The organism is Lactobacillus psittaci DSM 15354 (assembly GCF_000425905.1).
GTDB lineage: Bacteria > Bacillota > Bacilli > Lactobacillales > Lactobacillaceae > Lactobacillus > Lactobacillus psittaci.
In genome coordinates this window covers 45,209-102,879 of sequence record NZ_KE384473.1, presented here as the reverse complement: position 1 = coordinate 102,879, position 57,671 = coordinate 45,209, and the positions used below count along the sequence as shown (strand labels likewise).

Genomic DNA, 57,671 nt, shown 5'->3' with positions numbered 1-57,671 from the left:
GTGGAATTTCATTGAAAAAATCAATCCAATACCAATCATATTCCCAACTAAAGCACTACCACCTTGAGAGACAAATGGTAAAGGAATACCAGTTAATGGTAATAAATCGATACTCATACCAATATTTTCAAATACATGGAATAAAATCATCATAATAATTCCAGTTGAAATATATGTACAAAAAGCGTTTCTAGTGTCAAAACTAATTTTACACATTTGGATAATGAGATAGAGATAAATCATGATTAAGACTACTCCACCAACAAAACCAAAACTTTCGCCAATTACTGAAAAGACCATATCCGAACTTCTAACTGGAACATAAACACTAGACTTTCCAAAGCCAATTCCTAATATTTGACCTGACCCAATTGCCTTCATACTTTGCCATAGCTGGTATGCACCTGAAGAAGTATCACCTGAAGGATCAAGCCATGAATTAATTCGCTCGAACTGATAAGCTTTGAAGAAGTGACTTAATAACTTCATGCCCCAATCTGTTGTAACTAGAAGAATCGTAGTTGTCGCAACTATTGCGACGAAAATAAACATTGGCAAAATTATCTTCCAGCTAATACCTGATACTAAGATTACTCCACCAACAATGGCAAAGAATACCAACATCGTACCAAAGTCATTTTGCAGCTTTAATAAAACTGCAATTGGTGCTAACCAAGCAAAGATTTTACCTAATAAGAGCCAATCATTCTTAATAGTATGAACAAAATATTTATTGTGGTCTTCTACTACCCTTGCAATCATTAAAATAAATGCTGGCTTCATCACTTCTGATGGCTGAAAAGTTAAACTACCTAATTTAAACCAACTCTTGGCACCATTATTAGCAAAACTAGTTCGGTCATAAAAAATTAAAACTAGAATCAATAAGATAATTCCTAAAGCGTATGCATATGGAGCAATTTTAAAGAGCTGCTCAGCATCAAATTGAATAATTAAAATAACTAATCCAACTGATAAAAGATACCATACTCCTTGACCTAATACTGCCTTAAGTGGTGAACCTAGCGTAGAATCATGTGATGCTGCAATCCAAATACCATAGAAACTAATAATTGCTAGCAAGCCAATTGCACCGATAATTCCCCAGGCAATACGATCATATATATCTCGATTATTTTGTATTTGTGCCATTAATTAATCACGTTCCAAAATTTATTTTTCATGTAATGCAAAGTAAGAAAGCAAATCATTGATACTACTTTCTAAAGTCTTTGAAAATAAGACATTATTTGTCTTCGTTGTAGTAGCGCGGTAGCGCCCATCAATCTTTTCAATTAAACCGATTGATTTTTTGTTAGGTATAATGATTTCCCAACTAGGATTAGCTTGACCCTTTAATTCATTTACTTCAATAGCAATATTTTCTAGTTTTTTAGACATAAATAACTCCTACTTAGAATGGAATTTCTTGACGATTATTTCATCCATATAACGTTCAGGATGAGGGTTGCGCTTAACAGTAAATTTATCTGGAACTGGATCAACACCGCCATGTACAAAAGGATTACAGCGTAAAATCCTCGCAATCCCCATAATTCCTCCTTTAATCAAGCCATGTTTTTGTAAACTAGTAATCATATAACTTGAACAAGTTGGATAATAGCGACAAGTCGGTGGGAACAAGGGCGAAATAAACTTTTGATACCCTTTAACCAAATAAATTATAATCTGTTTCAATTTTGCTCCTTAATGTCCTTGGTGCTTTTCAATATTTTTAAGTAAGGCACCTGTTCCAAGAGCTACAGCTTCAAGTGGAGAATCTGCAGTTAGAACTGGAACTTGTAAGTAATATGAAATCAACTTATCAAGTCCTTGCAATAATGCACCACCACCAGTTAACATAATGCCACGATCAATGATATCAGCAGATAATTCAGGTGGAGTTTGTTCCAACACTTGCTTAGTTGCAGCAACAATTTGCATTAACCCATCATGCAAAGCTTCTTGAATTTCAGGTGCTGTTACAGTAGTTTGCTTAGGTAAGCCATCTACCATATCACGACCACGAACAGTAATTGTTTTTTCTGGATCTGGTTCAAAAGCAGATCCAATTTCAATCTTAATTTGTTCAGCTGTCCTTGCACCAATCAATAGATTGCGATTATTCTTGATATAAGCAACAATCGCTTGGTTCATCTTATCGCCAGCCCAACGAAGTGAACGTGCAGTTACAATTTCACCCATTGATAAAACAGCAATATCAGTAGTACCACCACCGATATCAATAACCATATTACCCTGAGGTTTGAAAATATCTAACCCAGCACCTACAGCCGCTACCTTAGGTTCAAAGTCAAGATATACTTTGCCACCACCAGATTTTTCAGCAGCTTGAATAATGGCCTTTTGCTCAATTGAAGTAACTCCAGTTGGAGCACAAATTAAAATGTTAGGTTTAGCCATGAAACCTTTAACATTTAATTTTTCAATGAAATAGCTCAACATTGCTTCGGTAATATCAAAGTCCGCAATTACACCATTTTTTAAGGGGCGAATAACTCGAATGTTGCCTGGAGTTCTACCAACCATTTCATAAGCTTCAGTTCCGACAGCTACGACTTGATTATCTTTAGTATTAACTGCAACCACTGAAGGTTCATTTAAGACGATTCCTTTGCCAGAAACATTAATTAAAACATTTGCAGTTCCTAAATCGATTCCGATATCTTTTGCCAATAGTATTTCCTCCAAATTAATATCAGAAAAATTATACCATATTTAGCAAGCTCTTGCTTTACCAACCCTCTTAGCTTTAAGTAAATATTAAAAGAGATTGGTTAAGGTTGTAGAATAATCCATAAAAGAAATAATAAATTGTGCAACCAGATATCCTAAAGCAATTGAAATGAAATTATATAAAATTTGCGCTTCAAAGATTCCCTTTATTTTTAGGAATTTACTTATATCAAGTGCTCTAACAGCTCTAAATGCAAGAGCTATCATTAAAAAATAAATAACTAGTGCTAACAAAGCATGTACTCCAACTTGTTGCATTTTATTTCTCCTTATCAAAAAAGCAAACGCCGAAGCGTTTGCTTAATTTATTTTTCTGCATCTCGATGAACGTTAATTCTATTAACGGCTCTTCTGAGTGCAACAGAAGCTCTTTCATATGAGCTCTGATTGTGACTTGCTTTTGCCTCTTCGAGGTGCTTTTCAGCACGCTCTTTAGCAGCCTCAGCTCTAGAAAGGTCAATATTTCTAGCTCTTTCAGCGCTATCAGCAATAATTGTTGCCACATTATTAGCAAAGTCGATATAACCACCGTTTACCGCAATGTGATCAACATGTTGATTATTTTCTTTACTTCTCTTAACTCTAACATCACCTATGGCAAGCGGTGTTAAGAAAGGCGTGTGATTATACATAACAGCTCTTTCCCCATCTACCGCGCGCATAACGACGATACTAGATTTATGAGAATAAATTAACCCATCAGGAGTAACAATATTTACAGTCATAAGTTTTTCAGATTCTGCCATTAGACATCACCCTACTTTTCTGCTAATAAGGCTTTAGCTTCTGGATCAGATGGTGTAACACCTAATTTTTCAGCCTTCTTAAGAACATCTTCAATTGGTCCAACACCTCTAAAGGCATCTTCAGGTAAATCATCTAAATGTCCTTCAAGAATCATCTTAAAGCCTTTAATTGTTTCCTTAACTGGTACATATGAACCTGGAACACCAGTAAACGTTTCAGCAACGAAGAAGTTTTGTGACAAGAAGAATTGAATCTTACGAGCTCTGGCCACAATTAATTTTTCTTCATCTGATAATTCATCCATCCCCAAGACAGAAATAATATCTTGCAATTCATGGTAACGTTGTAAAACATGTTGTACTTGAGTTGCAACTTGGTAGTGTTCTTCACCAACAACTTCTGGGTCTAACGCACTTGAAGTTGATTCAAGTGGGTCAACCGCTGGATAAATACCTTGTTCTACCAAACTACGTTCAAGGTTAGTAGTAGCATCAAGGTGGGCAAAAGTAGTTGCTGGAGCTGGGTCAGTATAGTCATCGGCAGGAACATATACCGCTTGAATAGAAGTTACAGAGCCCTTCTTAGTAGAAGTAATTCTTTCTTGTAACTGCCCCATTTCTGTTGCCAAAGTTGGTTGATAACCAACAGCACTTGGCATACGACCAAGTAAGGCAGAAACTTCTGAACCAGCTTGAGTGAACCGGAAAATGTTATCGATGAATAAAAGCACATCTTGGCCTTCAACATCTCTAAAGTATTCAGCAATTGTTAATCCGGTTAAAGCAACTCTCATTCTGGCACCAGGTGGCTCATTCATTTGACCGAAGACCATGGCAGTTTTGTCTAAAACGCCGGATGCCTTCATTTCAAAGTAAAGGTCATTACCTTCACGCGTTCTTTCACCAACACCAGTGAAAACAGAAATACCACCGTGTTCTTGGGCAATATTGTGAATTAATTCTTGGATAATAGTTGTTTTACCAACACCGGCACCACCAAATAGACCAACCTTACCACCACGAACATAAGGTTCAAGGAGGTCAATAACTTTAATACCAGTTTCCAAAATTTCACGACTAGTTGTTAAGTCTGAATATTTTGGTGCTTCCTTGTGAATGCTATCGCGACGATGATCTGCTGGGAACTTTGGACCATTATCAATTGGTTCACCAAGAACATTGAACACACGTCCTAATGTATCTTCACCAACAGGGACTGAGATTGGTGCACCAGTGTCAACAACCTTCATCCCTCTTCTTAAACCGTCGGTAGATTCCATTGAGATAGTTCTTAAGACACCATCACCAAGTTCAAGTGTAACTTCAAGGGTAATAGTTTCATCATCAGATTTGATAACGTTCAAAGCGTTGTTAATATCAGGTAAGTTCTTATCGATTGGGAATTGAACATCAACAACCGGTCCAACGACTTGGACGATTTCACCTTCACTCACAATATCTACCTCCTTTACATTTAATCTAGAGCATTTGCACCACCGATAATTTCATTCAATTCAGTGGTAATTTGTGCTTGTCTTGCACGGTTCATTTGAGTGGTTAAAGTAGAAACTAAATCGTTTGCATTATCAGAAGCAGCTTGCATTGCAGTCATTGAACTTGCATGTTCTGCTGTTTTGGCATCCAAAATAGCTCCATAAATAGTTGAACGAGCAAATTGTGGTAATAATGATTTTAATGCGGTATCAATATCTGGATCGATATCGTATTCTATTTCATTTTGCTTTTCCGCTTCCTGACTATCAATATCTAAATCAGAAATTGGTAGCATTTTTTCAACTCGAAAAGCTGAAGATAACGAATTTACGTGGTGCGTATAGCAAACGTATAATTCATCATAAACACCATTAAGATACATCTTAATAGCAGTTGATACCACAGGTAAAACTTCATTAAAAGAAGGTACGTCAGAAATGCCACTATTTTCATAAACAACATTAAGATTATTCTTTTTGAAGAATCTAGCTCCAACGCTACCGATTGACAGAACTTTTACTTGCTTGTTTTCAGCTTCAGAATCCTTAAATAATTCCATCATATTTTTGATGACAGAAGAATTATAAGAACCAACCAATCCACGGTCACCAGTGATAACTAAATAACCAGTGGTTTTAATCTCTTTTCGAGGTTGAATTAAATCAGAAACAATTCCCAAACCAAAAACATTACTATAATCTAACTTAGCAACATTCTTGGAATTAACTGGGACATTTTCGCTCTTTAAGTGTTCAACGATTTGTGCACTCATCAAACGTGAGACGGTCTTTTTCAGACTATCGTTATATAACGTATAGCCTTTATCTTTTCTTTCAGTTTGATTCAATTTAGCAGCTGATACCATTCTCATAGCTTGAGTAATCTTACCAGTTTGCTTAACTGAAGCAATTTTTTTCTTTAATTCAAGTAAAGAAGCAGGCATAAATTACCTCCTAGTTCTTACTTGTTGGTGTAAAGCCTTCGTTAAAGTCTTTGATAGCTTTATTCATTTGATCTTCATCAGGCAATTCACCAGTTTCACGAATCGTCTTTAGTAAGTCTGCATGACTTGATTCAAAGTTTTCATCAAGTTCATGTTCATATCTTGATACATCTTCCACTGGAATTGAATCAAGAAAGCCGTGAGTTAAAGCATAAAGAATCAGAACTTGCTTTTCAACAGGAAGTGGTTCATGAAGTGGTTGCTTCAAAACTTCAACAATGCGGCGACCACGGTTAAGCTTAGCTTGAGTAGCTTGATCAAGATCACTACCAAATTGAGCAAAACTTTCAAGTTCTCTAAATGATGCTAAGTCAACACGTAAAGTACCAGCAACCTTCTTCATAGCCTTAATCTGGGCGCTACCACCAACACGAGAAACAGAAGCACCGGCATCAATCGCTGGACGTGTACCAGCAAAGAATAAATCACTTTGCAAGAAAATCTGTCCGTCAGTAATTGATATTACGTTAGTTGGAATATATGCAGAAATATCTCCAGCTTGAGTTTGGATAAATGGTAACGCAGTTAATGAACCGCCACCAAGTTTATCACTTAACTTAGCACTTCTTTCAAGTAAACGTGAGTGTAAGTAGAAGACGTCACCAGGATATGCTTCACGACCAGGCGGACGACGGAGAAGTAAGGAAAGTTCACGATAAGCTACCGCTTGCTTGGATAGATCGTCAAAGACAATCAAAACATCCTTACCATTGTACATAAATTCTTCACCCATAGCGGTACCAGCATATGGTGCTATATAAAGCAATGGTGCTGGAGCACTTGGGCCGGCTTCAACGACGATAGTATAATCCATCGCGCCAAAACGCTTCAAAGTTTCAACTTGACTTCTAATAGTTGATTCTTTTTGACCAATCGCAACATAAATACAGATAACGTCTTGACCCTTTTGGTTCAAAATGGTGTCAATCGCTAAACTAGTCTTACCAGTCTTACGGTCACCAATGATCAGCTCACGCTGACCTCTACCAATTGGAACCAAGGCGTCAATGGCTTTAATACCGGTTTGAAGTGGTTGACTAACAGATTGACGATCCATAACGCCAGGAGCTTTAGATTCAATTGGACGAGTTTTATCAGTCTTAATTTCTCCTAAGCCATCAACTGGTTGCCCCAATGGGTTAACAACACGGCCGATTAAAGCATCCCCAACTGGAACTTCCATAATTCGACCAGTTCTCTTTACTCGGTCACCTTCTCTAATGTTGTCAAATCTTCCCAAAATGATGATACCAACATCATTAGTTTCAAGGTTTTGAGCAATACCATAAGAACCATTATCGAATTCCAATAACTCATTAGCTAAAACGTTGTTTAAGCCGTGAGCACGGGCGATACCGTCACCGACATAGGTAATAACACCAACTTCGTCGATATTGAGCTTGTCATCGAAGTGTTCAAGTTGTTGCTTGATCAATGAGCTAATTTCTTCCGCTTTGATGCTCAATGGTTTCACCTCTTTTAAATATTATCAATTAATTGTGCACGAATTTTTTTCAACTTAGTCTTTACACTGCCATCAATAACATAATCTTCAACTTGTAAAATTACGCCACCAATTAAACTTGAATCAACTTCATTAGTTAAATAAAGTTTTTTCAAGCCATGTTTTGAAGCATAAGCTTCACTAAGTCTATTTAGTTGTTCGTCATCAAGTGCAACAGCACTTGTGGCAATTCCGTAGGCAATATTTTTTGAACGATTATAATAAACGTTAAATTGCTCTACAATTTCAGGTAGCACATTAAAACGGTTATATTCGAGCAATAATTTTAAAAATTCTTGTACTTGTGCACAAAAATCTGCACTAATCTTAGCTAATAACTCACTCTTCTCAGTTGCAGAATATACAGGATCTGTAAATACGTCGACTAAACGTGGATTATCAGCTAAGGCAGTCTTTAAAACATCCATTTCATCATGGATTTGCTCTAAAGTATTGGTGTCTTGCCCGAAGCCATATAACGCTGCTCCATAGCGTGCACCAATTTCTTCTCTACTTAATGCCATTATTTATCCAACCCCTTAATAAATTGGTCGACTAAATCTTTTTGATCTGCAGCATTCAAGTTCTTAGCAATTACTTTTTCAGCAATTAACACTGACAAGTCTGCTACTTGAGCTTGAGCTTCATTTAAAGCATCAGTTTTTGCTTGTGCAGCATCTTCTTTTGCTTTCTGACGAATACCTTGAGCATCAAGATTTGCTTGATTCAAAATATCCTTGCCTGCAGCTTCGGCATTTGTTTTTGCAGTAGAGAGAATCTTTGTTGCTTCTTGCCGTGAGCTCTTTAATTGGGCTTCACGCTCATTTGCAAGTACTTCTGCTTTTTTACGATCATCAGCAGCTTTATCAATATCTTCGATAACTTGTTGACGACGTTTTTCCATCATGTCTGTGACTGGGCCCCAGGCATAATGCTTTACTAATAAAAGTAAAATTGCAAACAATACAAGGTAATAGAGCGTATCGCCTAAATAAAGGCTTGATTCGGCAGCCATAAATAATGTCATATACTGCCCTTCTCTCTATTTAAACTACTAATCTTCAAAAGTTGCCTATTTACCCATAAAGAAGATCAAGAAGGCAATAACAATCGCCAAAATAGGAACGGCTTCGATCAAACCAACACCAATAAACATAGTTGAACGTAATTCGCCTGCGCTTTCAGGTTGGCGAGCCATACTCTTAATGGTAGTACTAATAACTTTACCGTTACCGTAAGATGCAGCCAAAGCTGCTAAACCTGCGGCGATAGCAACAGCTAAAAACTTCATAAAATAACCTCCGAAAATTATTCCTGTGTAACCTTCTTACCAATGTAAACCATTGAAAGGGTTACGAATACATATGCTTGGATAGAGCCAATGAAGACTGAGAAACCTTGCCAGATAAGGGTCAAAGGTGCTGATAAGATAATAGTTGGAATACCAAAACTATGGGCAAACTTATCACCAATTAAAGTTAACAAAACTTCACCAGCATAGATATTACCGTACAAACGAAGTGACAATGTTAAGAAATTAGTGAACTCTTCCAAAATATTAATTGGAATGAATAATAACATTGGTCGGCCATAGTTCTTAAAGTAACCCAAACTTCCAAACTTCTGAACCCCAAAATTATATGAAAGTAGCAATGTCATCATTGCCATTGTCATCGTAATTGCAGGATCAGCAGTTGGTGACTTTAATAGCATTAACCCATTGAAATCCTTAACCTCAAGGAACAAACCTAATTGGTTTAACCACCAAATGAACAAGAAAAGAACAAATGCATATAGAGATAAATGCTTTTGAGCAGCTTCATCTTCAACATTACTCTTAACAATATCATTGGTAAAATCAATCATGTATTCTAATACATTTTGTTTCTTATTAGGTCGCAATTCAACTTTGCGAGCTAACCAGATACACATTAATAATACGATGACTGCAACTAAGGTCCCACCAAGAATATTACTGGTGTTAAATCTTAGACCTAAGAATTCGAAGACTTCGGGTTTCTCCATTACTTCGTGACCTCCTTTCCTGTGCTGAATACCTCAAACACGCTTTTCATGATACCACCAATTTTAGGTTTTTGTAAAAAATGAAAGCGGATTTACTTAAAACTTTTTTATATTATAACTACAAAAGTGCCTTATTTGGTACCAAAAAGTCGGTCACCGGCATCCCCTAATCCAGGGAAGATGTAGCCATTATCCATAAGTTTTTCATCTTCAGCTGCAGCATAGATATCTACATCCGGATTTGCTTCTTGAACTGCCTTAACACCTTCTGGAGCAGCAACCAAAACAGCTAAGCGAATGTTTTTAGCGCCACGCTTTTTCAATGCTTCAATTGCCATGTTTGAACTACCACCTGTAGCAAGCATTGGATCTACAATAATTACGTCACGTTCTTCAATATCAGGTGGCATCTTGAAGAAGTATTCATGAGGCTTTAAAGTCTCTTCATCACGATACATTCCAATATGGCCAACTTTAGCAGATGGAATCATTTGTAAAACGCCATCAACCATTCCTAGTCCGGCTCTTAAAATTGGAACAATGACTAATTTCTTACCAGCTAATTCTTTTTGAGTAGTTTTGCCGATAGGAGTCTCAATTTCCACATTTTTTAGTGGCAAATCGCGAGTCATTTCATAAACCATCAAACCACCAATTTCACCAACGATTTGTCTAAATTCGTTGGTACCAGTAGTCTTTTTTCGAATGATTGTCAACTTGTGCTGAATCAATGGGTGATTCAATACAGTAAATTTTCCCATATTAGCCTCCTTAAAAATACCAATATCATACTTATTTTAGTAAAAAAAGCGAAAGGTTTAAACCTTTCGCTTAAATTTATTTTTTAAAATGGTGACCTGCTGCAGCCTTGTTTAATCGGTTCATGTATGCCAAACTCTTTTCGCCCTCATCGAAGCCTTGGACGTAAATAGTCTTAATCTCATCTTCATCGTCAAAGAATCTAAGAGCGCTAAATAAGTTGTGATCAGCATCTTTTAAGTCTTTGCCTAAGCTAAATTTATTCTCTACAGGTAAATTTAGCTTAGCTAAAACACTATCAAGAGCAGCAACAGCAGTATCTGACTTAAAGTCAATTTTTTCAAAATCATTTACATCATCTACCACCCAAACTGGAGCACTAGGTGCATAATGACGATACTTCATTCCTGGAGCCTTAGGAATGGCCTTATCAGAAACTTTTCCAGTATTAATTAATACTTTTTCTCCTAAAACTTCACTTAACTCTTCAGGTGTAATTTGACCAGGACGCAAAACAATTGGAGTTTCAACTGATAAATCAATAATTGTTGATTCAAGACCCACTTCAGTAGCGCCACCATCAATAATTGCACTAATTTTGCCTTTTAAGTCATGGTAAACATGCTCTGCAGTTGTTGGAGATGGTTTAGTCGAAGTGTTAGCTGAAGGGCCGACAATTGGATAACCAAGTTTTGAAATTAATTCATGAGTTAATTCATCATTTGGGCATCTAAATGCAGCAGTCTTTAACCCACCAGTAACAGCATCTGGTAAGCTACCTTCTTTAACTAATAAAAGAAGTGTTAAAGGACCTGGCCAAAAGTGTTTAATTAACTTTTCAGCACGTTCTGGGACAAATTTAGCATAGCGTTTCATCATGTTTTCATCACTAACAGTAACGATTAAAGGATTATCGCTAGGACGGCCTTTAGCCTTATAAACATTTTTAACACTTTCTTCTTTAGTTGCAATTGCACCAAGGCCATAAACAGTTTCAGTTGGAAATGCAACTAAATCACCATTTCTTAGAAATTCAACCGCTTGATTAATTTGATCCTTCTTCAAAATTTGTGTTTCCATTATTTTTGCCACTTTCCATATACCATTCTCGGCTTACCGGCTAAATCATCTTTAAATTCGATATCAAAGTCCGGTAATTCTGTTGCAAACAGCTTAGCTAATTCAGCTTTTTCACTAAAGCCAAATTCTAAGAAAAACTCGCCCCGACTAGTTAAATGCTTACGAATTTGCTTAGCGAATCTGCGATAAAACTCTAGGCCATCTTCTCCACCAAAAAGCGCTTCTTCTGGTTCATTTTGTAAAACATTACTATCCATTAGATTCTTTTCTTCAGGCTTAATGTATGGCGGATTTGAAATGATTAAATCGAATTCTTCTAAACCAATTAAAACATTCGCCTTACGAACAGTTATATCAAGGTCAAATTTCAAGAAATTTTCTTCACAGATTCTTAAAGCAGAATCAGAAATATCACTAGCATATAAAGTTAAATCTTTGATACCTTTTTTGGCAGCTTCTTTAGCTAATGCAACTATAATTGCCCCTGAGCCAGTGCCAAGATCTAAGATCTTCATCCCATCATGCAAATGCTCCAAGGCCCATTCAACTAGCTCTTCAGTTTCAAAACGTGGAATAAGCACTCCTCTTTGCACCATAAGCTTATAGCCTAAAAACCAGGCATAGCCGAGAATATATTGGGGTGAAACATTTCTAGCTAATTTTTTAAAGTCTTTTTGAAGTTGCTTTTCTAATTCATTACTTACTTCTGAATCTTGCTTTAATTTAAATTCACTTGGAGTTAAATTAGCTCTTTCGCTGACAAGATAAGTAATATCATCAATACTTGCCTCAGGGGCCTTTTCTTGTCCGAGTTGAACTAATTGTTTTAATGTTTTAGGCATTATCTTCTGCCAACTCCTCTAATTGCTTAGTTTGGTAGTGAACAATTAATGCTGAAATAATTTCATCAAGTTCACCATTCATAATTCGGTCTAACTTGTTTAAGGTCAAACCAATTCTGTGATCAGTTACCCGGTTTTGAGGATAGTTGTAGGTTCTAATTCTTTCTGAACGATCCCCAGTACCAACAGCATTTTTACGCTTTTCGTCGTAACTTGCTTGGTTTTGACTTTCATAGTAGTCATAGACACGAGACTTCAAAATTTCCATGGCCTTAGCACGGTTTTGTTGCTGACTTCTTTGGTCTTGCATCGCAACCACGATACCTGTTGGAAGGTGGGTCATACGAACGGCACTAGAAGTTTTGTTAATGTGCTGACCACCGGCACCACTTGAACGGTAAACATCAACTCTGATATCTTTTGGATCTAAGTCAATATCTACTTGTTCATATTCAGGCATAACGGCAACTGTAGCGGTTGAAGTATGAACACGGCCTTGAGATTCAGTTACTGGGATTCTTTGAACACGGTGAGCTCCGTTTTCATATTTTAATTTTGAGTAAACCTTGTCCCCAGTAATCATGATAGCAACGTGCTTATAGCCACCAACTTCTGTGGTTTCTTCATCAATAACAGAAATCTTCCAGCCTTGAGTTTCAGCGTATTTTTCATACATTCTAAGTAAGTCGCCAGCAAATAAAGAAGCTTCATCCCCACCAGCAGCTCCACGGATTTCCATAATGATATCTTTATCATCATTAGGGTCTTTTGGAAGCATTAAAATCTTGATTTCTTCTTCAAGGTCAACAACTTCTTTTTCTAAGTCGCTATTTTCTTCCTTAGCCATTTCAACTAAATCTGCATCAGATTCACTTTCAATAATCTCCTTATTATCAGAAATAGTCTTTTGGTCTTCTTGATACTTACGATACTTTTGGACAACTTCACGCATATCCGCTTCTTCTTTTGAAATTTCCATATAACGCTTAGTATCGTTAATAACTTCAGGGTCAGCCATTAATTCTTGAATTTCTTCATAACGAGCTACTAACCCTTCAAGTTGGGCCATTACTTTATCCATTTAATCGTTCCTTTCTTAATCTTGGCGTTTTTGTCCTGGATGATTGTAGTGAAAACGACAAACTGGGTAGTAAGATTCATCGCCACCAATTTGAAGTTGCGCTCCTTCATAAACTGGCTTTCCATCTTGAACCCGAATAACCATTGTTGCTTTACGTCCACAATAATGACAAATTGTTTTCATCTCTTCTATTTTATCAGCATAAAGCAATAAATACTTGCTTCCTTCAAATAAATTATTTTGGAAATCATTCTTTAATCCAAAAGTCATCACAGGTATATGTAAATCATCCACAATTTTCGCACATTCTATCACATGATGCTTATTTAAAAATTGCGCTTCATCAATTAATACACAGGCAATCTTCCCATCACCATTAGCAATATCTTGATCATTATGTTCTTTAACATAATCAAAAACATTCATATCATCATCAATTGGTGTCGCCTTACTATTTAACCCAATTCTTGACGCAATTACTCCTCGACCACTACGATCATCTTTTCCACTTGTCATCAATGCAATCTTGCGGCCTTGCATTTGGTAATTATGTGCAACTTTTAAAATTTCAATTGTTTTTCCACTACTCATTGTGCCATAACAAAAAAATAATTGTGCCATCTTTTATACCCCTTTGTAAAACTTCCTTTAACAGTATAGATGAAATTTTAAATTTGTGCAGTCAAAGCTTTAAAATATCGTTTTCTACTTTATCATATGATATAGTAAAAATTAGTTCTGAATTGAAAAAGGGGTTACAAAATGAACTTTAAATCTGCTTTTGCAAGTTTAGTGGGAAAATCATCATATTGGATATTACACAACATTTTTAAGGGTGGTACTAGCTTCCCAGGTAAAATCGCCATGAAACTGGATCCTGATATTTTATCACATTTGGCTAATGACTATGAAACCATCGTTGTTACAGGTACAAATGGTAAAACCATGACCACAGCTTTAATTGTTAATGCCTTAAAAGAAAAATATGGTGATATTTTAACTAATCCTTCAGGCTCAAACATGCAACAAGGAATTGTCACAGCATTTTTATGCCACCACAAAAAACATGCTGGCCGTAAAATCGCCGTTCTTGAAGTAGATGAAGCTAACGTTAAGGCTGTCACCCAGTTATTGCATCCTAAGGCTTATGTTTTAACCAATATTTTCCGTGATCAAATGGATCGTTATGGTGAAATTTACACAACTTACGAAAAGATTGTTGACGGCATTAAGTTAGAACCCAATGCCAAGATTATTGCTAATGGGGACGCAAGTATCTTTTCATCTGTCGATTTACCTAATCCTAAGGTTTTCTTCGGTTTTGAAACTAAAGATGAAAATCAGGCTAAAGACACAAAAGCTAGCGTCAATACTGATGGCGTTTTATGTCCTAAATGCAACCATGTCATCCACTACCACCAAATCTCTTATGCTAACTTAGGTGATTTTTTCTGTCCAAATTGTGGCTATAAGCGACCAGAATTAACATACAAGTTAAAAGAAATTATTAGCCAATCACCAAGTAAAATCGCCTTTAAGATTGAAAATTCTAACTTTGAAATTAATATTGGTGGGACTTACAATATCTACAATGCTTTAGCAGCCTTTAGCGTTGCTAGAGAATTTGGCGTTAGTGAAGCTGAAATTGCTGCCTCATTTGCTAAAAATAAACGTATTTTTGGTCGTCAAGAATTAATTAACTATCAAGGTAAAGAAATCAACTTAATCTTAGTTAAAAACCCAGTTGGTTTAAACGAAGTTTTGAATTTATTGAATACTGAAAAAGATGCTTATACTTTAGCTGCTTTACTTAATGCTCATCACGCCGATGGCATTGATACCAGCTGGATTTGGGATGCTGATTTTGAAGGCTTAGATAAAAACAAAATCAAGCAAGTATTAGTTGGTGGTGAACGTCACCATGATATGGGCTTTCGTTTAGAAGTTGCTGGTTTTAATCCTGGTACGATGGAAACAACTCCTGACGACAATACTTTACTAACTCGCATTAAGACCGCACCTACTAAAAAGGTTTATATTTTGGCAACTTATACTGCAATGTTAGCCTTAAGAAAAACCCTATATGATGAAAAGGTTATCAGCAATAAGATTAACTAAAATCAAGCCATCAAAAATAACGCTAGTTTGAAACTAGCGTTATTTATTTTCTGCTAAAAAGCTATCGACTATTCTTTGCCTCATCGTCAAAAAGATTTGATTATGTCCAGTTGGGTGAATTCGATTAGTTAAAACAATCATGGCACTCTGTCTAAAACGATCAATGACGATAAAAGTTCCAGTAAAACCAGTATGATACAAAACAGCTTGTTTTAAATCGCCAAAAACTAAATCCCAACCCCAAGATCTGGCATGAACATTGCGATTAGTTTTAATAGCAAATAAATCAGCTGTCAAATCCTGACTAAATGGTAAGCAATCATTTTGACCTAAATAGCCTTGAACTAAATTGATCAAATCATCTAAATTTGAAAATAAACCGGCTGATCCACATCTTGCACCTAAAACTCTAGCTTTGGGATCATGAACAATCCCTTGCAGCAGTTGTCCATTAACTACTGCTGTTGGAACACAATCAGCTACTTGCGGGGCAAAGGTCGTATTTTTTAAACCAGCTGGCTTAACTACTTCATTCATAATTACATCTTGAACAGGTTGGCCATAGATCTTTTCAATGACAAGTCCTAATAAAATAAAATTGGTATCAGCATAACGCATCTTAGTTTCAAATTCATCTGTAACTGGCAGGTGAAGAATTGCATCAAGTAGCTCTTCTGGCCCTAGCTGGTCCCGATTCTCAATCCAGCCTCTGATTCCACTAGTGTGTGTCAATAAATGAAATAAGCGTACCCGTTCGTCTTTAAATTCTGGTAAAAAGTCATGCAAGGGTTCACTAAAATTAAGTTCTCCCTTTTGATACAGCTTTAACAGTACATTTGTTGTACCAATAACCTTAGTTAAACTAGCTAAATCATAAAGGGCACTTGGGCTTAATTGCTGAGTTTCAGGATATATTTCACTAAAACCAATTGTCGAACGAAAAACTTGCCCATTTTTTAAAAAAGCATAGTTTACTCCCGGAACAATCCTTTCAGTTACCATATTTTCAATTAGATGCTGAGTTTTAAAAAAATCTATCATTGACCTCACCTAACAAATTCAATCTCTTTTTAAGTATAAAACATCTTGACAGCCTTGCAAATTATGAGGATAATAAACCTGTACTTTGCCCGTTGGTCAAATGGTTAAGACGTCGCCCTCTCAAGGCGGAGTTGCGAGTTCGATTCTCGTACGGGCGATTAACTGGGATATAGCCAAATTGGTAAGGCAGTGGATTCTGGTTCCATAATGTTTCGGTTCGAGCCCGAATATCCCAATCACTAGTGCTGTTGTGTCAGTCTTGTGAGAAGCTGACATGAGATAAGGGCAGCACTTTGTGCAACAAATGCGCAACAAAGACAGAAGCTTTTAGCTTCTGTCTTTTGTTTTTATATTAATTTCCCAGTCATCACAAAAGGGTAACCCAGATTCTAGGGTTACCCTTTTAAATTATCTCTTTATTTTTAATGACAATTATTACTGTCTTTCCCGCAGCAATGATATACCAGACCCACAACTGCTTCAGCAAACATTCCGCCTGCCATCCAGGCCATAGCGTACATCATCCACTTCATCATATGAGCCATATCAGTAAATGAAAGATAAGTATAAAAAAGTGTTATGCCATAAACTATTACCCAAACAAGTTTCCATAATAGTCTAGTATTAATAATGCTTACGCTGTGAGTCATTTTATTTTCCATGAGTAATACTTCCTCTCTTGAACTCTTTAAGTAAATTATATCTTTAAGTTTTCAATAAAGAAAGCGATTTCATGTTTTTTAATTATTAGTTTTTATCCAGTTTGGCAAATAATTTCCAATAACAAATCATCACAGCAACTGCTACCAAAATCACAAAGATAAAGGCAGCTTCACATCCCTGTGCCATTAGGGCTGCTTTACTTCCGTGACCCATACTTTGTGAAGCAGAAATAATTAAAGCTAAGACGCTAGTTCCAATTGATCCAGCAAATTGTTGTCCAGTTTGCATGATTGCAGTAGCATCTGCATGTAGGTTTTTGGGGCTAGATTCAATTCCAACTGTCAAAGTGTTATTAAATGCCATTCTCATTCCACAAGCCATTATGCCGTAAATTAAGCAAATTATCCATGGATTCAGCACCATTCCAAATATTGCAAGTAAAACAACTGCCATAAGCAGTAAACTTCCACCTAAATAAAGTGGCAATTTTGCACCCTTTTCATCGTATAAATGGCCAAAATAAGGCGTCATTAAGGAAAAAATCACGCTACCAGGTAATAACATTAATCCCCCAGCTAAAGTTGAAGCTCCATTTACAATTTGAACATAATTAGGCAAGACAAAGCTAACTCCAATATTGATGAATTGAATTAAGAAAAAGGCCAACATTGCATATACAAAGGCCGCATCTTTAAAAATTGCTAGGTTTATCAAAGTCTTTTGACTGTTTTTAGATAAATGAATAAATAGTCCCATACTTAAAATAGCAAAAATTAAATATAGGAAAAATTGAAGATCAAATCCACTACTTAAATGATTAATCATAAGTGTAAAATCAACCATAAACAAGCTAATTATAATGTAACGCACCCAATCAAAACTAGGATGACTAACTTCATGATATTTTCCTACAACTCGCAAGCCAATTAAAATTACAATAATTGCTAAAACGCTTGAAATCGAAAAAATTACTCGCCAACTAAAATAATATGCAATTATTCCGCCAAAGCTTGGCCCTAAACTTGGTGCCATTGCTAAAACCAAGCCCGCTAAGCCCATATAAAAGCCAATCTTTTCTCGTGGCATTAATTCTGTTACCAAATTAAACATTAAAGGTGTCGCCAAGCCCGCACCACAGCTTGAAATAATCCGCCCTAAAAGCATAATTTCAAAATTACTACTAAATAAACACAATAAAGAACCAATTAAGAAGCTACCACTTGCAAATAAGAAAATAGCTTTCGCTGTAAAACGTTTATTTAAATACGAAGATGAAATCATTAAAATAGCAATTGCTAATAAATAACCAGTTGTTGTCCATTGAATTGTATCAAGACTAACTTTAAAGTCTTTCATCATTTCCGGAAAAGTTACATTTAAACTTGTTTCCGTTAATATTCCCAAAAAGGCTAAGACGGCCACCATCAAAATTGCAGTCATATTTTTTCTCTGTGTGTTCACAAAATACCCCTTTTCCAATAAAAAAGAGTAGAAGCATAGCTCCTACTCAAAGTAATATAAAATTACCGACTCAGATTAAAGTTATTCTAACAAATTAAAGACGCTTAGTTAAGTCGTCGTGCAAATCTTCGTAACCAGGCTTGTTCAAAAGGCCAAACATGTTACGCTTGTATGCTTCAACACCTGGTTGGTTGAATGGATTAATACCATTTAAGTAACCTGAAATACCTACAGCTAATTCGAAGAAGTAGATAAGGTAACCTAAAGTTAATTCCTTTTGATCTGGAATATTAACAGTCATTACTGGTACGCCACCATCAGTGTGAGCTAAAACAACACCTTCGTAAGCACGGTCATTTACGTAATTCATGGTCTTACCAGCTAAGAAGTTAAGTTGGTCAAGGTTTTCACTGTCACTAGGGATTTCTACGTCAAAGCGTGGGTTTTCAACTCTAACAACAGTTTCCATTAAGTTACGACGACCTTCTTGGATGTATTGGCCAAGTGAGTGTAAGTCAGTTGAGAAGTTAGCACTTGATGGGTAAATACCCTTTTGGTCCTTACCTTCTGATTCACCCATTAATTGCTTCCACCATTCACCAAACATTCTCAAAGTTGGTTCATAGTTTTCAAGTAATTCAGTAGTGTAACCTTTTCTGTATAAAATGTTACGAAGTGCAGCGTATTGGTATGGTGAATCCTTAGTTACATCTGTATCAGTGTAATCTTCACGAGCCTTAGCAGCACCTTCCATTAACTTGTCGATGTCGCCACCAGCAACAGCAATTGGTAATAAACCAACAGCACTTAAAACGCTGAAACGACCACCTAAGTCATCTGGCACAACAAATTCTTCGTAACCTTCAGCATCTGCTTCAGTCTTAAGAGCACCCTTAGCACGGTCAGTAGTTGCGTAGATACGCTTGTTGGCTTCTTCTTTACCATACTTTTCAATTAACTTAGCCTTCAAAATTCTGAATGCGATTGAAGGTTCAGTAGTAGTACCAGACTTAGAAATAACATTAATACTAAAGTCCTTGTCACCTAACCAGTTAATTAAATCAGCAAGGTATGAACCTGAAATTGAATTACCACAGAAAACTACAGTTGGGTAGCCATTATCTTCTTTGCCGTAAAATGCACTGTTCAAAAATTCAATTGCAGCTTGGGCACCAAGGTATGAACCACCGATACCAATTCCGATTAAAACTTCTGAATCAGATTGAATCTTCTTAGCAGCCTTTTTAATACGGGCAAATTCGTCCTTATCATAGTTAACTGGTAAATCTAACCAACCTCTAAAGTCGCTACCAGCACCTGTACCTTGACGAAGTTCTGAATCTGCGGCGTTAACCATAGCTTGCATTTCTTTTAATTCATTGTCGTGAACAAAAGGAGCTAATTTACTTGAATCAAAATGAACTAAACTCATATCTTGTAACTTCCTTTTTATAAAATTTTACTAACATTTCTATTTTAACAATCTTAGTTTGTGAAAACTACTACAAGCTTTTTGAATATATAATTTTTTTACAAAACAGATAAATCAAATAACCTATTATTGCTCCGCTAGTATTAAAGAAGACATCATCGATATCACTTACCCCAGTATTTAAACCAAACTGCATTGTCTCAATAAAAAGCGACAATAGCATCCCAGAAAAAACTGTGCGCAAGAAGCAATTTTTCTTTCTAATCAAATTTGGGAAAAGAAGTCCAAATGGAACAAAACACAAAATGTTACCAAATGAATTATAAATAAAGTCAAACAAGGTCGTCCCTTGGGTTAACTTCCAAGTTTCTTTAAGAAATATCAAGTTAATATCACTGAGTGGTCGATTCCAATTAAATGATAACTGCCAAGGAAAGTAACTTTCTCTAAAGGTCGTAACAGCTAAAATAAAAATAAGATAACTAACAAAAATCCAAACCCCAGCTTCAGATAGATGACTTCTACGTCTTTTTATTAAAAAGAGCCAAACAAGTCTAACAACACCAAAAAGTAAAGTATAAAAAATAGTCTTATCTAAACTAATCATTACTAGTTTTACTAAGGCAAAATGGTTAAGTTGTAAAGCAAAACGTCGAGCTAAAAAATCATAAAATGGGCTTAGAAAAATCATAGTACAGTCCTTTCATAATCTTTTTTCATTATACATGGAAAAAGATAGAAAAAATGTTAAGAAAGTTGAAACTCTACCGAAAAGATTGTCTAAGTCAAATTAAACAATTAAAATAAGCATATTAAGGAGAATGAATTGTGAAAAAGAAAAAGAAGTTTAACTGGGCTTGCTTGAATACCAGAACAGGGTTTTTAACCCTCTTAACGCTACTTTTTACTTTAAAATATATTTATGCTGGTTATATCGACTTTAACTTGGGCCTATCAGACCCCTACCAGCATTTTATTATGTGGACCAGTCCCATCGGAAGTATGCTACTTTTGTTAAGTTTAGCCCTTTACATCAAAAAGCCCCTTTTATCATATATTGGCATGTTAATTATGGATTTTATCAATACTGCGCTCTTATTTGCCAATATTGTTTATTATCGCCAATTTAGCGACTTTTTAACCATAAAAACGATTGCCAACACCAGTAAAGTCTCTCAAGGTCTGGGTAAAAGCGCAGTTTCATTATTACATCCTGACGATATTTTGATTTTTATTGATTTAGTTGTAATTATTGCACTTTTAATTTTTAAAATTATCAAAATTGATCAAAGAAAATATCGCTTTTCAGCTAACTTTGCGGTTACTAGTTTGGCTTGCTTAATCATTGGGACTAACTTATTTTTGTCAGAAACTAGTCGTCCGCGACTTTTACGTAACACCTTTGACCGCGTTTACGTTGTTAAATATCTCGGTCTTAGTTCATTTACCACTTATGATACCATCAAGAGTTTCCAAACAAGTGATGTTTCTAAAACGGCTAATGCTGATGAATTAAATCAAATCATTGATTTCACTCAAAAGAACTATGCTAAGCCAAATAAAAGCTATTTTGGTTTAGCTAAAAATAAAAATGTTATTATTATTCACCTTGAAAGTTTCCAGCAATTTTTGATTAACCTTAAGGTCAATGGTAAAGAAGTCACACCATTCTTAAATTCACTTTACCGTAATAAAAACACCCTTTCCTATAGTAATTTCTTCCACCAAGTAGGATTAGGTCGAACAAGTGATGCAGAAAATATGTTAGAAACTGGAACTTTTGGAATTAGTGATGGTTCGCTCTTTACAAGTTTAGGTTCTAATAATACTTTCCAAGCTGCTCCTCAGATTTTACGCCAGTCTGGTTATACCTCAGCTGTTTTCCACGGCAATGTTGGTAGTTTTTGGAATCGAAATGATGTATATAAGAATTTGGGCTACAACTATTTCTTTGATAAGAATTACTTTTCAAATGAAAAGCAAGACCTTGATGGTTATGGCGTTAAGGATAAGCTCTTATTTGCAGAAAGTATCAAGTATCTAGAGCAAATGCAACAACCATTCTATGTCAAGTACATTACGGTCACAAACCATATTCCTTTCCAACTTGACGATGAAGATAAAGACCCTGACTTTAAGACCAGTGACACTAGTGATCAAACAATTAATAATTACTTTGAAACAGCCCACTATCTTGATCAGGCAGTCAAAGAATTCTTCGACTACCTAAAAAAATCAGGCCTCTATAATAACACTATGGTCGTAATTTATGGTGATCACTACGGTATTTCAAATTCAGAAAATAACACTTTAGCTCCTTTGCTAAATATGAATAGTGCTTCATGGTCAAGCTATGATAATACCCAGCTTCAAAGAGTTCCTTTCATGATTCATATGCCTGGTATTAAAGGTGGAATAAAAAAGACCTATGCCGGTGAAATTGATGTTTTACCAACACTTTTACACTTACTAGGAATTAAAACTAAAAATTATATTCAATTTGGGACCGACATCTTAAGTAAGTATCATCGTCAAGTCGTCGTTTTCAGAAATGGAACTATTGTTACTCCTGACTACGTAATTATTAATGGTAAAGCCAGTGTAGGTAATGTTTATAACAATAAAACTGGCAAATTAATCAAACACTTTAGTGCTAATCAAAAGAAATTGTTCAAGCATCTAACTAGCTATGCAAGTCAAAGCTTACATTATTCAGATATTTTAAATAATCGGAACCTTTTGAGATTATATACACCTAAAGGATTCATCCCTGATGATCCATCGCAATTCAACTATCTAACACAATTCAAGCAAATGATCGAACTCCGTCAACAGTTAGGAAAAGCTTCAACTTCTATGTACTCACAACATAAAGGCACAACTACTAATATGTATAGTACAGATGCTCCTGAATTAAAGAATCGAACTGAAGAAATTACAACAGTTCCTGCAAGTATTGCCGGTGAAAAAACTGGTAGTGATGCAACTAGTGTAAGTTCTCAAAGTTCTGCAACCAGTTCTAATAAATAAAAAAAGCTTTAGTGGCCAAAATATTGGCTGCTAAAGCTTTTTGCTTTTAATTATAGGCAGTTAATCTTTAACGTACTCTTCAAAACCTTTATCAAAGAAAACAACTGTAAAGGTAGACCCTTTTTTTGGGGTTGATTCAACACTAATCTTACCACCGTGTTGTTTAATTAACGATAACACAATTGCCAATCCTAAACCGGATTCACCTTTACCACCTAATTTTGCTCGAGAAGGATCTGCTTTATAAAAACGTTCAAAAATGTACTTAATTTGATCTTTACTCATCCCAATTCCAGTATCACTTACTGCAATTTGAGCTCCATGATCCAACCTTTTAGCTGAAACTGTAATCTTACCGTTTTTAGTAAATTGAATCGCATTTTGAACCAAATTAACCATAATTTGTGTAAAACGATCACGATCAGCATAAATCATCAATTGCTCTGGGATTTCAAGTTCAATTGTATCATTTTCCTTATCAGCATTAGTTTTAAGTTGAGTCTTCAAATCATTTAGCAAGATATTAGCATCGAAGTTAGTCTTATGCAATGTAATTTGATTATTTCGAATCTTCTCGTAATCCAAATTTTCATTAACTAATCTAATCAAACGATTAGTCTCTCGGTGCATTAATTGATATGACTTAGGCTTTGCTTCTTCAGGAATAGCATTATATTCAAGACCTTCTAAGATACCATTCAAAGTTGTTAATGGCGTTCTCATTTCATGTGCTGCATCAGCCATAAATTGATCTCGGCGTCTTTCTTGAGCCTTAACAGCTTCTGCGGACTCTTTTAATGCTTTGACCATTGAATTAAAGTCACCAGCTAATTGATCAATTTCATCATGCCCCTTGTGATTAATCCGAACATCTAAATTGCCTTCAGCAACTTTTCTAGTAGCTCGTGATAAGCGTTTAATTTTAACTAAACTATAGTAAGACAAGACATAACTTAAAATCAAACTTACCATCATCGTAACCACAAACGCACTAATCAAATTTTTCTTAGCTAAATTAACTGGCTGTTCAACATTCTTAATTCTAGCACCCAGCCATGCTACACCAATTAACTTGTCATTTGAAAACCAGGGAACCAGCACACTAGTATATGCGTCCCTATTAGACAAACGCGCTGGCGTTTTCATATCATTTTGGTGGTCATTCTTAATTCTAATACCATTTCCTAGTTTCAATTGCTTCCAAATTGAATTGGGCAGTTTCAATTCAGGCTGATCAGTATTCTTTGAATTAGGATATACTTGTTCTTTTTTTGCATTATAAACCCTTAATCTTAAATCATCTGACTGCATTATTAATTGTAATTTGGTCAAAAATTTAACACTAAGCAGCTCTTTTTTCCCTTCTTGATTGCGAATAAGGGCCAATTCACCTAAAGATGAGCCATAACCTTCAAGGCGTTGATAAGTGGTCTCATAGGCTTGTCCTGATTCAAAATTAATAACTGAATAACCAATAATGGCAATTGAAGTCAAAATAATTAATAAAAAAGAAAGCATATGTTGGTAGATTAACTTCATGCTTTCACCTGTGAGTCATCAAACTTATAACCCACGCCCCAGACAGTTTGAATAATTTGCGGTCCAACTTGTTCTAACTTTTGACGCAACTTCTTAATGTGAGCATCTACAGTTCTTTCCTCACCATAATATTCATATCCCCAAACAAGTTCCAATAACTTATCACGAGAAAAAACTTGCTTAGGTTTTTGCGCCATAGTAAATAACAAATCAAATTCCTTAGGAGTTAATCCTTCAACTGGCTTGTTGAGGAAGGAAACCTCTCTACGAGCTTTAGAAATTTTCAAAGTTGGTGTTTCAATATCAAAATTGCCACTCTTCTTTACTTCGGCTTCTGGATTTTCAAGTTCAGCTCGGCGGTGCAAAGCCTTAATTCTGGCAATTAGAGCAATTGGGCTAAAAGGCTTAGTAACATAATTATCAGCACCAATTTCTAATCCAAGAACTTGGTCACTTTCACTATCTCTAGCAGTAAGCATAATAATTGGAACTGACTTAGAAATAGTTCTAATTTCCCGCGCAACTTGAATTCCATCTTTTTTTGGTAGGTTCAAGTCAAGCGTAATCATGTCATATTTATCGGGATTTTGTTTAAACATCTCAATTGCTTCTACTCCATCTTGAGCATTATCAACATCCCATTCTTCCTTTTGGAAAAATATCTCCATCATTTCAGCAACTGATGTATCGTCTTCTACCATTAAAATATTTAACTTCATTATAAATCCTTAAATCCTTTTACTTTTTTGTGTTTAATTTGATCAGGTTCTACATAATCAGCTGGCAATTCATGACGGCCTAAAAGATACTTCTTCAATGCTTTTTCAGTATAAACAAATGGCAAAATAATAAAGAAAACAAAAGTAATAAGCCATATTATGAAGTATCTATCCCAACCTAGCCAATGAATCAGCAAGCCTAGAATTGCTTGTATTGTCCCAAACAAAAGATTATATTTTGCGGCTTGCTTTTGGGCATATTTAAAAGAGTGGTTATTTACTGTAGCTAAATACGAAAGATAGCCATAAAACCTGCAAGGCCTCTTCGCTGGGATAACCATCCAGGAGATACCTACAGCCATCAATACTAAGCCGCAAGCTACATAAATCATTTTATCGCTTCCCTTTATTCAGTTGGTGCTGAAGTAATTAAAGTCATTGTCCCTTCAAAAGCAAACTGCTTAATTCCTGCCGGGATAATGAAATTATCACCTAGTTTTAAATCATAGTTTACATTATCATAGTGCAAACTTCCATTACCAGCTACTACTGAGAATAATTGATAGCGATGTTTTAACTGAAAATTTAATTTTCCCTTTAAATCAACCTTAGCCAAATAAAAATGAGGTGAAACGGGTGGTTCAACTAAGGTAGTAATTTTGGCGTCCATCACTTGCTTTTCAGCAGTATTTAAAACCGGATCAACATGAGGAACTGTCGTTACGGCGAGAGATTTTTCTGTGTGAAGTTCGCGCTTCTTCCCCGTTTTTTGATCAACCCGGTCATAGTCGTATAAACGATATGTAACATCACTTGATTGTTGCGTTTCAATAACAACAATTCCTTTGGTTAAAGCATGAATTGTCCCAGCCGGAACATAGAAAAAGTCACCAGCTTTAACTGGAACCTTTCTCAAAAGTTTATCCCATTTTCCATTTTTAACCATTTCCTCAAGCTCTGCTTTAGTTTTTGCGTGATGGCCATAAATCAAATATGAACCAGGATCAGCTTGTAAAACATACCAAGATTCAGTTTTTCCACTATCATGCTCTACTTTTTCAGCAAAAGCATCATCAGGGTGCACTTGCACAGATAAATTATCATTAGCATCTAAATATTTAACTAATAATGGAAATTCTTTTTCCGTTGGATTACCAAAGACTTCAGGATGCTGCTGATATAAATCTCTTAAACTCATGCCCTTGTATTCACCATTAATAACGTGAGATGCATCATCACGATAACCAGAAATAATCCAGGCTTCCCCAACTTTACCGTCAGGGATTTGATAATTAAACAAAGTTTCTAATTTACGACCGCCCCAAATTTTTTGACGAAAATATGGGCTTAAAAATATTGGCTTCATTGCTCTACCTCATTAAATATATCTATATAAATAGCTTATCGTTTTTCAATGTAAAATAAAACTTTTTAATTTTACATTTGCTTAACAGTTTTATACTATCTGTGCATAAAAGTGTAAAAATCGCTAAACCCATTTTTTAATTAGCGCTTACAAGTACTAGTATATTTTAATTTTGTGTTTTATACCATTAACTTGTGGAAAAATCTTAAGTGTAGTTTCACATTGTTTCATAGCGGTGTTTTTTTATCCTGCTTTTTTCAAAAAAATTATTGACATTAACCCCTCTTTTTCTATATAATAATATCTGTTGCTGGTATGGTTCGGTAGCTCAGCTGGATAGAGCAACGGTCTTCTAAACCGTGGGTCGTGAGTTCGAATCTCACCCGAATCACTCAAGCATACAAAAGGACTAAGGCTTTGCCTTAGTCCTTTTTTGTATTTCCAATTCTTTTTGTTTTCTAATCCCATAAAAAATAATAAGATAGAAGAAAGTAGAAAGAAGGATGATTTAGATGAAATTTTATGGCTATCGCCGTTGCTCTACCTCAAACAAGGCACAAAAATATCTTGATGAACATAACGTTGACTACGACTTTGTAGATATTACACAAAATCCACCAACTAAAGCAGAATTTATCGACTGGCTTAATAAGTACCAAGATCGCGGTTTGCGTTATTTCTTCAACACTAGTGGCCAACATTATCGGCAAATGCATTTAAAAGATAAGCTTGATTCAATGACCCATGAAGAAGCTGCAGAATTGCTTTCAAGTGATGGCAAGTTAATCAAACGTCCCCTAATCACTGATGGTGAAAACTTATCTTGTGGCTTTAAAGAAGATGTTTATCAAAAATTATGGCTTAAATAAGGAGAACATTTATGAAATATAACCAATATGCCCTTGTCAAAACCGACTTTGATCAAAAAGTTAAAGAACTAACTGAGATTAATTTCTTGCCAAGTGATTACGCTGATTATTCATTCGCAGATTTATTTAAATACTTGTTTAAAAAGGCAATTGTTGAAGCAAAAACTGATGCTAGTAAAGAAACTAAATTAGCTGAATTTGCAGTTAATGCTAAAACTAGTTTAGCTGCCTTTTTAAAGACCAATCCTAGTCAAATTACAGCTGATGAGTTCTATTGTGCGGCATTGCAACTACTCGGCTATCACATAGTTTATGACTACGAATTCGACAAGCCGACTGATTTAATGAAGAAAAATGCCCTTCCTATTTTTGGCGATATTAAAGATAAAAATGATTTAATTGCCGCATTTTATCTTCTATTGAATACCCGTGCTAAAAATGGGCAAACTTATATTGACGTCATGGCAGGACGTGGCTACTTTACGCAATTTTATGGACAAAATAAATTCATGTTCTTTAACGGTAAAAGTCTTCCTGTTTTTGACACTAGCAAGGTAATTCGTGAAGTTGTTTATGTAGAAAGTGATTTAGATACTGACCAAGATGGAGAAAGTGACCTCTTGCAAGTCACGATTTTTAGGGTACCTGAATCAAATGTTGGCCTTAAGCTTCCCGCCTTATACACTGCGGACCCCTACTTTGGCGGAATTATTGACAACGTTAAACGCAACCACAACGTTGATGAAAATTTAAGTGATGCAAGTTCTTGGTCTAACCCGCAATACAAGGCAATGCCGACCGTCCCTGCTAAAAAGCCAAGTGGCAATACTAGTCAAGCTAGTGAAGAAGCAGTTCACAAAGCCGCTTACACCTTAAACGAATATATGTTGGCACGAGGATTTGCAAATGTTTATGCTGGCGCAATTGGTACTCGTGGTAGCGATGGTTTAAGAATCACTGGATCTCCTGAAGAAACTGAAAGTGCTAAAGAAGTAATTGAATGGCTCCATGGCGACCGCATTGCCTATACTGACCGCAGCCGTCAAACTGAAATCAAAGCTGATTGGTGCAACGGCAATATTGGAATGACAGGGCGTTCTTACCTTGGTACTTTGCAAATTGCAATTGCAACTACTGGTGTTGCTGGACTTAAAACGGTTGTTTCTGAAGCAGCTATTTCATCTTGGTACGATTATTACCGTGAACATGGGCTAGTTGTTGCTCCAGAAGCTTGCCAAGGTGAAGATCTAGACTTACTAGCTGAAACTTGCCAATCTAACCTTTGGGATGCTGGCAGTCGTTTAAAAGTTCAAGCTAAATATGACCAAATGCAAAAAGATCTTTTAGCTAAAAGTGATCGCACTACTGGTCAATATTCTGACTTCTGGGAAGCTAGAAATTACCGCCACCACACCGATGGCATTAAATGCTCATTCATTAGTGTTCACGGGCTTAATGACTGGAATGTTAAACCTAAGAATGTATATAAACTCTGGCAAAAGGTTTCTAAATTACCAATTGCCTCTCACCTTTTCTTACACCAAGGTCCTCACTATAATATGAACAACTTAGTTTCAATTGACTTTACAGACTTAATGAACTTATGGTTTGTTCATGAACTCCTTAATATTGAAAATGGAGCACTTACTCAATGGCCAAAAGTAATGATTCAAGACAACTTAGAAGCCGACACTTGGCATGAAGAAGCTGACTGGTCTGGTGAGGGTAGCGAAGCTGTCTACTACCTAAACGACGACATGAGCTTGAATAAGAATCTTCCTGGTCATACTGCAAAATCCTTTACCGACGTTGGTGGCAAAGAATTTAAAGCAGCTAAAATTTCTGAATCTGCTTGGGAATATCAATTTATTTGTGGAGATGAAAAATGGGCTAAAGCCAGCCTACGCTTCACTAGCGATGAATATGCACACCCTATTACCATTAATGGTCGTCCGCGTATCCGCATTCGCGTCAGTGCAAGTTTAGCTAAAGGGCAATTATCTTGTGCCCTAGTTGAATTAGGCAAGCGTAAACGCCTAACTGCTACACCTAAATTTATTATGCCTGGTGGTCAAGAATTAGGTTATCGCTTCGGCGTTGATACATTGCAAGAATTTATGCCTGACAAAGAAACAAAGGCTAAGCTAATCTGTAAGGGACATATGAACTTACAAAATTATCAAGATATGAAGCACCCAAGCAAGATTGAAGCTGAACAAATGGTTGACTTAGACTTCTTACTTCAACCAACTTACTATAAGATGCCACGTGGCAGTCGTTTAGCTTTAATTGTTTATTCAACAGATCAAGCAATGACTAAACGACCACTTGAAGAAGAAACTTACACTGTTGACTTAGCACACAGTGCATTATCTTTCTGGCAAAAGTAAAAACAATGGAACTATTTATTAAGCAAATGCAACTTTAGCTTGTGTTTGCTTTTTTATTAGCCAACAATCAAAGCGCTTTCAAAAAATTGGGGGGGTCCTGTATAATTAAATTAAGAAAGAATATCTCAAAAGAAGGTGGCTTAGTAATTAGAAAGTGTGACAAAGATGAAAACATATTTTTTTACAAGATATCACATCAAGAAAAACTACAAAGTTAATTTATATATATCATTGGCTATGACAATTTGTGGAATCCTAGGTATTCTCAGTGGTCTCTGGGTTCTCAGTATATTTTTAATTACTCTAGCAATATCTGATATATTAGACATAATTAAGCTTAATAATCCTCTGCCTTCCAATGGTCTGATTAAGAATGATTTTGCCTTTATCTTTGCAATCCTTTGGGGAATTCTTTTATTATTAAGTATTATATTTAAGCAACAACTTGTCTTAATAATTGTCCTTGGCATTGGAACTATTTTATTTATGTTAACAGCTTTGGGAATTGGTAAAGGCAAACAATAAAAGTTATAGGAGGTGGTCAAAATGTTACTTCAATTTCTTTACATCATCCCCTGCATTATTATTGTATCCGCAATACTTACACGAACTTTCCTTGCTACAAATACCAATTTAAAGGTTAAGGACCTACCGCCAGGTATTAAAGGAAGCATATTATTTGGACTCTTTAACTTAATCTTGGTTATCTCTGTTAAGGTTTTAACCAGCTTAACTTATACTTCTTTACTAATAATTGACGGAGTAGTTTCATTAATAGCTATGACTCTTATTCTAATTTTTGTAATTAAGCAACATCGCAATTACGCAGGTTTAATATTTTTTTCAATTGCCTTGCAGCTGATTATTTGGGGCAATCTAGCTAGTGAAGATGCTTTATTAGTTTTAATTCCTTATCTAGCAATTTTGGGATTTGATTTAATCTTCGCACTATTTTATGGATTTTATAAAGAAGGTACTTGGTTTTGGAAATGCAGTTTAGAAACTAAAAATGCCTTCTTCAAACAAATTTCTCCTGTTATTCCATTCTTATATTAGTACAAAAAAGTCATCGGGATTTTCCGATGACTTTCTTATTTTCACTTTAATGTTGATCAATCGCTCCATTTAACTGTTTGCGATAAACGAAGTAAACTATTAAAACTAACGGTACTAAAATCAATTGCACCAAATAGAAATATTGAATTGGCAAATAAGTATCAATGAACCCAGCAATAATTGGTCCAAAACTCATCCCCAAGTCAATTCCCATATAAAAGGTCGAACTAGCTAATCCTTGTTCTTCAAGTGGTGCTAACAATAACGCCGTTGACTGCAAAACCGAATATATAATTCCATACCCCACAGTCATTCCAATTGCGGCAAGCCCCATCATTAAGTCATTAGTCATAATTGCTAACATAAATAAATAAAAGAACATGCTAGCTGCCGCTGCATAAAGCCAAACTCCAAACCGTACAGTATCAAAAAAGTTCTTTAATACAATCCGCAGTACTAGTAAAACAATCGCATAAATTACAAAATACATCCCCACGTGAATATCAAGATGTTTTTGCTCAGCATAAGTCACAATATCAGCCTGGGTAATAAAATATGGAATTGCAAATAAAGCAGTCAAAATTGTAACAGGAAAGGCATTCTTTTGAATCAGCTTAAACTTCTTCTTGGGTTTATTTTCTTTCACCTTCGGCAAGGCATGATTTTCAACGAATTGAATCACAATAATCATCAAAATGCTGGCTACTGCTGCCAAAATAAATGAATTACGATAGCCAATTGTATGGTATACATCAATCGCAATTGCTGGTGCGATTGCCATATCGAGCGCATTCATTAAGCCATAAAAGCCCATTGCTTGTCCAACATGACTTCGCGGAACAAGCGCACCAAGCCAAGTAGTCATACATACTGTACATAACACAAAGCCAGTTCCATTTATTAATCTGAATAATAAGAGCAGCTCACTATTAGGTGTGATTACATATCCAATAATACCAATAGCAATCAATATCCCACCAATTAAAGATAGCCGATACTTTGAAAAAATATCAGTAATATTACCTGCAATAGGCCGTAAAAATAGTGAAGCAACACTCATTATTCCGACTACAAATCCAGCAAAGCTACTACTAGCACCTAAGCTAATCGCATAACCATTAATCAATGGCGTGACGAACATCACACTAAACATGAAGAAAAATGAGGCCGCCATAACTAAAATTACATCTTTAGTATAAACGGTCTTTCCTTGATTTTTTCCCATAATTTCCTCCTAGAATTTGTTGTTAGTCCTATATATATCATACCAAGATTATAGTCTTTGCTCTAACTTGATTTAATATTTTTGCTTAATAAAAGGCAGTTGGATATTTTACTAAATTTTCAGTACAGAGAAAATTTAGCTAAAAATTCCAAAAAATTTCAGTACACTGAAAATCGTGCTAAAATATTGGTAGAATTTTCAGTACAGAGAAAATTTAGCTAAAAAATCTAAAATTTTTCAGTTAGGAGAAAATTATGGAACCAATTCTTCGTCCTTTATACTTAAAAAGAATCGAACCAATGATTGATACTGAGTTTATCAAGGTAATTACTGGAGTGCGTCGTTCAGGAAAAAGCTACTTATTATTAATGATTAGAGATCAGCTTCTCAAAAGAGGTATTTCAGAAATGCAAATCATTTATTTAAATTTTGAAAATCCAGAATATTTTGATTTGCTTGACTACAGAAAATTATATGAGTACCTAAAGAAAAAAGTAGATAAAAGTAAAAAGACTTACTTTTTCTTTGATGAAATTCAAGAAGTCCATGAATGGCAGAAATTAATTAATGGCCTACGTGTAGCATTTGATTCTGACATTTATATTACAGGTTCTAATGCATCACTTCTTTCTGGAGAACTTGCCAGCTATCTAACAGGTCGTTATGTTCAAATTCCGGTATTACCGTTGACCTTTAGGGAATACTTAAAATTTAAAAACTATGAACAAGATGATCCTGCTCGCCACTTCAATGACTATTTAGAATATGGTGGCTTTCCTTCAGTTGTTTTACAAGATAATAATCAATTAAAGCGTGATGTTTTAAGTGGAATTTATAACTCGATTTTGCTTCGAGATGTTGCTGGTCGAGCAACTATTAAAAATACAGAAGTTTTAGAACGGGTCGGACTTTTTCTACTTGGTAATGCTGGTCAACTCATCAGTATTAATAAAATTGCTAATACTTTAAGATCTAGTGGCTTCAAGATTAGTAATAATACCATTGAAGCTTATCTTAATTTATTACAAGATGCTTTTCTATTTTATAAAGTCCCACGCTATGATATTCGTGGAAAAGAGCTACTTAAAGGCCAAGGAAAATTTTATGCAGTAGATTTGGGATTTGTCCGTTCTCAATTACGCAGAGAAAGAATTAATCGTGGTTCAAAAATTGAAAATCTCGTTTATCTAGAATTATTAAGTCGTGGCTATGAAGTCTTTGTGGGAAAATATGATACTAAAGAAATCGATTTTGTTGCCAAAAATGACAGTGATACCCTTTATATTCAAGTTACTGATCAAATTCCTCAAAATAATACTAGAGAAACTGATAACTTTTTACATTTACCAACTGGTTATCGAAAAATTATTATTACTAATAATTGGGATGATGTTGGTGTAATCGACGGAATTGAAGTTGTACACATTACTGATTTTTTAACCAAATAATTTATTAATAATTGATACTACACGATTTCTATATGTTACAGAGGTCGTGTATTTTTTCTACCATAAAAAACACCTCATAATCATTAGATTTTATATCTAACAACTATGAGGCACATATTAACTATCTTTTCTTGTTTTATTTTGGTGAAGTTCTAACGGTAATTTTTCCATTAATAATTTGGCTTCTTGCTTCTTGACTAGCCTGCCAAGCCTTAGTAGATAAATTTCCTTTAGTAATTGAAACACCATTATGTTCTAAGCCGTAAACAAGGTGCTTGCCACCTGGGAATTTACCGACATATGCTTTATCTGCAATATCCTTAACTGCAAAGCCCAGGCCCTTTAACACTGAAGTTAAAGTACAATTATCTTTTTTACCCTTACTATTAGTATATTCACCTTGGGCGGATTGATCGGAGTCAACACCAATTACCCAAACTTTCTTCTTTTCGCTTCTTGTTTCATTGAGATTTTTTGCTTCTTGGAAGACGCCATTGCCGGCTGTTGCGGCGGCTTGGTAAATTATATCAGCTTTTTTAGCATACATTGATTGAGCAATTGCTTTAGCCTTATCAGTTGAAGTAAAGTCACCAACATATTGATCTAAAATGGTAATCTTCTTACCTAATTTTTTAGCAGTATCTGCAACTCCTTGCTTAAAACCAGCTTCAAATAAGTCTAAGACAGTTGATCTAGCACCGCCAATAAAGCCAACAGTATTAGTTGTAGTTGTATACGCGGCTGCAACACCTGCTAAATATGATGATTCGTTCGATTTAAAAGTTGCACTGACCACATTTTTTTGACCAGTGATAACATCGTCCATAATGACGAAGTTCTTTTTAGGATATTTTTGAGCTGCCGATGAAACGGCTTCTTTCAAGGCGTAACCAACACCGTATAAGGTTTCGAAACCAGCATTAGCAGCCTGATTAAAGTTAGGAACAAAATCTCCTTCACTATTAGATTGGAAATATTGGTAACCACCCATCCCGCGGCTGAGCTGATGCTGCTTACCAAAAGCTTCAAAACCTTTCCAAGCAGCTTCAGTAAATGAATGATCATCAACACCACTTATATCGGTAATCAAAGCAATTGAATGTTTGTTTTTATAGTTATTTTTGCTAAGTGAATGCTTGGCTCGGCATCCAGTTAAAGTTATTAACATAACACCAATTAGGCCACTAACTACAATTGCTTTGATTTGCGTCTTCTTCATCAAAAATCTCCTTATTATATAAAAGCGAACAAATTCTATAGTACGATATCAGTTTGAACGATTTTTGTCAAATCAAAATAAGAAAATATAATAACAAATATCTTCACACCTTTTTTAAAAAAATAAAGAAATTGCTCCAATCATTTTATAATGGTATTATTAAATAAATCTTATTATGAGGTGAAAAATATGGAAGAATTATCATTAATGAACTTCGATTCAAATCCTAACGCTGTTCTTAATCCTAATTATAAAAATTTGGGATGCGATTTTGCTGACAAGCTTGTCTATCCTTTTGTCACTGATGAAAATTTCCAAGCTTTTTTAGCTGATAAAGATTATAAAATTGTGGCAACTTTTGAGACTTTTGCTTGCAACTTTTCTGTTTATCAAGTTCAGTATCATAATCAAACTCTTTCACTTGTTCGCCCTCCTCTAGGCGCTAGTGCTGCTGTGCAGCTTCTTGACTGGTTAATTGCTTATGGTGTAAAAGAAGTGCTAGCAATCGGCTCTTGTGGTGCTTTAACTTCTGGGAATGAAGGTGACTTCTTTTTACCAACTAAGGCCCTGCGTGACGAAGGCACCAGTTTTCACTATGTAGCGCCAAGTCGTTACATCACCTTATCTAGTCCACTAGTGATGCAAGTTAAAGAGCAACTTGAAAAAAGAAGATTACCCTACACCGAAGTAACTACTTGGACAACTGATGGCTTTTTCAGAGAAACTAAAACTAAAGTTGAACAGCACCTAGCTGAAGGAATTTCGGTTGTTGAAATGGAATGTGCTGCAATGGCTGCTTGCTGTCAGTTACGCAATGTTCAATTTGCTCAAATTCTATACTCTGCTGACAGCTTAGCTAATTTTGAACATGATGAACGAAATTGGGGGGAAAAGCGTCAAAAAGATGTCGTGGGTCTAGCTTGTGATATTTTAACAGCAATATAAAAAGGAGAGGTATAAACCTCTCCTTTTATAGTATTTAGATAATTATTACTACATATTAGTAGTTCATGTAACGATTTCTTTCCCAATCTGAAACACTTTGAGTGTATTGAGCCCATTCAAGTTCTTTAGATTCAATAAAGCTTTGAGTTAAGTGTTCACCTAAAGCATCTTGGATTAACTTGTCTTCCTTGAAGTACTTAGTAGCGTTATGCAAAGTTGAAGGTAAAGCAATAATACCTCTTTCCTTCTTTTCTTCAGCAGACATTTCAAAGACATTTGAAGTAATTGGGGCCATTGGCATCTTAGCTTCCTTGATACCTTCAAGACCAGCTTTTAAGCAAGCTGCTAATAATAAGTATGGGTTAGCTGTTGGGTCAGCAGAACGCATTTCAAGACGAGTACCAATTTCTTCAGCATCTGGAATACGAACAAGTGGTGAACGGTTCTTGTTAGCCCATGAAATATATACAGGAGCTTCAAAACCTGGAATTAAACGCTTGTATGAGTTAACAGTTGGATTCCCAACACAAGTTAATGCTCTAGCATGGCTTAAAATACCATTTAAGAAGTAAAGAGCAGTCTTAGATAACTTGTATTCGCCATCTTTATCGTAGAAGACATTCTTGCCATCTTTGAATAATGACATGTTAGTGTGCATTCCTGAACCAGGTAAACCTTCAACAGGCTTTGGCATAAAGGTTGCATGTAAACCATGCTTCTTAGCAATTTGCTTAACAACCATCTTGAAAGTCAAAACCTTGTCAGCAGTTGCAACTGCGTCATCAAAGCGGAAGTCGATTTCTTGTTGACCTGCACCAACTTCGTGGTGTGCTGCTTCAACTTCAAAACCAATCTTTTCCAAAGTTTCAACAATATCACGACGGCACTTAGCACCTTCATCTTCACTAGCCATATCAAAGTATGAACTTTGGTCAGTTGGCTTAGTAGTCCAGTTGCCTTCGCTGTCTTCTTTGAATAAGAAGAATTCAGCTTCAAAACCAATTTCAAAGTTGCTGTAACCCATTTCCTTCATTTCGTTAACAACACGCTTCAAGTTGTTTCTTGGATCACCAGCAAATGGAGTACCATCAGTGTTGTGAACTGAACAAATCAAACGACCAATCTTGCCGCCTTCATTATCACCCCAAGGTAATACTGCCCAAGTTGAAAAGTCAGGATATAAAACCATGTCACTTTCTTCAATTCGAACATAGCCATCAATACTTGAACCGTCGAAACGAATTTCGTTAGCCAAAACTTTATCTAATTGACTAAGCGGAACTTCAACATTTTTTAATGTTCCGTTGATATCTGTAAAGCATAAACGTAAGAAACGTACATTTTGGTCTCTAACAATTTTACGAATTTCTTCTTCTGTGTATACTTTTTTCATTTTTCCACCTGTTAACAAAATCTTTCTATCGTAACAAAATTGGTATAGTCCTAGAATTATTTATATCTCCTAAGAACATAGCAATATCATAGACTTAGTTTTTTATTTTGTCAAACTGGTATAGTTATTTTTTGCAATTATTTTTTTATTACTTATTTTTATAAAGTGTAAAAATGTTATATACAAGTAGGCTTAAACTAAAAATTGGTCTAAAAAAAGAGCTAAAAATTTAGCTCTAATTTTTACTTATATTTAAACTTTCTTAAGAATTAGTTTACTAGCTTTCTTCATTTTGCCATGCAAGTACCTTGCTAATAATTTCATCAAGATATGCCTTATCCTCAAATGGATCATACCATTCAACATTCAGCTTATTCTTGAAGTAAGTTAATTGTCTCTTAGCATATTTACGAGAAGCCTGCTTTAATTTATTTACACAAAAATCTAAATCTTTTTCGCCCTCAAAGTATGGGAAAAATTCTTTATATCCAATTGCCTGCAATACTTGATATTCTCGTGCTCGATTCTCATAGACAAAGCGAGCTTCTTCAAGTAATCCATTTTGCATCATCAAGTCTACTCGCTGATTTATTCTCTGATAAACTAGCTCACGTTTGGTGTTTAATCCAATGATTAACGCATCATATCTGGGCTCAATTTTATTTTGTTGCTCTGAAAAAGGACGCCCTGTTCTTGAAATGACCGTTAAGGCTCTTAAAACTCGGCGGCTATTTTCAACTGGTATCTTGTCGCAAGCAGCAGCATCTAATTCAAATAATTTATTCCACAAGGCTTGTTTGCCAAACTTGGCAAGATAGTCTTCCCATTTAGCTTCAACACTAGTTTCGTACTCTCCAGGCTCGCCAAGCTGCATTTTATTGATTAAGGCATTTAAATAAAAGCCAGTACCGCCACAAATAATAGGCAACTTTTCTCCTAGACTTGAAATTGCACTCTCAGCATCTTGCACAAAATCCTTGACTGAATACTGATCAAAGACTGATTTTTGATTGATTAATAAGTGCGGAGCCTGCGCTTGTTCACTTGCTGTGGGCTTAGCAGTGCCGATTGCAACTTCTCGATAGATTTGCATTGAATCACCAGAAATAATCTTGGTTTGAAAATGTTGTGCTAATTGAATCGCCAAATTAGTTTTACCAACAGCCGTTGGTCCCACAATTACTAGAATTTTTTTCATACATATTCCTTTATAAATTAACTATAGACTGCTAGAATTAAGTTAAAAGAAGAGTAGGAGGTACAAATAATGGCTAAGAAAGCAAGAAGATTTAGAAGTGGTTTTGTAACTGGTATTGTTACTACCTTGGGTACAATTGCTGCAGGCTTATTTACTTACAAGAAAAAGGTCTTAGATCCAGCTGAAGCTGAAGCTAAGAGAATCGAACACAACCGTATTCGTGCTAACCGTAAGAGCCACTCAGCTCACCAAGGTTAAGATTCCTACTATCACTTTATAACTTATTAAAAAACTTGCATGGAACTTTTGGATTCCTGCAAGTTTTTTATTTTTAATATTTTGAACTCTTAACTCTGCCATCCCAAGCTTGAAAGCCTGACTTTAGCCAAAAGATCTTTTCATAGCCATCTTTTTGTAAAATGCGAGCTGCTCTCAAAGTAATTGATGCACTGTCAGAATACAAATAAACTGGTAAGTCTTTTCTAATTTCACCATGTTGATACTTGAACATAGTCATTGGAATATTACGAGCTCCATCAATGTGCTTACGCTTAAATGGTGCACTTTCTCTCACATCAATAATTTGAGCCTTACGCATCCCCGCTTTAAAGTCGCTGTTACTAAGAGCTCCACCGATTCGCTTAGCTTGGATTCGATTCCAAAGCCATGAAAGGAAAAATGCTAAAACAATCAATAGTAAAATTAAGTCAATGACTAAAATAACTTGATTAAAATTCACTTTAATATACTCCTAAATTCGTTTTGTCCTATATAAAATAATACCCCAGTTAAGACTCTTTTTCAGCTTTTTCTTCGATTTCATGTTCATGACGCAAAATGATTTTGGCTGACATATAATCTTTCTTTGCTATCAAGCCATTTTTAAATAAGTTATCGAGTTCGATGGCCATTAATTCGATGTCCCATTTTCTTTTGCCGACATAAACTAAGATATTGAATTTCTTAAGTAGTTGTTGTACATCATATAAAGTTTTCATTTTAGCCTGTAATCACTAGTCCCATCCGAACTGTCCAAACGGTATAAACAATTAATACCGCGGCAAAGACCACTCTAGCTTGTTTAGGATAATTACCAATAAACTTACTGCCAAGTAGCCCTGCAAGTAAAAATCCACTAATTAGACCACCGACATGGCCTAAAATATCAATACTTGGACTAGCCAAATCAAAGGCTAAATTAATGACAGCTAGGAAAATCGCCTGTCTACCAAGATATGCAATAATTTGATTATTCATATTTACTAGGTAAAAGGCTAATAAGGCACCTAATAAACCAAACAAAGAAGTTGAGGCCCCTGCACTAAGAGAAAAATCACTCCCCAAGGCAAAACTAAGTAAATTACCACCAACTCCTGAAAGAAGATATAAAGCAAGGTATCTTCCATGTCCCATAACTTCTTCAAGTAACTGACCTAAGTAAAAAATCATTACTGCATTTGAAGCAAGGTGCAAGACACCGATATGCAAAAATTGAGCAGTAAACAAACGCCAATATTGGCCGATAGCAATTGCCGGATTGTAACTTGCTCCCAGCTTAAACAAAACCGCACTATCTTCAGATCCACCTAACAGGGTTTCTATAATAAACATTACTAATAAAGCTACTAGAATGCCTGCTGTTACATAAATCGACTTCCAGTCAGTTCTTCTTTGCATCTACTTCATCTCCTAATTTGTATACGGGGTAATTAATTGATCAATTTGAATATCAGTCTTTTCAATTGGCCAAGCTGGCTCTTCATATAACATAACTGAATTTACCAATGCACATGACTTAGTTGGATGCTGCGCTAAAAAGCGGTCAAAAAAGCCACCGCCAAATCCTACTCGATCATGACCAATTTTAGAAAAAGCTAGTCCTGGAACTAAAACTAAGTCTAAGTCATCTTTTATTTTGGCATTTGAATCAGCTACTTCTAAAACACCAAAAGTGGACTTCTCTAACTTACTAGTGTAATTATAAAAAACAAAATCCATACTCTTGTCAGGGTTTGTACGCGCCAAATAAACGTCGATTCCCATATCCCAGCATTTGGCAATTAGTTCTGAGTTGTCTACTTCAAAATCTAATGCTGCTGTCACGCCAATACTTTTTACGCCATCTAGAATCCCAGAATCAAAAAAGTTATTAACCAAGATTTGATCTTCTAAATGTTTGTGAGCTTTTTTCTGAAACTCATTTAAGCGTTTAATTTGCCGCTTTCTTAATTCTTGCTTATCCATAAATAATAAACTCACTTGATACAAAAAAACAACAGGCACTACCTGTTGTTTTAATAAAATTACTTAGTTTCACGGTGAAGAGTAACTTTTCTTTCACGTGGGCAATACTTCTTTAAAGCCAAACGTTCTGGGTGCTTACGCTTATTTTTCTTTGATAAGTAATCTCTTTCACCACATTCAGTACATTCTAAAATAATGTTGTCTGCCATTGATTTCACCACCTATATTTAACTTCGACTGGTTAATTATAGCATTTTTTGCTTGTTCTTACCAGGAAATTGTCAGATTAATTTTCAGCATATTTATTTAGTTTGAAATAATCCTGAACCATTTCTTTAGCTACTTGTAAAGTATATGTACCTTCCATGTTAGGATCAAGGCCAGGGAAAACAACTACAATTGCTAGTTTTGGATTCTTATATGGGGCAAAACCGACAAAGGTTGCATTGATTAATTCATGTACCTTCGTACTATTAGGATGCTTTGGATCATAATAGAAAGTTTCAGCCGTACCAGTCTTACCTGCCATTGTTGGTTTAACACTCTTTAAAGTATGGGCAGTTCCCCAAGCATTTGAACCATGAACAACTCGATACATCCCTGTTCGAATAACATTTAATTCACTTGTAGTCCAAGGGATTCTAAGTTGAGCATTAGCCTTCTTATTATAGTTAATTAAGACTTTATTACCACTGCTATTGGTTTTACCTACACTTTGAACTAAGTATGGCTGCATCCGGTAACCACCATTTGCAATAGTGGAAATATATTGCGCCATTTGAATTGGAGTGTAAGCATCGTAGTTCCCGTAGGACAAGTCAAGTACAGACCCCGTCAACAATTGACCAGAAGAATTATATGACTTACCTTGAATTCCTGAAATTTCTCCAGGTAAGTCAACCCCTGTCTTTTGACCTAGCCCAAACATATTAAAGTTACGCCGCAAAATATCAAAGGCATTCTTTGGCATCTTAATATAAGTATGAGGTGAATAACTTGCCTTAATCCATCTTAAAGTCAACTGCATCATGTAAATGTTACTTGAAACTTCAAGCGCAGTTTGTGCATCTAGGCTAGAGAACGTTCCAACTGGATAAACTGATTTCTTTACTGGAGAACCAGGTAAGTAAATTGGAGTATCAGGTAATACAGTATTGCTTGGTGTAATCACGTGATTGATTAAACCACCTGCAACTTGAGCCCCCTTAACAGCTGACCCCATAACGAAAGCTTGATTAATTACGCCTAGCGCATTATCAGTTGTTTTACCAGTATCTGGGTCATGTGACAAACCTGCAACAGCCTTGATTGCACCCGTATTTGGATCCATTGCAATTGCATAAGCACCTGAAGATAAGCTTGCAGCTCCAGATGATACAGCAGAGGCATAAACTGATTTCAAGGTTTTTTGTACCTTGGCTTGGTATTTAGAATCTATCGTTAAAACTAAACTTGCACCAGCTTGTCCTTTGTAAACAGTCTTAGTTTGTTGTACTTGATTATTTGACTTAGTTGTTACCTTGCTCTTAGACTTTGTTCCCTTTAATAAAGATTCATATTCTTTTTCAAGGTAGGAAGTACCCACACGGTCATTTCTTGAATAACCTAAAGCAAGGTAATATTTCAAATCATCACTTGGAAGTCCAGCTTTTTCAGTTGAAACAGAACCAATAATACTCTTAATTGATGAACCATTTGGATAGTATCTTTCCCAGTCAGTCCCAATTCCAACACCTGGAAGTTCTGAAAGGTGTTCCCCAACTAATGCTACTTCCCGATCAGTCAATTTTTGATTTTTAACATAAATTGTAGATAAGGTATATGCACCCGCAATTTTATTAAAAATCAAAGCTGCAGTCTTTTGCTTAGTAGTATAATGACGTTTTTCATTTGCTACCTTATTTTCAAGGGTTTGATAGATAGCTGATGAACTTACTTCGGACCCATCAGAATTATAGCGCTTCGAACGTGGCAACTTAGCAACTTCTTTAGCGTAATTTTTACTATCTGCTAAGTAGTATTGAGCTAATTGTTGATCAGTTGGCTTCTCATTTGAGATGGTAATATACTTACTCAAAGCATTAGAAATGTTGTATTCTTGCTTTGTAGTCGTAGACAAAGACTTGGTATAAGTAATAGCGTTATTAGCCTTATTACCAACTAATACCCGTCCTTTATCATCATACATAACCCCACGCGGAACTGCACCTGAAATTACAGTATCATCTGTTTTTTGCACTTCAGCATGAAAACGACTACCATAAATTAATTGTAAATATCCTAATTGCACAATTAATAATGCAAAAAGTACAAAGATAAAGCCTAGAATAACCTTCACTCTAATTGGCGTTTCTGCAGCTTTTCTCTTTGATGTTTGATTGTTTTTATTTTTTTTGAAAAAATCCAAGAAAATCTACCTCACTAAACTAGCAATATTTTAGCAAATGATAAGTTATTATGCTATGCTTATAGCCGACTATCAAGTAATGTTTTTTAAATCTTAATCATATGAAACAAATTATTAATCATTTTTCTGACTCTCAAAAGCAGTTAATTTCATATCTAGCTGCTTTTGGGCTACCTTTTATTATTTTTTTGAGTTATTTTTTGGTCCGTCACGGACAAATCTTAACCGTCGATCTTGGCCAACAATATATTGATCTTCTAGCGCATTATCGACAAAGTCTACTCCATAACCCAGCAGAACTTATTTTTAGTTTTGCTAATGGATTAGGTTCAAGTATGGTAGCAACTGACTTTTACTATCTTGCAAGCCCAGTAAATTTAATTTTACTGCTGATTCCACTTAAGTTCTTCCCTACCGGTATCTTAATTTTAATTAGTATCAAAGTCGGCCTAATTGGCTTAAGCGCATTTTATTATTTTAAAGGAGAAAATAAAACTCTTTTTGCATTAGCTGCTAGCTTAGCCTATGCCTTATGTGGCTATGTCATCGCTTATAATTTAAATTTGATGTGGCTTGACAGTGTTATCCTTTTGCCACTTTTAATTTTAGCGATTAAAAAACAAAGACATCTAGTTCTAGTAACCTTTCTATGCTGGTTTACTAATTTTTATACTGGCTACATGGTCTTAGCTTTTGGACTTTTTTATTTCTTAACTGAATTAATTAATGCTGACGCCAAACTAGCTAAATTTAAATTCTACCTGTCACGTTCAATTTTAGGAACTTTACTAGCTAGCTTTGTGTTGATACCAGCAGTTTCAGAAATTTTAAGTGGAAAAGGTGATAGCACTAGTTGGACTTTAAGTTTTCAATTTAACTTTTGGAAACTATTTGGTAAATTTTTCACTGGAAGCTATAGCTTTCATGAAATGGAAGCAGGTTTACCTAATGTCTATATTTCTATTTTCTTATTGCTAATCGCCCTGCTGTATTTCTTTAATCGCCAAATTGCGCTTAAAGTTCGTTTGAGTAAGTTAGTTTTATTAATTTTTCTATTCTTATCAACTTGTTTTAATCCGCTAGTTTTACTTTGGCATATCGGTCAATATCCAACTTGGTATCCTGCACGTTTTAGCTTTGTTATCTGTTTTTATTTAATTGAACTAGCCTTTCAGAATTTGGCGAACTTGCAGTACTTTACTAAGATTCAAGGCTTAGTTTTAATAATTTTCATTGCATTAGCTAGTATAATTATTAAATTTGGCAACTTTGCCTTTTTAAATTCAACCAAGCTGATAATTACAGTCCTATTTATCTTAATTACCCTTTTGTTTGTTGTCTTTTTGAGTCCGATTGACCTATCGTCTCAATGGCTGATTTATGGCTTAACTGCACTAGCAATGACTGTTAATTTAGTTCTGAGTCTAAATGAGTTAGCATATCAAAGTAATGCTGATTGGAGCAATTTTACAGCTAATATGAGGGCTGCTACTAGTCAAATAAGAAGTTCTGATAGCAATCTTTACCGCCTTGAAAAGACTTTTTCTCGTTCAGACGATGATAGCTTTAGCGATGATTATTATGGATTAGCTAATTTCAATTCAATAACTAGCACTAACTTAATTAACTTTTTAAGCTATCAGGGTCTAGTTCATAACTCGAATTCATTTTCTAATAAATTTTCTACTGCCTTGTTAGATCAATTATTAGGAGTGAAATATTACCTCTTGCCTAACTTAGATCACGATGATATTCCGGCAAATCAACTAATGAAATATAATAATCGCTTGTATCGTCCTGATTTAAAAGCAAGTAACTTTGTTGAAAATTATCCTGAGTTATACTCAGTTAGCTATCGTAATTCTCTTCCATTATTATTTGTTTCTCCAAAAACTAAAAAAGCTAACTTTATTAGCGAAGACCCTACTAGAAACCAACAGACTTTTTTCACTAGCATTACTGGTAGTAAAGTTAACTTATTTTCAGCTCTACTTTTGCCAGATCCAGTTATGAAAAATGCCAGTTTGGTCAAAAAAGATTATTTACAATTTCAAGCTAAGTCTGGCATTAGCAAAATTAGTTTTTGGTTTAAACCCGTTAATAATGCTTCTTACTACTTAGAGTTGCCTGCTGATTTAGATAATAGTGACGTCTCACTCTATATCAACAACCATTACGTTTCAATTGATGCTCGCTATAGTCAAATAAAGCTAGTTAATCTTGCTGCAAATCAAAAAAACATTCCAATCAAAATCAGTTTTATTATGCACAGTCATAAATTAGATTTAACAAATAGTATTATTTGGCAACTAGATACTGATAAATTAAATTCCGTTTTAAGTAAATTTCGCGCTAAACAGCCCAATTTTCAATATAGCAAGCTTGTAATAACTAGTGATAAATTTAAAACTCAAGCTAAGCAAACACTGAAAACGACAATTCCATATAGTCATGACTGGTTTGCCTTTGATAAGGGGAAGCTTGTTAAGGTAAATAAATACTTAAATACCTTTTTACAAGTAAATATCAGTCCAGGTTATCATCAAATACAATTAATATTTATTCCAGTTGAACTAATTGCTGGCTTACTTATTTCACTTACTTGTTTAATTTTTATGACATACCAAAAAAGTAGACTATCAAAAAGATGATAATCTACTTTTTATTTTGAATAATATTTAGCTTAAGCCTTAACTTCGTTAATAACTACATCAAAGCTACCACCAGGAGTGGCAATGGTAACAGTGTCACCCTTGTGCTTACCAAGTAAAGCTTGAGCAATTGGTGAGTCGTTAGAAATCTTACCGTTCAATGGGTCAGATTCATCAGAACCAACGATAGTGTAGGTTTCAGGATCATCTTCACCTACTTCAGTATAGGTAACTGTCTTACCAACTGAAACTTCATTAGGATCAACACTATCTGCATCAACAACGTCAGCATACTTAAGCATTTGTTCTACTTGTGCAATTCTTTGTTCTACTGCACTTTGTTCATCTTTAGCTGCATCGTATTCTGAATTTTCAGATAAGTCCCCATAAGAACGAGCAACCTTAATTCTTTCGATTACTTCAGGCCGCTTGACTAATTTCAAATTTTTAAGTTCTGCTTCAAGTTTTTCTTTACCTTCAGCAGTCATTGGATATGTCTTAGGCATAATAAATCTCCCTTAATCATTTTTCAATTGTCAATCTTATTTAAATACTATTAAAAAGTCAATAGCTTAACGTACTTCAATCTCTAATTTTTCAGTTAAAGCAGTAGTAACATCATTAATCGCCTTACTTACAACTTCATCAGTTAAAGTATCTTTTTCATTTAAGAAGGTTAATTTGTAAGCCAAGCTCTTCTTGCCAGGTTCAATGTGGGCACCTTGATATACATCAATTACTGCCAACTTGTACAAGTACTTGCCCGCACTAGCCTTGATTACATCACTAACTTCAGTATTAGTTACTTTCTTATCAACTAAAAGTGATAAGTCACGTTCAACAGCTGGGAATTTTGGAGCAGGTTGTGACTTAGTTTCGCCTTCCATTAATGGCAATAATAAGTCTAAATTAAGTTCATAACCGTAAAGTTCCTTGCCACGTAAGTTCTTGTCAAATAATTCATGTAAAGAAGAAATTTGACCAACAAAACCAACATATTGTCCATCAAGATAGATTCCAGCAGTTCTAGTTGGGTGCATCCCTGGCAACTTGATTGCCTTATATTCAATTGTTACTTTTTGCTTAATAACAGCATCAAATAAACTTTCAACTTGACCCTTTACATAGTAAAAGTCAATCTTTTCATCAGTATGTTGCCAGTTAGTTTGTTCAACATTACCAGTATATAAAGCAGCTAAATGACTATGTTCATTATAGCTATCGCCTTCTAAGTCATATACTCGACCTTGTTCAAAAATGCGAACTTCATTTTGCTTACGGGCAAAATTATAGCTAGCAGTTTCAACTAAGCTGGCCATCAAGTTTTGTCTCATTGTGGTTCTAGCAGAGTTAAGTGGCCATTCAACGTTAACTGGCTTTAATGGCTTTTCTTCAAATAAGACAGCCTTATCAGCTGAAGTTAATGAATAGTTGATAGTTTCAACTAAGCCTTGTCCTTGAACCAAGTTACGTAAGTGACGAACTTTAACTTCATCAGCGTTATAACCACCATGAGTTTGACCTAAAACAGGTTGAGTTGACTTGATATTATCGTAACCATAGATTCTTCCGACTTCTTCCACTAAGTCAGCATCGATAAAGATATCCCATCTTCTATTAGGAACAGTAACAGTAACTTCTTCGCCTGAAACACTAGTTGCAAAATTCAACTTAGCAAAAATCTTTAAGATTTCTTCATCACTTAAGTTAGTACCTAATACCTTATTGAAGTGAGCAAATGGCACTGTGATTTCACACTTTTGGCGTTTTTCATTACTACCAACATTAATGCCTTCATGAACATTACCAGCAGCATGATTTCTTAAAATTAAGCTGGCCATATTTAGGGCCTTTTCAGTGTTGTCCCAGTTAATCCCCTTTTCAAATCTAGCAGAAGCTTCACTTCTTGCATCATGACGCAAGGCAGCCTTTCTAACTAAAGCTGGATCAAAGACAGCTGATTCTAAAATCACATCAGTCGTCTTATCAGTAACTTCAGAATTCAAACCACCCATTACCCCAGCAAGTGCAACTGGTTTTTCACCGTCAGTAATTACGATATCTTCAGCATTTAAGTCAATTTCACTTTCATCTAGTAAAGTGAGCTTTTCGCCTTCATTTGCTAAGCGAACTTCACATTTACCAGTAGCAAAAGCAGCTGCATCATAGGCATGCATTGGTTGACCAGTTAAAAGCATGCAGTAGTTAGTTGCATCAACTACGTTGTTGATTGGTCTAATACCTGCATTCCAAAGACGAACTTGCATCCAGAGTGGACTTGGGCCAATCTTGACGCCACTAACTTTACGCATTAAGAACTTAGGAGCTAATTTTGAATCAACCTTAATACTTAATTCATTAGTCCAATCAGGAGCATCACCCTTTAAGACTACATCTTCAATCTTAGGCTTTTGGTCAATAATTGCACCAACTTCATATGCAGCTCCTTCCATCGAAAGAGTATCAGCACGGTTAGGAGTAATATCAAAGTCTAAAATGTAGTCATCCATCCCCAAAGCTTCATATACATCAGTTCCTGGAGTAATTGCTTCTGGGAAGACAAAAATACCATCAGCAAATTCAGCTGGTACTAACTTATCTGGGAAGCCAATTTCTTGTAAACCACAAATCATACCGTCTGATTCAATTCCGCGCAACTTACCACGCTTAATCTTGACGTTATCGGCAATTCTAGCACCATGTAAAGCAACAATTACATATTGCCCCGCTGCAACATTAGGTGCACCACAAACAATTTGTAAAGGTTCAGCTTCACCAACATCAACTTTAGTGATGTGTAAGTGATCTGAGTCAGGAGCCATTTCACATTCTAAAACATGTCCAACTACAATTTTTTTAAGACCATCCATTGGATGTTCAACTGAAGCAATTTCAATCCCAGTTCTAGTAATCTTTTCAGCTAATTCATGGGGTTCAACATCTAAATCAAGAAAATCTTGTAACCATTTATATGAAACTAACATTAATCTTCCTCCTGACGAAATTGGGTTAAGAATCTTACATCGTTAGTGTAGAAGTCACGAATATCATCTACACCATATTTCAAAATTGCAAATCGATCTAACCCTAAACCAAAGGCAAAACCACCATATACTTTAGGATCTAAACCAGCATTGCGAATTACGTTAGGGTGAACCATTCCGGCACCTAAAACTTCAATCCAGCCAGTATTTTTACATACGCTGCATCCCTTACCATCACAGTTAAAGCAAGAAACATCCATTTCAACACTTGGTTCAGTGAATGGGAAGTAGCTTGGTCGTAAACGAGTTTCACGATCTTGACCAAAGACGTGCTTAGCAACGGCTTCTAAAGTTCCCTTTAAATCACCCATAGTAATATTTTTATCTACTACTAAACCTTCCATTTGCGCAAATTGGTGTGAGTGCGTTGCATCGTCATCATCACGGCGGTAAACCTTACCTGGAGAGATCATCTTTAAAGCACCATTTTCAAAGTCGTGCTTTTCCATAGTTCTGGCTTGAACTGGTGAAGTTTGACTTCTTAATAAGTGACTTGGATCAACAAAGAATGTTGCTTGCATATCACGAGCTGGGTGATCTTTTGGCAAGTTAAGCATTTCGAAGTTATAGTGTTCATTTTCAATTTCTGGTCCTTGAACTACTTTAAAGCCCATACCAATGAAAAACTTTTCCAAGTCATCTTGGATAATTCTAATCACGTGCTTAGAACCCATGTAAGTTTTTCTACCTGGTAAAGTAACATCAATTGCTTCTTTAGCTAATTTTTCTTCAACTAATTTCTTTAAGAGATTATCTTTAGCCTTATCTAAGCGAGCGTTAAAAATATCTCTTAATTCATTTACTTTTTGACCGACTTCACGTCTATTTTCAGGAGCAACTTCCTTCATTGAGTGCAAAATTTCAGTCAATTGTCCTTTTTTACCGACTAATGCGACACGAACATCGTTTAATTTCTTTTCATTTTCAGCTGTTTGAATTTGTGCCAAACCATCTTCACGTAATTTAGCAATCTTTTCAAATAAATCCATGTTGTTTTCCTTTCCACAAAAAAAGCTTCATCCCAAAAGGGACGAAGCTTCGCGGTACCACCCTAGTTTAGGGTAGAAACTACCCTACACTCAAAAATTCGATAACGGTGAAATACCGGAATTGATTAAATTCTACTCTCAAGATGAAATTCACTATCTCCAAAATAGGTTATTCTCAGCGGATACAACCCTCTCTGTTAATTTGGCTAACAGCTACTAGTCTTGGTCATTGCATTATAGTTAGTATGATAAAACTTTTATACCAATCTTGCAATCTTTTTTAAGCCCAACGGTCAGCCCAGTCATGAATCAAATCAAAAACAGGTTTAAGCTCTGCACCCTTTTTGGTCAAGGTATAAGTAATTATGCCAGTTTCTTCATCAACTGACCGTTTAACAATTTTTAATTGTTCTAATTCTTTTAAGCGCTCAACTAGTACTCGGTCACTACAAGCCTGCACTGCATTAGCTAAGTCCTTAAAGCGCATTGGTTTAACACTACATAAAGAGCTAATGATCAATCCATTCCACTTTTTACCAATAAAGGCAAAAGCATTAATGAAATGTTCACAATTTTGATAATCACGTTGACCACAGCCACTACTACTTTCTTTTACAGCTTTAGTCATATTAAGCCTCCTATGTCATACTGCCTAAAATTATAATGGCTTCACTTACTTAATACAAGTACCTTGCTTAGGCGAAATGGTAAATCATAATCCCAGCTGCTACTGCAGCGTTTAACGATTCAGCCTGACCCTTAATCGGAATAAATAGCTTTTCATCAGCTTGTGCGACTACTTCGTCACTTACACCATTAGCTTCATTACCAATAATTAAGGCTAATTCCTTAGTCTTTTCAAAAGTTGGTAATTCTTTAGCTTCACTATCTAAAACCGAAGCATAGACCGGAATATAATTTTCCTTAAATTGTTCAATGGTCTTTAAAATATCCGCCTTAATCACTGGCAAGTGGAATTGACTTCCCTGCATTGCTCTTTGCGTCTTGGGATTATATAAATCAGCGCAATTTTCTGATAAGACCACACCATCAAAACCAGCAGCATCTGCAGTTCTAATAATTGTTCCGATATTTCCGGGATCAGCTAAAGTATCAAGTAAGACCCACTTACCAAAGTTAAAGGTAAAGTGCTTAGGCTGGTTAATCTTTAAGACCATAAATACATCTTGTGAATTAGTAGTTGCACTTAGATGCTTAGCAACTTTTTCATTAATTTGAATTAATCTTTTATCATCTAAATCAATTTCATATTTATCTACTAACTTTTCAAAAGCAGCAGCAGTTGCTAATAAGTATTTATACTTTAATTCACTCTTAAAAGCCTCATCAATTAAATGAAAGCCTTCAATTAAATAATAGCCTTCTTGCTCACGATATTTCTTTTTATTTAGCTTGGCTAAATTTTTAATAGTTTGATTAGTTGTTGAAGTTATTTTCTGCATATCTTTCTCCTTAGTCCACTATCCTATTTTAAGTTAGAAGGTTAAAATATTAAATAGTAGATTGTATTTCATAGGAGAAAAAATATGGAAACAAGAGAAATTCATGTATACGGCCTTGTTCAAGGCGTTGGTTTTAGATGGTGTACTCAGATTTTAGCGAAGAAGTATTTCTTAAAAGGCTGGGTAAAAAACGAAAGTGACGGCAGTGTCAACATCTTAATTCAAGGTAAAGACTACGTTTTAAATAAGTTTATTCAAGAATTACCTGCAGCACAAAGTCCCGCTGCCAGAATTGATAAAATTGAGCAAAAGCAGTTGACAAATGTGGCACCTTTAACCCGTTTTACGGTAAAATATTAACCAGTTGTTTTAGACAAAGAAATTTATAATTAAGTGGTGGATTAATTTAATGAAAAAAAATAAAAAGATTTTACTATTATTAGGGTTATTAGCTACCCTTGCCTTAATCTTAACTGGCTGTGCTGCCTATAAGACAGGTGCAAGCGCAGCTCCTAAAGGCGGATTTTTTGGTATAATTTACCAATTCATCGGTATTCCAATTAGAAATATCATGTTGGCAACTGAAAATGCAATCGGTGGTACTAATGGTGCTGGTTGGGCAATTGCAATTATTACTGCAGTAATTCGTTTTGTACTCTTGCCATTAATGCTTTCTACTTCAAAGAAGTCAACAATTCAGCAAGAAAAGGTTAGCCGGTTGCAAGATCAACTTCAACTAATTCAAACTGCTTTAAAGGATCGTTCCTTAACTCCTGACAAGCAAATGCAAATTAGCCAACTTCAGCAAAAGGTATATCACGAAAACAACCTAAGCATCACAGGCGGAATTGGCTGCTTGCCTCTATTAATCCAATTCCCATTCATGATTGGTATTTATCAAGCAGTAGCCTATTCAGATGCCTTATACAAGACCAGCTTCTTCGGAGTATCACTTGGTAAGCCATCATTACTATTTGCGATTATCGGTGCGCTCTTTTACTTAGCTCAAAGTTTATTAATGCTTCGCGGCGTTAGTGAACAACAACGAGCAGCAATGCAATCAACAATCTTTATCAGTCCATTGATGACATTATTCATTTCAATGTCAACACCTGGTGCTCTCGGTCTTTACTTCTTAGTTGGCGGAATTATTGCATTAATTCAACAAGTAATTGTAACTTACATTATCATGCCAAGAGCTAAAGCCAGAATCGATGCAGAACTTAAAGAAAAGCCAATGAAAGTCGTAGTTACACAAGAAATTATCGACCAAATTATCAATGGCAATAATTCAAACAATTCAAATAATTCAGCAACTACTAGTCACTCTGATGTTACTGAAAATGAATTGCGTAAGCGTAATGCAGGTAAGCAAAAGCGCGAAGATAAGTAATTTATAACACGATTTCTGGATTTTACAGGAATCGTGTTTTTGTTTAGTTAAAAAATTGGATAAACAAATACCTCACAATTGTTAGGCATTAAGTCTAATCATTGTGAGGTATTTTTTAGTTAATTTATATTGATTATTTATTTAGTTCATTTTCATACCCGATTATCCATTGGTTAGTACCAACTTTTAACCATAAATATCCATTATTTAATTCTCTAGATACTTTCCAGCTACTGCCATATGGCAATACCTGACCGGTTAGCTTACCATCACCATTTGGTGAAGAATATACTTTCAAGCCTTGCTTGTTTGTAACTTTTAAAATTTCATTTACTGAAATATCGAATCGTGGCATTTTATAATCATCTGGTTTAAAACTGTTATTTTGGCCATTTACAACAGCATAAGAACCGTCTACCCATTGATTACCACCTAAGTTGTACCAAGTGTGACCATTTACTTCTGACTTAGCGAAGAACTTCCAGCTACTGCCATGTGGCAAGTAACGATTCAATGCATGAGCACCTGGAGTAGCCCAAAGCATTACGCCATATCCTGGACGGTAGTTAATCTTAAGCACGCCAGTTGCAGCAGTTGAAGTAGTGGTACTTGTTGTAGTAGTTGCCTTAGTTGAAGTTGATTCTTTAGTTGTTGGTGTTGTTTCTGTGTGAGCACTGTTACTTAATACAATATAACTTGAGTCAACCCATTGATTTCCACCAAGGTTGTACCACTTATGACCATTTGCATCAGTTACATAGCCGAATACTTTCCAGCTAGTACCATGTGCTAAATATCTCTTAGTTGGTTCGTTACCTGGTTTTGCCCAAAGTAAAATACCATAACCAGGAACATAGTTAACACGGCCAGTTGTATCAAGCTTTACTAAATCCTTCTTTACATCATAGTAACCTTGACCCTTAGTAGAATCCTTAGCTACGTAACCCATATCTACAGTAGTGGCCATTGCTGGTTGAGCTACGCCCATTAATGTTACACCGGCTAATGCAGTTGCAGAAGCTAATTTTAATGTATCTTTTTTCATTTTTAATTCCTCTATATGTTACAAAAAAATTACAATATTTCGTTTCGATTACATAATAACACAGTTAGGAAAATACACAATAGGTTAATTAATTATTTTCCTGCACCCCATTGTGTGTATTTCTTAGGAATATAAGTATCTATACCAACTAAGTAACAAATTTCGCCGTTAATCATTTTTACTCCACAAATCTTCCAGCGTGAACCTGTCTTAAACTTCAAGTTACTACCGGCAATTTGAGTACCATCACTTCTCCAAGCGTTAACACCGTAGTTTGGTACATAGTGAATAGTTACAACACCATTGTCATAGTGATCAGTATATGCTTTAGGTACATATTGACCTGCACCAAGGTCATACATTTCTTGACCATTAATTACTACAGAACGTAAAACCTTCCAACGAGTGCCATCCTTGAACTTATAGTTACTACCTGGAATATATTTACCATCAATAGTGAATCCTAATACACCGTAACCTGGAACATATTTAATTTGAGCAATATCTTCAGATTCTTGAGTAATTCCACTGCCAGTATTGCCATTAAATGCTTCTTGGTCCCATGATTGTAAACCATAAATTTGAATAAAGTTAATAATCTTTGAGGCATAGTTAGGATCAGTTGCGTAACCATCTTGTAGTAGCAATCTAGCAAAAGTTCGATAATCCTTTTGGAAAAGTAAGTTATGATATCTGCTATTATTGACTAAGAAGTTAGCATGATCTTCTATAGATGTTGCCCAATTTGGATATTTTCTAAATTGGGCAACAATAGAAACGTATCTTCCACCACGATACTCAGTAGTTCTTAAATATGTGCCTTGTCCGTTATAAGTACCTTTAATTCCAAATAAATTATTGGCAATACGAGCTCCTCCTGTTGCGCCCCACCCACTTTCAATTGCTGCTTGGGCTGCTGTTATAGATGGTAAAATTCCTTTTTTCCATCCCGCCATTGCACCTGCTTTAATACTATTAAAGAAAGTTGTTGCATCAACATTTGCGTATAAAATAGAATTCAAATCATATTTGGGCTTACCATTCGAAAATTCGTAATAGCCTGGACCAATACTAGGATCTTTAGCTAAGTAATCTTGACTTGGTTGTCTATCAGTAGCTTGTTCAGTTTTTGCGCTATTAGCTTTTGATTGTTCTACAGCTAAAACTAAACTATTTGAATTTGACAATAATATTGCAGCTAAGGTAGCAGCTGTAATCCCTCTTCTTAAAAATTTCATATTCATATTCTTATCTCCTATTCTGCGTAACATAATAATAAATTAATTTAGCCTTTTGTATATTCACAAAATAACATTACTAATATATTCTGCATTTTAAATAAATCCTTCCTAGACATGTCCACCTAGATTATTGCACTTTAATAGCATTAAAACTGTATTTTTTCCTAATTCGAAATCTCAGTATCTTAACTCGAAAAATGACCCAACTATTTTTTATAATGATTTTAAAAACTATTATTTTTGGTATTCTAACATTATTTTTTTATCCTATAATTTATAAGAAAGTGTTATCATTTAAAAATCAAGATTAACATTGATAACACATGGAGGAATTATGATTAAAATAAACTTATATCAAGTATTGGTACAAGAAAGCATTGATATCTTAGAAATTGTATTTTTAGCCGGTTTTCTAGCTAAAATTAAAAATATCAGTTACTATTTAACTTTCTTAGTACTTGTTATCCCTTTGTGCTTTGTTGCAAATTTTAGTGCAATACTAATATCAGCTGTATTATTACTACTTTTTCTTCTCTTAAGATATACTTCGTGGAAAAAGAACAATATGCTAATTACACCTGAATTAATAAGTTTCTTTTTCGCTTTGACAATCAACATTTTCGTAAGCTTTACTTCTTGTATGCTAACAGAAATGTTATTAAGGTCTTTTAATATCGTAAGGTTTTCAAATAATTGGCTTTTTATTGTAACTCAAGAAATCATCAATTTAATATTAGCCATAGTATTATTTTTTTGTGTTACAAGAATTTATTATTGGATTAAAACTAAATCAGTCGAAAAGCCTTTTCTATGTCAGTTAGCTTTTCTAGATATTTTTCTACTTATGGTCGTTGAGTTTTCAAGAGCTTTTGATGTTTTAGGTATAATTAAATACTTCTTTTTATCCTTCATGTTAATTCAACTAGCCCTATCACTTTATATGACATACAGTCAGCTAAAAGCACAACGTCAAAAACAAGAAAGCAAAAACTTAAGCCAGCAAATTCACGTTATGTCTCTTTATACTGATGAACTTGAAGCTAATTATCAACAATTAAGAAAATTCAAGCATGACTATAACAATTTGCTGTTAGGTTTGAACCTCGAAGATGGTCAAATAAATAAAAAGTACTTGCAGCAAGTTAATAAGTATTCGTCTGAAGATTTAAGCAAGGGTTACAGTATTTTTAAGGATCTAGGTAATTTGAAATTAAAGGCTGTTAAGTCATTGATATTAACTAAGCTAATTGAAGCACGCAAAGCTAAGATTGATGTTTATTTTGATGCTAGACATCCCATTAATGATGTTAACCTTGAAGAAATAATTCTTGTTCGAATGTTGGGGATTTTATTGGATAACGCTATTGAAGCTATCAGTGAGGCACAAGAAAAGAAGCTCATTATCGCTATGAAAGAATACGACAATACTTTAAAAGTTGTAATTGAAAATAGCTTTAATGGTAAAGAAATAAACCCAGATAAAATTAGAAAATATGGCTATACTACTAAAAAAGGTAGTCATGGTTTAGGACTTGCAAATATAATGGATATTATTAAGGAACATCCAAATGTTCATCTTAAACAAGAAGTCGTTGATAAGCATTTTATCTCAACTCTAGAAATTAACTGAGGTTATTATTTTGATTCCTATATTATTATGTGACGATAACGAAGATTTTTTGAATTATTATGCCAGCATAATTGAAGATACTATTGCTAAAAACAAGCTAAATATGAAATTAGCATTTAAGACTGTTAATCCATGGCAGTTACTCGAATACGTAGAAAATAATGCACTACCTGCTCTATATATTTTGGATATTGATTTGAATCAAGAACTCGATGGCATAGATCTTGCTGAAAAAATTAAGACCCTTCAACCAAATAGTAAAATTGCATTTTTAACATCTTATGAAGACTATGCTCTCGAGACTCTTCAAAGGCAAATTGCCCCTTTAAGCTATATTGTTAAAGGTAGTCCAAATTCTAAACAGCTAATGGCTCAACTACTTACTAAGCTAAACAATACCAAGTTAGAAAAAAGTGAGGCGTATTTATCATTTGAAGACAAAAGTATCAACTATAAAATCAGTCTTTCACGCATCTATTACCTAACTACCTCCTCCAACAAACCACATATGATCAAACTCATTTGCAAAAATAATGTATTTGAATTTTATGGCAACTTACGTGAATTAGCAGAAAAATTTCCACAATTATTGCGGATTCATCACTCATACTTGATCAATCCAAAAAATGTTGTAAAAGTTGATTTTAAACAAAGATTGGTCTTCTTTCCAGCTGGTGCGCCATGCACATATCCAGCGACCAAAGGAAAAGAATTAAGAAAATTATTTACACAAAAAGCTCACTAAACAAAAACCTCACAATTGTTAGGCATTAAGTCTAATCATTGTGAGGTTATTTGATTTATTTAGTTAAGGTTATTTAGCGACATTAGAAGCAGTGTTTACCCATTGGTTGCTACCTAATTGCATCCAAAGTTCACCATTATTAAGTTCTCTAAACACTTTCCATCTAGTGCCAGCTGGCAATACTTGACTAGTTTCCTTACCATTTGGTGAAGTATATACTTTCAAGCCTTGCTTATTTTCAACTTTTAAGATTGAATTTGCGGCAACATCAAATTTGCTATTATTAGTCTTGTTGGTATTAGCAGCATTAACAGTATTTTGTTGGCCATTTACAACAGCATAAGAACCGTCTACCCATTGATTACCACCTAAGTTGTACCAAGTGTGACCATTTACTTCTGACTTAGCGAAGAACT

58 protein-coding genes, 3 tRNA genes, 1 pseudogene and 1 other annotated feature (1 of these 63 cut by a window edge) are annotated in these 57,671 nt (G+C 35.1%); of the genes and pseudogenes, 17 read left to right on the top strand and 45 right to left on the bottom strand.

The features are described 5' to 3' along the window. The 18 genes from H628_RS0104860 to H628_RS0104775 form a co-directional block, all read right to left on the bottom strand. Positions 1-1,152, bottom strand: partial view of an FtsW/RodA/SpoVE family cell cycle protein gene (locus H628_RS0104860; protein ID WP_027825429.1) — the 5' portion only. The gene continues 39 nt to the left of window position 1, outside the view; only the first 1,152 of its 1,191 coding nucleotides appear in the window; it begins with the start codon at positions 1,150-1,152; its stop codon lies beyond the left edge, outside the window. 21 nt (positions 1,153-1,173) lie between these two features. Then, positions 1,174-1,401, bottom strand: a complete 228-nt coding sequence (locus H628_RS0104855; protein ID WP_027825428.1) for a DUF2969 domain-containing protein — start codon at positions 1,399-1,401, stop codon at positions 1,174-1,176. A 9-nt stretch (positions 1,402-1,410) separates the two neighbouring features. After that, positions 1,411-1,698 (bottom strand): membrane protein insertion efficiency factor YidD, encoded by a 288-nt coding sequence (yidD, locus tag H628_RS0104850; protein ID WP_027825427.1) that lies wholly within the window; start codon positions 1,696-1,698, stop codon positions 1,411-1,413. Positions 1,699-1,707: 9 nt separating this feature from the next. Next, the gene (gene mreB, locus H628_RS0104845; protein WP_027825426.1) at positions 1,708-2,697 is read right to left on the bottom strand and encodes a rod shape-determining protein; all 990 of its coding nucleotides are present in this window, start codon (positions 2,695-2,697) and stop codon (positions 1,708-1,710) included. A gap of 87 nt (positions 2,698-2,784) precedes the next feature. After that, positions 2,785-3,015 (bottom strand): DUF1146 family protein, encoded by a 231-nt coding sequence (locus H628_RS0104840; protein WP_027825425.1) that lies wholly within the window; start codon positions 3,013-3,015, stop codon positions 2,785-2,787. A gap of 47 nt (positions 3,016-3,062) precedes the next feature. Further along, positions 3,063-3,503: a F0F1 ATP synthase subunit epsilon gene (locus tag H628_RS0104835; RefSeq protein ID WP_027825424.1), complete on the bottom strand. Its 441-nt coding sequence runs from the start codon at positions 3,501-3,503 to the stop codon at positions 3,063-3,065. An 11-nt stretch (positions 3,504-3,514) separates the two neighbouring features. Beyond that, positions 3,515-4,957: a F0F1 ATP synthase subunit beta gene (gene atpD, locus H628_RS0104830; RefSeq protein WP_027825423.1), complete on the bottom strand. Its 1,443-nt coding sequence runs from the start codon at positions 4,955-4,957 to the stop codon at positions 3,515-3,517. A 20-nt stretch (positions 4,958-4,977) separates the two neighbouring features. Then, positions 4,978-5,940 carry a F0F1 ATP synthase subunit gamma gene (locus tag H628_RS0104825; RefSeq protein ID WP_027825422.1) on the bottom strand — a complete coding sequence of 321 codons (963 nt, stop codon included), beginning with the start codon at positions 5,938-5,940 and terminating at the stop codon, positions 4,978-4,980. A 10-nt stretch (positions 5,941-5,950) separates the two neighbouring features. Then, the gene (gene atpA, locus H628_RS0104820; protein WP_027825421.1) at positions 5,951-7,465 is read right to left on the bottom strand and encodes a F0F1 ATP synthase subunit alpha; all 1,515 of its coding nucleotides are present in this window, start codon (positions 7,463-7,465) and stop codon (positions 5,951-5,953) included. Between the two features lie 14 nt (positions 7,466-7,479). Further along, entirely contained in the window at positions 7,480-8,028 is a 549-nt protein-coding gene (gene atpH, locus H628_RS0104815; RefSeq protein ID WP_027825420.1) for an ATP synthase F1 subunit delta, read from the bottom strand. Next, positions 8,028-8,531, bottom strand: a complete 504-nt coding sequence (gene atpF / locus H628_RS0104810) for a F0F1 ATP synthase subunit B (RefSeq protein WP_027825419.1) — start codon at positions 8,529-8,531, stop codon at positions 8,028-8,030. Before atpF ends, atpH begins: the two co-directional genes overlap by 1 nt. 45 nt (positions 8,532-8,576) lie before the next feature. Next, entirely contained in the window at positions 8,577-8,795 is a 219-nt protein-coding gene (gene atpE, locus H628_RS0104805; RefSeq protein WP_027825418.1) for a F0F1 ATP synthase subunit C, read from the bottom strand. A gap of 17 nt (positions 8,796-8,812) precedes the next feature. Beyond that, positions 8,813-9,529, bottom strand: coding sequence for a F0F1 ATP synthase subunit A (atpB, locus tag H628_RS0104800; RefSeq protein ID WP_027825417.1), 717 nt, complete (start codon positions 9,527-9,529; stop codon positions 8,813-8,815). 131 nt (positions 9,530-9,660) lie between these two features. Further along, positions 9,661-10,290 (bottom strand): uracil phosphoribosyltransferase, encoded by a 630-nt coding sequence (gene upp / locus H628_RS0104795; protein ID WP_027825416.1) that lies wholly within the window; start codon positions 10,288-10,290, stop codon positions 9,661-9,663. A gap of 76 nt (positions 10,291-10,366) precedes the next feature. After that, positions 10,367-11,368, bottom strand: a complete 1,002-nt coding sequence (locus tag H628_RS0104790) for an L-threonylcarbamoyladenylate synthase (protein ID WP_027825415.1) — start codon at positions 11,366-11,368, stop codon at positions 10,367-10,369. After that, positions 11,368-12,210: a peptide chain release factor N(5)-glutamine methyltransferase gene (gene prmC / locus H628_RS0104785; protein WP_027825414.1), complete on the bottom strand. Its 843-nt coding sequence runs from the start codon at positions 12,208-12,210 to the stop codon at positions 11,368-11,370. Before prmC ends, H628_RS0104790 begins: the two co-directional genes overlap by 1 nt. Beyond that, positions 12,203-13,291 (bottom strand): peptide chain release factor 1, encoded by a 1,089-nt coding sequence (gene prfA / locus H628_RS0104780; RefSeq protein WP_027825413.1) that lies wholly within the window; start codon positions 13,289-13,291, stop codon positions 12,203-12,205. The genes prmC and prfA overlap by 8 nt, the downstream gene beginning before the upstream one ends. 15 nt (positions 13,292-13,306) lie before the next feature. After that, positions 13,307-13,912 (bottom strand): thymidine kinase, encoded by a 606-nt coding sequence (locus H628_RS0104775; RefSeq protein WP_027825412.1) that lies wholly within the window; start codon positions 13,910-13,912, stop codon positions 13,307-13,309. Between the two features lie 141 nt (positions 13,913-14,053). Between H628_RS0104775 and H628_RS0104770 the strand changes: the two genes are divergently transcribed. After that, positions 14,054-15,409 carry a Mur ligase family protein gene (locus H628_RS0104770; protein WP_027825411.1) on the top strand — a complete coding sequence of 452 codons (1,356 nt, stop codon included), beginning with the start codon at positions 14,054-14,056 and terminating at the stop codon, positions 15,407-15,409. A gap of 39 nt (positions 15,410-15,448) precedes the next feature. Here H628_RS0104770 and H628_RS0104765 read toward each other — a convergent pair whose 3' ends face one another. Further along, positions 15,449-16,450: a serine hydrolase domain-containing protein gene (locus H628_RS0104765; protein ID WP_027825410.1), complete on the bottom strand. Its 1,002-nt coding sequence runs from the start codon at positions 16,448-16,450 to the stop codon at positions 15,449-15,451. An 86-nt stretch (positions 16,451-16,536) separates the two neighbouring features. On the opposite strand from H628_RS0104765, the gene H628_RS0104760 reads away from it, so the two are divergent. Then, positions 16,537-16,608, top strand: a tRNA-Glu gene (locus H628_RS0104760). A 5-nt stretch (positions 16,609-16,613) separates the two neighbouring features. Further along, positions 16,614-16,686: transfer RNA gene (locus tag H628_RS0104755), tRNA-Gln, on the top strand. 186 nt (positions 16,687-16,872) lie between these two features. Here the strand turns inward: H628_RS0104755 and H628_RS0104750 are convergent. The 4 genes from H628_RS0104750 to H628_RS0104735 all read right to left on the bottom strand — a co-directional run bounded on the left by H628_RS0104750 (position 16,873) and on the right by H628_RS0104735 (position 20,697). Beyond that, the gene (locus H628_RS0104750) at positions 16,873-17,100 is read right to left on the bottom strand and encodes a hypothetical protein (protein ID WP_420835722.1); all 228 of its coding nucleotides are present in this window, start codon (positions 17,098-17,100) and stop codon (positions 16,873-16,875) included. A gap of 97 nt (positions 17,101-17,197) precedes the next feature. After that, positions 17,198-18,553 carry an MFS transporter gene (locus H628_RS0104745; RefSeq protein ID WP_051237968.1) on the bottom strand — a complete coding sequence of 452 codons (1,356 nt, stop codon included), beginning with the start codon at positions 18,551-18,553 and terminating at the stop codon, positions 17,198-17,200. Between the two features lie 115 nt (positions 18,554-18,668). Further along, complete coding sequence (locus H628_RS0104740; protein WP_006584486.1) at positions 18,669-20,006, bottom strand: glucose-6-phosphate isomerase; 1,338 nt, start codon at positions 20,004-20,006, stop codon at positions 18,669-18,671. Between the two features lie 70 nt (positions 20,007-20,076). Beyond that, a complete protein-coding gene (locus H628_RS0104735; RefSeq protein WP_027825407.1) occupies positions 20,077-20,697 on the bottom strand; it encodes a VanZ family protein in 621 nt (206 codons plus the stop codon). Between the two features lie 137 nt (positions 20,698-20,834). Here H628_RS0104735 and H628_RS0104730 point away from each other — a divergent pair, with 137 nt between their 5' ends. After that, positions 20,835-23,036: an LTA synthase family protein gene (locus H628_RS0104730; protein WP_027825406.1), complete on the top strand. Its 2,202-nt coding sequence runs from the start codon at positions 20,835-20,837 to the stop codon at positions 23,034-23,036. A gap of 60 nt (positions 23,037-23,096) precedes the next feature. Here H628_RS0104730 and H628_RS0104725 read toward each other — a convergent pair whose 3' ends face one another. The 4 genes from H628_RS0104725 to manA are packed head-to-tail and all read right to left on the bottom strand — an operon-like array spanning position 23,097 to position 26,660. Then, on the bottom strand, positions 23,097-24,575 hold the full coding sequence (locus H628_RS0104725; RefSeq protein WP_027825405.1) for a sensor histidine kinase: 1,479 nt from the start codon (positions 24,573-24,575) through the stop codon (positions 23,097-23,099). Then, on the bottom strand, positions 24,572-25,294 hold the full coding sequence (locus H628_RS0104720) for a response regulator transcription factor (RefSeq protein WP_027825404.1): 723 nt from the start codon (positions 25,292-25,294) through the stop codon (positions 24,572-24,574). The genes H628_RS0104725 and H628_RS0104720 overlap by 4 nt, the downstream gene beginning before the upstream one ends. Next, positions 25,294-25,686, bottom strand: coding sequence for an SdpI family protein (locus H628_RS0104715; RefSeq protein WP_027825403.1), 393 nt, complete (start codon positions 25,684-25,686; stop codon positions 25,294-25,296). The genes H628_RS0104720 and H628_RS0104715 overlap by 1 nt, the downstream gene beginning before the upstream one ends. 14 nt (positions 25,687-25,700) lie before the next feature. Continuing rightward, positions 25,701-26,660: a mannose-6-phosphate isomerase, class I gene (gene manA / locus H628_RS0104710; RefSeq protein ID WP_027825402.1), complete on the bottom strand. Its 960-nt coding sequence runs from the start codon at positions 26,658-26,660 to the stop codon at positions 25,701-25,703. A 317-nt stretch (positions 26,661-26,977) separates the two neighbouring features. Between manA and H628_RS0104705 the strand changes: the two genes are divergently transcribed. The 5 genes from H628_RS0104705 to H628_RS0104685 all read left to right on the top strand — a co-directional run bounded on the left by H628_RS0104705 (position 26,978) and on the right by H628_RS0104685 (position 30,975). Further along, positions 26,978-27,051, top strand: a tRNA-Arg gene (locus tag H628_RS0104705). 121 nt (positions 27,052-27,172) lie between these two features. Further along, the gene (locus tag H628_RS0104700) at positions 27,173-27,529 is read left to right on the top strand and encodes an arsenate reductase family protein (RefSeq protein ID WP_027825401.1); all 357 of its coding nucleotides are present in this window, start codon (positions 27,173-27,175) and stop codon (positions 27,527-27,529) included. Between the two features lie 11 nt (positions 27,530-27,540). Beyond that, a complete protein-coding gene (locus H628_RS0104695; protein ID WP_027825400.1) occupies positions 27,541-29,919 on the top strand; it encodes a Xaa-Pro dipeptidyl-peptidase in 2,379 nt (792 codons plus the stop codon). Positions 29,920-30,084: 165 nt separating this feature from the next. Next, positions 30,085-30,444 (top strand): hypothetical protein, encoded by a 360-nt coding sequence (locus H628_RS0104690; RefSeq protein WP_027825399.1) that lies wholly within the window; start codon positions 30,085-30,087, stop codon positions 30,442-30,444. 21 nt (positions 30,445-30,465) lie between these two features. Continuing rightward, entirely contained in the window at positions 30,466-30,975 is a 510-nt protein-coding gene (locus H628_RS0104685; RefSeq protein WP_027825398.1) for a hypothetical protein, read from the top strand. A gap of 46 nt (positions 30,976-31,021) precedes the next feature. Here H628_RS0104685 and H628_RS0104680 read toward each other — a convergent pair whose 3' ends face one another. Next, on the bottom strand, positions 31,022-32,200 hold the full coding sequence (locus tag H628_RS0104680) for an MFS transporter (protein WP_027825397.1): 1,179 nt from the start codon (positions 32,198-32,200) through the stop codon (positions 31,022-31,024). 254 nt (positions 32,201-32,454) lie between these two features. Between H628_RS0104680 and H628_RS0104675 the strand changes: the two genes are divergently transcribed. After that, positions 32,455-33,648 (top strand): ATP-binding protein, encoded by a 1,194-nt coding sequence (locus tag H628_RS0104675; RefSeq protein WP_027825396.1) that lies wholly within the window; start codon positions 32,455-32,457, stop codon positions 33,646-33,648. Positions 33,649-33,784: 136 nt separating this feature from the next. Here the strand turns inward: H628_RS0104675 and H628_RS0104670 are convergent, their stop codons facing one another. After that, positions 33,785-34,816 (bottom strand): BMP family lipoprotein, encoded by a 1,032-nt coding sequence (locus H628_RS0104670; RefSeq protein ID WP_420835727.1) that lies wholly within the window; start codon positions 34,814-34,816, stop codon positions 33,785-33,787. Positions 34,817-35,056: 240 nt separating this feature from the next. Between H628_RS0104670 and H628_RS0104665 the strand changes: the two genes are divergently transcribed. Next, the gene (locus tag H628_RS0104665) at positions 35,057-35,812 is read left to right on the top strand and encodes a nucleoside phosphorylase (RefSeq protein ID WP_027825394.1); all 756 of its coding nucleotides are present in this window, start codon (positions 35,057-35,059) and stop codon (positions 35,810-35,812) included. Positions 35,813-35,867: 55 nt separating this feature from the next. Here H628_RS0104665 and glnA read toward each other — a convergent pair whose 3' ends face one another. Next, a complete protein-coding gene (glnA, locus tag H628_RS0104660) occupies positions 35,868-37,205 on the bottom strand; it encodes a type I glutamate--ammonia ligase (RefSeq protein ID WP_027825393.1) in 1,338 nt (445 codons plus the stop codon). A 277-nt stretch (positions 37,206-37,482) separates the two neighbouring features. After that, positions 37,483-38,403: a tRNA (adenosine(37)-N6)-dimethylallyltransferase MiaA gene (miaA, locus tag H628_RS0104655; RefSeq protein ID WP_027825392.1), complete on the bottom strand. Its 921-nt coding sequence runs from the start codon at positions 38,401-38,403 to the stop codon at positions 37,483-37,485. 69 nt (positions 38,404-38,472) lie between these two features. Here miaA and H628_RS0104650 point away from each other — a divergent pair, with 69 nt between their 5' ends. Further along, complete coding sequence (locus tag H628_RS0104650; protein ID WP_034538320.1) at positions 38,473-38,661, top strand: DUF3042 family protein; 189 nt, start codon at positions 38,473-38,475, stop codon at positions 38,659-38,661. Positions 38,662-38,734: 73 nt separating this feature from the next. On the opposite strand, the gene H628_RS0104645 is transcribed toward H628_RS0104650, so the two are convergent. From H628_RS0104645 to H628_RS0104620, 6 genes are all read right to left on the bottom strand, one after another. Further along, the gene (locus H628_RS0104645) at positions 38,735-39,142 is read right to left on the bottom strand and encodes a rhodanese-like domain-containing protein (protein ID WP_236692239.1); all 408 of its coding nucleotides are present in this window, start codon (positions 39,140-39,142) and stop codon (positions 38,735-38,737) included. A 49-nt stretch (positions 39,143-39,191) separates the two neighbouring features. Further along, positions 39,192-39,401 carry a YqgQ family protein gene (locus H628_RS0104640; protein WP_027825389.1) on the bottom strand — a complete coding sequence of 70 codons (210 nt, stop codon included), beginning with the start codon at positions 39,399-39,401 and terminating at the stop codon, positions 39,192-39,194. A 1-nt stretch (position 39,402) separates the two neighbouring features. Then, positions 39,403-40,080, bottom strand: a complete 678-nt coding sequence (locus H628_RS0104635) for a rhomboid family intramembrane serine protease (RefSeq protein WP_027825388.1) — start codon at positions 40,078-40,080, stop codon at positions 39,403-39,405. 12 nt (positions 40,081-40,092) lie between these two features. Then, positions 40,093-40,647: a 5-formyltetrahydrofolate cyclo-ligase gene (locus H628_RS0104630; protein ID WP_027825387.1), complete on the bottom strand. Its 555-nt coding sequence runs from the start codon at positions 40,645-40,647 to the stop codon at positions 40,093-40,095. A 59-nt stretch (positions 40,648-40,706) separates the two neighbouring features. Beyond that, on the bottom strand, positions 40,707-40,856 hold the full coding sequence (rpmG, locus tag H628_RS0104625) for a 50S ribosomal protein L33 (protein ID WP_027825386.1): 150 nt from the start codon (positions 40,854-40,856) through the stop codon (positions 40,707-40,709). Between the two features lie 77 nt (positions 40,857-40,933). Further along, positions 40,934-43,054: a peptidoglycan D,D-transpeptidase FtsI family protein gene (locus tag H628_RS0104620; protein ID WP_027825385.1), complete on the bottom strand. Its 2,121-nt coding sequence runs from the start codon at positions 43,052-43,054 to the stop codon at positions 40,934-40,936. Positions 43,055-43,155: 101 nt separating this feature from the next. Between H628_RS0104620 and H628_RS0104615 the strand changes: the two genes are divergently transcribed. Further along, the gene (locus H628_RS0104615) at positions 43,156-45,705 is read left to right on the top strand and encodes a YfhO family protein (RefSeq protein ID WP_027825384.1); all 2,550 of its coding nucleotides are present in this window, start codon (positions 43,156-43,158) and stop codon (positions 45,703-45,705) included. A gap of 32 nt (positions 45,706-45,737) precedes the next feature. Here H628_RS0104615 and greA read toward each other — a convergent pair whose 3' ends face one another. The 5 genes from greA to H628_RS0104590 form a co-directional block, all read right to left on the bottom strand. Beyond that, positions 45,738-46,211 (bottom strand): transcription elongation factor GreA, encoded by a 474-nt coding sequence (gene greA / locus H628_RS0104610; protein WP_027825383.1) that lies wholly within the window; start codon positions 46,209-46,211, stop codon positions 45,738-45,740. 66 nt (positions 46,212-46,277) lie between these two features. Further along, positions 46,278-48,689: a phenylalanine--tRNA ligase subunit beta gene (pheT, locus tag H628_RS0104605; protein ID WP_027825382.1), complete on the bottom strand. Its 2,412-nt coding sequence runs from the start codon at positions 48,687-48,689 to the stop codon at positions 46,278-46,280. Continuing rightward, positions 48,689-49,738 carry a phenylalanine--tRNA ligase subunit alpha gene (pheS, locus tag H628_RS0104600; RefSeq protein ID WP_027825381.1) on the bottom strand — a complete coding sequence of 350 codons (1,050 nt, stop codon included), beginning with the start codon at positions 49,736-49,738 and terminating at the stop codon, positions 48,689-48,691. Before pheS ends, pheT begins: the two co-directional genes overlap by 1 nt. A 34-nt stretch (positions 49,739-49,772) precedes the next feature. Beyond that, positions 49,773-49,977, bottom strand: a binding site (T-box leader). Between the two features lie 41 nt (positions 49,978-50,018). Further along, on the bottom strand, positions 50,019-50,366 hold the full coding sequence (locus H628_RS0104595; protein ID WP_027825380.1) for a winged helix-turn-helix transcriptional regulator: 348 nt from the start codon (positions 50,364-50,366) through the stop codon (positions 50,019-50,021). Between the two features lie 67 nt (positions 50,367-50,433). After that, positions 50,434-51,201 (bottom strand): TrmH family RNA methyltransferase, encoded by a 768-nt coding sequence (locus H628_RS0104590; protein ID WP_027825379.1) that lies wholly within the window; start codon positions 51,199-51,201, stop codon positions 50,434-50,436. Between the two features lie 84 nt (positions 51,202-51,285). Between H628_RS0104590 and H628_RS0104585 the strand changes: the two genes are divergently transcribed. Then, positions 51,286-51,561 (top strand): acylphosphatase, encoded by a 276-nt coding sequence (locus H628_RS0104585; protein ID WP_027825378.1) that lies wholly within the window; start codon positions 51,286-51,288, stop codon positions 51,559-51,561. Between the two features lie 49 nt (positions 51,562-51,610). Beyond that, positions 51,611-52,594 (top strand): membrane protein insertase YidC, encoded by a 984-nt coding sequence (yidC, locus tag H628_RS0104580; RefSeq protein WP_027825377.1) that lies wholly within the window; start codon positions 51,611-51,613, stop codon positions 52,592-52,594. 133 nt (positions 52,595-52,727) lie between these two features. Here yidC and H628_RS07340 read toward each other — a convergent pair whose 3' ends face one another. Together H628_RS07340 and H628_RS07335 are read right to left on the bottom strand one after the other, a co-directional pair. Further along, positions 52,728-53,639, bottom strand: a complete 912-nt coding sequence (locus H628_RS07340; protein ID WP_027825376.1) for an SLAP domain-containing protein — start codon at positions 53,637-53,639, stop codon at positions 52,728-52,730. Positions 53,640-53,731: 92 nt separating this feature from the next. Further along, positions 53,732-54,883, bottom strand: coding sequence for a glycoside hydrolase family 73 protein (locus H628_RS07335; protein ID WP_051237967.1), 1,152 nt, complete (start codon positions 54,881-54,883; stop codon positions 53,732-53,734). A 331-nt stretch (positions 54,884-55,214) separates the two neighbouring features. On the opposite strand from H628_RS07335, the gene H628_RS0104565 reads away from it, so the two are divergent. Together H628_RS0104565 and H628_RS0104560 are read left to right on the top strand one after the other, a co-directional pair. Continuing rightward, entirely contained in the window at positions 55,215-56,510 is a 1,296-nt protein-coding gene (locus H628_RS0104565) for a GHKL domain-containing protein (protein ID WP_027825375.1), read from the top strand. A 10-nt stretch (positions 56,511-56,520) separates the two neighbouring features. After that, the gene (locus H628_RS0104560) at positions 56,521-57,255 is read left to right on the top strand and encodes a LytR/AlgR family response regulator transcription factor (protein WP_051237966.1); all 735 of its coding nucleotides are present in this window, start codon (positions 56,521-56,523) and stop codon (positions 57,253-57,255) included. A 69-nt stretch (positions 57,256-57,324) separates the two neighbouring features. Here H628_RS0104560 and H628_RS07715 read toward each other — a convergent pair. After that, positions 57,325-57,671, bottom strand: a pseudogene (locus H628_RS07715) (hypothetical protein); the annotation flags it as partial.

Bases quoted from the DNA above. Each gene is read 5' to 3' on its own strand.
- H628_RS0104670 (WP_420835727.1), bottom strand. From the start codon at position 34,816: ATGTTAATAACTTTAACTGGATGCCGAGCCAAGCATTCACTTAGCAAA.
- upp (WP_027825416.1), bottom strand. From the start codon at position 10,290: ATGGGAAAATTTACTGTATTGAATCACCCATTGATTCAGCACAAGTTG.
- H628_RS0104765 (WP_027825410.1), bottom strand. From the start codon at position 16,450: ATGATAGATTTTTTTAAAACTCAGCATCTAATTGAAAATATGGTAACT.
- H628_RS0104720 (WP_027825404.1), bottom strand. From the start codon at position 25,294: ATGAAGTTAAATATTTTAATGGTAGAAGACGATACATCAGTTGCTGAA.
- H628_RS0104590 (WP_027825379.1), bottom strand. From the start codon at position 51,201: ATGCAGAAAATAACTTCAACAACTAATCAAACTATTAAAAATTTAGCC.
- atpB (WP_027825417.1), bottom strand. From the start codon at position 9,529: ATGGAGAAACCCGAAGTCTTCGAATTCTTAGGTCTAAGATTTAACACC.
- H628_RS0104675 (WP_027825396.1), top strand. From the start codon at position 32,455: ATGGAACCAATTCTTCGTCCTTTATACTTAAAAAGAATCGAACCAATG.
- H628_RS0104750 (WP_420835722.1), bottom strand. From the start codon at position 17,100: ATGACTCACAGCGTAAGCATTATTAATACTAGACTATTATGGAAACTT.
- manA (WP_027825402.1), bottom strand. From the start codon at position 26,660: ATGAAGCCAATATTTTTAAGCCCATATTTTCGTCAAAAAATTTGGGGC.
- yidC (WP_027825377.1), top strand. From the start codon at position 51,611: ATGAAAAAAAATAAAAAGATTTTACTATTATTAGGGTTATTAGCTACC.
- H628_RS0104565 (WP_027825375.1), top strand. From the start codon at position 55,215: ATGATTAAAATAAACTTATATCAAGTATTGGTACAAGAAAGCATTGAT.
- glnA (WP_027825393.1), bottom strand. From the start codon at position 37,205: ATGAAAAAAGTATACACAGAAGAAGAAATTCGTAAAATTGTTAGAGAC.
- H628_RS07340 (WP_027825376.1), bottom strand. From the start codon at position 53,639: ATGAAAAAAGATACATTAAAATTAGCTTCTGCAACTGCATTAGCCGGT.
- H628_RS0104725 (WP_027825405.1), bottom strand. From the start codon at position 24,575: ATGAAGTTAATCTACCAACATATGCTTTCTTTTTTATTAATTATTTTG.
- H628_RS07335 (WP_051237967.1), bottom strand. From the start codon at position 54,883: ATGAATATGAAATTTTTAAGAAGAGGGATTACAGCTGCTACCTTAGCT.
- H628_RS0104685 (WP_027825398.1), top strand. From the start codon at position 30,466: ATGTTACTTCAATTTCTTTACATCATCCCCTGCATTATTATTGTATCC.
- H628_RS0104595 (WP_027825380.1), bottom strand. From the start codon at position 50,366: ATGACTAAAGCTGTAAAAGAAAGTAGTAGTGGCTGTGGTCAACGTGAT.
- pheT (WP_027825382.1), bottom strand. From the start codon at position 48,689: ATGTTAGTTTCATATAAATGGTTACAAGATTTTCTTGATTTAGATGTT.
- H628_RS0104585 (WP_027825378.1), top strand. From the start codon at position 51,286: ATGGAAACAAGAGAAATTCATGTATACGGCCTTGTTCAAGGCGTTGGT.
- H628_RS0104825 (WP_027825422.1), bottom strand. From the start codon at position 5,940: ATGCCTGCTTCTTTACTTGAATTAAAGAAAAAAATTGCTTCAGTTAAG.
- H628_RS0104665 (WP_027825394.1), top strand. From the start codon at position 35,057: ATGGAAGAATTATCATTAATGAACTTCGATTCAAATCCTAACGCTGTT.
- H628_RS0104630 (WP_027825387.1), bottom strand. From the start codon at position 40,647: ATGGATAAGCAAGAATTAAGAAAGCGGCAAATTAAACGCTTAAATGAG.
- H628_RS0104700 (WP_027825401.1), top strand. From the start codon at position 27,173: ATGAAATTTTATGGCTATCGCCGTTGCTCTACCTCAAACAAGGCACAA.
- H628_RS0104790 (WP_027825415.1), bottom strand. From the start codon at position 11,368: ATGGAAACACAAATTTTGAAGAAGGATCAAATTAATCAAGCGGTTGAA.
- greA (WP_027825383.1), bottom strand. From the start codon at position 46,211: ATGCCTAAGACATATCCAATGACTGCTGAAGGTAAAGAAAAACTTGAA.
- H628_RS0104695 (WP_027825400.1), top strand. From the start codon at position 27,541: ATGAAATATAACCAATATGCCCTTGTCAAAACCGACTTTGATCAAAAA.
- H628_RS0104635 (WP_027825388.1), bottom strand. From the start codon at position 40,080: ATGCAAAGAAGAACTGACTGGAAGTCGATTTATGTAACAGCAGGCATT.
- H628_RS0104740 (WP_006584486.1), bottom strand. From the start codon at position 20,006: ATGAGTTTAGTTCATTTTGATTCAAGTAAATTAGCTCCTTTTGTTCAC.
- prfA (WP_027825413.1), bottom strand. From the start codon at position 13,291: ATGGATAAAGTAATGGCCCAACTTGAAGGGTTAGTAGCTCGTTATGAA.
- miaA (WP_027825392.1), bottom strand. From the start codon at position 38,403: ATGAAAAAAATTCTAGTAATTGTGGGACCAACGGCTGTTGGTAAAACT.
- H628_RS0104745 (WP_051237968.1), bottom strand. From the start codon at position 18,553: ATGACTGCAATTTTGATGGTGGCCGTCTTAGCCTTTTTGGGAATATTA.
- H628_RS0104680 (WP_027825397.1), bottom strand. From the start codon at position 32,200: ATGGGAAAAAATCAAGGAAAGACCGTTTATACTAAAGATGTAATTTTA.
- atpE (WP_027825418.1), bottom strand. From the start codon at position 8,795: ATGAAGTTTTTAGCTGTTGCTATCGCCGCAGGTTTAGCAGCTTTGGCT.
- H628_RS0104650 (WP_034538320.1), top strand. From the start codon at position 38,473: ATGGCTAAGAAAGCAAGAAGATTTAGAAGTGGTTTTGTAACTGGTATT.
- pheS (WP_027825381.1), bottom strand. From the start codon at position 49,738: ATGGATTTATTTGAAAAGATTGCTAAATTACGTGAAGATGGTTTGGCA.
- H628_RS0104690 (WP_027825399.1), top strand. From the start codon at position 30,085: ATGAAAACATATTTTTTTACAAGATATCACATCAAGAAAAACTACAAA.
- H628_RS0104715 (WP_027825403.1), bottom strand. From the start codon at position 25,686: ATGATTTATGTAGCTTGCGGCTTAGTATTGATGGCTGTAGGTATCTCC.
- H628_RS0104770 (WP_027825411.1), top strand. From the start codon at position 14,054: ATGAACTTTAAATCTGCTTTTGCAAGTTTAGTGGGAAAATCATCATAT.
- H628_RS0104735 (WP_027825407.1), bottom strand. From the start codon at position 20,697: ATGATTTTTCTAAGCCCATTTTATGATTTTTTAGCTCGACGTTTTGCT.
- H628_RS0104840 (WP_027825425.1), bottom strand. From the start codon at position 3,015: ATGCAACAAGTTGGAGTACATGCTTTGTTAGCACTAGTTATTTATTTT.
- H628_RS0104855 (WP_027825428.1), bottom strand. From the start codon at position 1,401: ATGTCTAAAAAACTAGAAAATATTGCTATTGAAGTAAATGAATTAAAG.
- prmC (WP_027825414.1), bottom strand. From the start codon at position 12,210: ATGCCTAAAACATTAAAACAATTAGTTCAACTCGGACAAGAAAAGGCC.
- H628_RS0104835 (WP_027825424.1), bottom strand. From the start codon at position 3,503: ATGGCAGAATCTGAAAAACTTATGACTGTAAATATTGTTACTCCTGAT.
- H628_RS0104775 (WP_027825412.1), bottom strand. From the start codon at position 13,912: ATGGCACAATTATTTTTTTGTTATGGCACAATGAGTAGTGGAAAAACA.
- H628_RS0104640 (WP_027825389.1), bottom strand. From the start codon at position 39,401: ATGAAAACTTTATATGATGTACAACAACTACTTAAGAAATTCAATATC.
- rpmG (WP_027825386.1), bottom strand. From the start codon at position 40,856: ATGGCAGACAACATTATTTTAGAATGTACTGAATGTGGTGAAAGAGAT.
- atpH (WP_027825420.1), bottom strand. From the start codon at position 8,028: ATGGCATTAAGTAGAGAAGAAATTGGTGCACGCTATGGAGCAGCGTTA.
- H628_RS0104615 (WP_027825384.1), top strand. From the start codon at position 43,156: ATGAAACAAATTATTAATCATTTTTCTGACTCTCAAAAGCAGTTAATT.
- atpF (WP_027825419.1), bottom strand. From the start codon at position 8,531: ATGACATTATTTATGGCTGCCGAATCAAGCCTTTATTTAGGCGATACG.